Source organism: Sphaerotilus hippei, from assembly GCF_003201595.1.
GTDB lineage: Bacteria > Pseudomonadota > Gammaproteobacteria > Burkholderiales > Burkholderiaceae_C > Sphaerotilus > Sphaerotilus hippei.
In genome coordinates, this window is sequence record NZ_QJJS01000014.1 from 1 (window position 1) to 53019 (window position 53019).

Annotated in this window: 61 protein-coding genes (1 of these 61 only partly in view); 22 read left to right on the top strand and 39 right to left on the bottom strand. The window is 70.1% G+C overall.

The window, feature by feature from the left end:
- On the top strand, window positions 1–1859 hold a 1859-nt coding region (locus C7444_RS14125), incomplete at its 5' end, for a type I restriction enzyme subunit R domain-containing protein (protein WP_445683278.1).
- A gap of 12 nt (window positions 1860–1871) precedes the next feature.
- On the top strand, window positions 1872–2576 hold the full coding sequence (locus C7444_RS14130) for a M48 family metallopeptidase (RefSeq protein ID WP_110401608.1): 705 nt from the start codon (window positions 1872–1874) through the stop codon (window positions 2574–2576).
- A 187-nt stretch (window positions 2577–2763) separates the two neighbouring features.
- Here C7444_RS14130 and C7444_RS14135 read toward each other — a convergent pair whose 3' ends face one another.
- The 9 genes from C7444_RS14135 to C7444_RS14175 form a co-directional block, all read right to left on the bottom strand.
- Window positions 2764–3285 carry a DUF2726 domain-containing protein gene (locus C7444_RS14135; protein ID WP_211317563.1) on the bottom strand — a complete coding sequence of 174 codons (522 nt, stop codon included), beginning with the start codon at window positions 3283–3285 and terminating at the stop codon, window positions 2764–2766.
- 87 nt (window positions 3286–3372) lie between these two features.
- Window positions 3373–3741: a diacylglycerol kinase family protein gene (locus C7444_RS14140; protein ID WP_110401499.1), complete on the bottom strand. Its 369-nt coding sequence runs from the start codon at window positions 3739–3741 to the stop codon at window positions 3373–3375.
- 45 nt (window positions 3742–3786) lie between these two features.
- Complete coding sequence (locus C7444_RS14145; protein WP_110401500.1) at window positions 3787–4356, bottom strand: phosphatase PAP2 family protein; 570 nt, start codon at window positions 4354–4356, stop codon at window positions 3787–3789.
- A 52-nt stretch (window positions 4357–4408) separates the two neighbouring features.
- Window positions 4409–4807 (bottom strand): ISC system 2Fe-2S type ferredoxin, encoded by a 399-nt coding sequence (fdx, locus tag C7444_RS14150; RefSeq protein WP_110401501.1) that lies wholly within the window; start codon window positions 4805–4807, stop codon window positions 4409–4411.
- 32 nt (window positions 4808–4839) lie between these two features.
- Entirely contained in the window at window positions 4840–6744 is a 1905-nt protein-coding gene (gene hscA, locus C7444_RS14155) for a Fe-S protein assembly chaperone HscA (protein WP_110401502.1), read from the bottom strand.
- Window positions 6745–6765: 21 nt separating this feature from the next.
- Entirely contained in the window at window positions 6766–7089 is a 324-nt protein-coding gene (locus tag C7444_RS14160) for a HesB/IscA family protein (RefSeq protein ID WP_110401503.1), read from the bottom strand.
- A 20-nt stretch (window positions 7090–7109) separates the two neighbouring features.
- Window positions 7110–7463, bottom strand: coding sequence for an iron-sulfur cluster insertion protein ErpA (gene erpA / locus C7444_RS14165; protein WP_245909587.1), 354 nt, complete (start codon window positions 7461–7463; stop codon window positions 7110–7112).
- 101 nt (window positions 7464–7564) lie between these two features.
- Window positions 7565–7996, bottom strand: a complete 432-nt coding sequence (gene iscU, locus C7444_RS14170) for a Fe-S cluster assembly scaffold IscU (RefSeq protein ID WP_110401505.1) — start codon at window positions 7994–7996, stop codon at window positions 7565–7567.
- Between the two features lie 46 nt (window positions 7997–8042).
- Complete coding sequence (locus C7444_RS14175) at window positions 8043–9263, bottom strand: IscS subfamily cysteine desulfurase (protein WP_110401506.1); 1221 nt, start codon at window positions 9261–9263, stop codon at window positions 8043–8045.
- Window positions 9264–9537: 274 nt separating this feature from the next.
- On the opposite strand from C7444_RS14175, the gene C7444_RS14180 reads away from it, so the two are divergent.
- Both C7444_RS14180 and C7444_RS14185 read left to right on the top strand, forming a co-directional pair.
- Window positions 9538–10038 (top strand): hypothetical protein, encoded by a 501-nt coding sequence (locus C7444_RS14180; protein ID WP_110401507.1) that lies wholly within the window; start codon window positions 9538–9540, stop codon window positions 10036–10038.
- A gap of 39 nt (window positions 10039–10077) precedes the next feature.
- Complete coding sequence (locus C7444_RS14185) at window positions 10078–10911, top strand: TOBE domain-containing protein (RefSeq protein ID WP_110401508.1); 834 nt, start codon at window positions 10078–10080, stop codon at window positions 10909–10911.
- Window positions 10912–10941: 30 nt separating this feature from the next.
- On the opposite strand, the gene C7444_RS14190 is transcribed toward C7444_RS14185, so the two are convergent.
- The 11 genes from C7444_RS14190 to C7444_RS14240 all read right to left on the bottom strand — a co-directional run bounded on the left by C7444_RS14190 (window position 10942) and on the right by C7444_RS14240 (window position 18955).
- Window positions 10942–11733, bottom strand: coding sequence for a sulfate/molybdate ABC transporter ATP-binding protein (locus C7444_RS14190; RefSeq protein ID WP_110401509.1), 792 nt, complete (start codon window positions 11731–11733; stop codon window positions 10942–10944).
- A gap of 21 nt (window positions 11734–11754) precedes the next feature.
- The gene (gene modA / locus C7444_RS14195) at window positions 11755–12516 is read right to left on the bottom strand and encodes a molybdate ABC transporter substrate-binding protein (RefSeq protein ID WP_110401510.1); all 762 of its coding nucleotides are present in this window, start codon (window positions 12514–12516) and stop codon (window positions 11755–11757) included.
- 29 nt (window positions 12517–12545) lie between these two features.
- Window positions 12546–13229 (bottom strand): molybdate ABC transporter permease subunit, encoded by a 684-nt coding sequence (gene modB / locus C7444_RS14200; protein ID WP_110401511.1) that lies wholly within the window; start codon window positions 13227–13229, stop codon window positions 12546–12548.
- A gap of 92 nt (window positions 13230–13321) precedes the next feature.
- A complete protein-coding gene (locus C7444_RS14205) occupies window positions 13322–13789 on the bottom strand; it encodes a nitrogen fixation protein NifQ (protein WP_110401512.1) in 468 nt (155 codons plus the stop codon).
- Window positions 13790–13791: 2 nt separating this feature from the next.
- The gene (gene fdxB / locus C7444_RS14210; protein ID WP_110401513.1) at window positions 13792–14097 is read right to left on the bottom strand and encodes a ferredoxin III, nif-specific; all 306 of its coding nucleotides are present in this window, start codon (window positions 14095–14097) and stop codon (window positions 13792–13794) included.
- Window positions 14098–14122: 25 nt separating this feature from the next.
- On the bottom strand, window positions 14123–14323 hold the full coding sequence (locus C7444_RS14215; protein WP_110401514.1) for a CCE_0567 family metalloprotein: 201 nt from the start codon (window positions 14321–14323) through the stop codon (window positions 14123–14125).
- Between the two features lie 27 nt (window positions 14324–14350).
- On the bottom strand, window positions 14351–14803 hold the full coding sequence (locus C7444_RS14220) for a NifX-associated nitrogen fixation protein (RefSeq protein ID WP_110401515.1): 453 nt from the start codon (window positions 14801–14803) through the stop codon (window positions 14351–14353).
- Window positions 14800–15213, bottom strand: coding sequence for a nitrogen fixation protein NifX (gene nifX, locus C7444_RS14225; RefSeq protein WP_110401516.1), 414 nt, complete (start codon window positions 15211–15213; stop codon window positions 14800–14802). Before nifX ends, C7444_RS14220 begins: the two co-directional genes overlap by 4 nt.
- Before the next feature lie 24 nt (window positions 15214–15237).
- On the bottom strand, window positions 15238–16683 hold the full coding sequence (nifN, locus tag C7444_RS14230) for a nitrogenase iron-molybdenum cofactor biosynthesis protein NifN (RefSeq protein WP_110401517.1): 1446 nt from the start codon (window positions 16681–16683) through the stop codon (window positions 15238–15240).
- 152 nt (window positions 16684–16835) lie between these two features.
- Complete coding sequence (locus tag C7444_RS14235) at window positions 16836–18278, bottom strand: heavy metal sensor histidine kinase (RefSeq protein WP_110401518.1); 1443 nt, start codon at window positions 18276–18278, stop codon at window positions 16836–16838.
- Entirely contained in the window at window positions 18275–18955 is a 681-nt protein-coding gene (locus tag C7444_RS14240; protein WP_110401519.1) for a heavy metal response regulator transcription factor, read from the bottom strand. Before C7444_RS14240 ends, C7444_RS14235 begins: the two co-directional genes overlap by 4 nt.
- Window positions 18956–19114: 159 nt before the next feature.
- On the opposite strand from C7444_RS14240, the gene C7444_RS14245 reads away from it, so the two are divergent.
- The 3 genes from C7444_RS14245 to C7444_RS14255 all read left to right on the top strand — a co-directional run bounded on the left by C7444_RS14245 (window position 19115) and on the right by C7444_RS14255 (window position 22401).
- Window positions 19115–20449, top strand: coding sequence for a ferredoxin reductase family protein (locus tag C7444_RS14245; protein ID WP_110401520.1), 1335 nt, complete (start codon window positions 19115–19117; stop codon window positions 20447–20449).
- Window positions 20450–20509: 60 nt separating this feature from the next.
- Window positions 20510–21811, top strand: a complete 1302-nt coding sequence (locus C7444_RS14250; protein ID WP_245909577.1) for a M16 family metallopeptidase — start codon at window positions 20510–20512, stop codon at window positions 21809–21811.
- Window positions 21812–21912: 101 nt separating this feature from the next.
- Window positions 21913–22401, top strand: a complete 489-nt coding sequence (locus tag C7444_RS14255; RefSeq protein WP_110401521.1) for an SRPBCC family protein — start codon at window positions 21913–21915, stop codon at window positions 22399–22401.
- 19 nt (window positions 22402–22420) lie between these two features.
- On the opposite strand, the gene nifE is transcribed toward C7444_RS14255, so the two are convergent.
- Window positions 22421–23872, bottom strand: a complete 1452-nt coding sequence (gene nifE / locus C7444_RS14260; RefSeq protein ID WP_110401522.1) for a nitrogenase iron-molybdenum cofactor biosynthesis protein NifE — start codon at window positions 23870–23872, stop codon at window positions 22421–22423.
- A 173-nt stretch (window positions 23873–24045) separates the two neighbouring features.
- Here nifE and C7444_RS20290 point away from each other — a divergent pair, with 173 nt between their 5' ends.
- Window positions 24046–24279, top strand: a complete 234-nt coding sequence (locus C7444_RS20290; protein ID WP_170130760.1) for a hypothetical protein — start codon at window positions 24046–24048, stop codon at window positions 24277–24279.
- Window positions 24280–24286: 7 nt separating this feature from the next.
- Here the strand turns inward: C7444_RS20290 and C7444_RS14265 are convergent, their stop codons facing one another.
- Entirely contained in the window at window positions 24287–26872 is a 2586-nt protein-coding gene (locus C7444_RS14265; protein WP_245909578.1) for a cation-translocating P-type ATPase, read from the bottom strand.
- 185 nt (window positions 26873–27057) lie between these two features.
- On the opposite strand from C7444_RS14265, the gene C7444_RS14270 reads away from it, so the two are divergent.
- On the top strand, window positions 27058–27339 hold the full coding sequence (locus C7444_RS14270; RefSeq protein ID WP_110401523.1) for a DUF427 domain-containing protein: 282 nt from the start codon (window positions 27058–27060) through the stop codon (window positions 27337–27339).
- Window positions 27340–27378: 39 nt separating this feature from the next.
- Here the strand turns inward: C7444_RS14270 and map are convergent, their stop codons facing one another.
- The gene (map, locus tag C7444_RS14275) at window positions 27379–28170 is read right to left on the bottom strand and encodes a type I methionyl aminopeptidase (protein WP_110401524.1); all 792 of its coding nucleotides are present in this window, start codon (window positions 28168–28170) and stop codon (window positions 27379–27381) included.
- Window positions 28167–28421, bottom strand: coding sequence for a ParD-like family protein (locus C7444_RS14280; RefSeq protein WP_110401525.1), 255 nt, complete (start codon window positions 28419–28421; stop codon window positions 28167–28169). Before C7444_RS14280 ends, map begins: the two co-directional genes overlap by 4 nt.
- Window positions 28422–28511: 90 nt before the next feature.
- Between C7444_RS14280 and leuE the strand changes: the two genes are divergently transcribed.
- A complete protein-coding gene (gene leuE / locus C7444_RS14285; RefSeq protein WP_110401526.1) occupies window positions 28512–29159 on the top strand; it encodes a leucine efflux protein LeuE in 648 nt (215 codons plus the stop codon).
- A gap of 10 nt (window positions 29160–29169) precedes the next feature.
- Here leuE and C7444_RS14290 read toward each other — a convergent pair whose 3' ends face one another.
- Genes C7444_RS14290 through C7444_RS14320 form a run of 8 tightly spaced genes read right to left on the bottom strand, consistent with a single transcriptional unit; the run spans window position 29170 to window position 34668 of the window.
- Window positions 29170–30237: a sensor histidine kinase gene (locus tag C7444_RS14290; RefSeq protein ID WP_110401527.1), complete on the bottom strand. Its 1068-nt coding sequence runs from the start codon at window positions 30235–30237 to the stop codon at window positions 29170–29172.
- A complete protein-coding gene (locus C7444_RS14295) occupies window positions 30234–30875 on the bottom strand; it encodes a SpoIIE family protein phosphatase (RefSeq protein ID WP_170130761.1) in 642 nt (213 codons plus the stop codon). The genes C7444_RS14290 and C7444_RS14295 overlap by 4 nt, the downstream gene beginning before the upstream one ends.
- A complete protein-coding gene (locus tag C7444_RS20295; RefSeq protein WP_170130762.1) occupies window positions 30872–31354 on the bottom strand; it encodes an ATP-binding protein in 483 nt (160 codons plus the stop codon). Before C7444_RS20295 ends, C7444_RS14295 begins: the two co-directional genes overlap by 4 nt.
- On the bottom strand, window positions 31354–31758 hold the full coding sequence (locus C7444_RS14300; RefSeq protein WP_110401529.1) for an ATP-binding protein: 405 nt from the start codon (window positions 31756–31758) through the stop codon (window positions 31354–31356). The genes C7444_RS20295 and C7444_RS14300 overlap by 1 nt, the downstream gene beginning before the upstream one ends.
- A complete protein-coding gene (locus C7444_RS14305) occupies window positions 31739–32149 on the bottom strand; it encodes an STAS domain-containing protein (protein WP_110401530.1) in 411 nt (136 codons plus the stop codon). Before C7444_RS14305 ends, C7444_RS14300 begins: the two co-directional genes overlap by 20 nt.
- 3 nt (window positions 32150–32152) lie before the next feature.
- Complete coding sequence (locus tag C7444_RS14310; RefSeq protein WP_110401531.1) at window positions 32153–33004, bottom strand: STAS domain-containing protein; 852 nt, start codon at window positions 33002–33004, stop codon at window positions 32153–32155.
- Between the two features lie 35 nt (window positions 33005–33039).
- Window positions 33040–33414, bottom strand: a complete 375-nt coding sequence (locus tag C7444_RS14315) for a response regulator (protein ID WP_110401532.1) — start codon at window positions 33412–33414, stop codon at window positions 33040–33042.
- Between the two features lie 45 nt (window positions 33415–33459).
- Window positions 33460–34668, bottom strand: coding sequence for a methyl-accepting chemotaxis protein (locus C7444_RS14320; RefSeq protein WP_110401533.1), 1209 nt, complete (start codon window positions 34666–34668; stop codon window positions 33460–33462).
- A gap of 128 nt (window positions 34669–34796) precedes the next feature.
- Here C7444_RS14320 and dbpA point away from each other — a divergent pair, with 128 nt between their 5' ends.
- A complete protein-coding gene (dbpA, locus tag C7444_RS14325) occupies window positions 34797–36200 on the top strand; it encodes an ATP-dependent RNA helicase DbpA (protein WP_110401534.1) in 1404 nt (467 codons plus the stop codon).
- Window positions 36201–36221: 21 nt separating this feature from the next.
- On the opposite strand, the gene C7444_RS14330 is transcribed toward dbpA, so the two are convergent.
- Complete coding sequence (locus C7444_RS14330; RefSeq protein ID WP_110401535.1) at window positions 36222–37133, bottom strand: choline sulfate utilization transcriptional regulator; 912 nt, start codon at window positions 37131–37133, stop codon at window positions 36222–36224.
- Window positions 37134–37238: 105 nt separating this feature from the next.
- On the opposite strand from C7444_RS14330, the gene betC reads away from it, so the two are divergent.
- The 6 genes from betC (at window position 37239) to tauD (ending at window position 43811) form a co-directional block, all read left to right on the top strand.
- Window positions 37239–38783 carry a choline-sulfatase gene (gene betC, locus C7444_RS14335; protein WP_110401536.1) on the top strand — a complete coding sequence of 515 codons (1545 nt, stop codon included), beginning with the start codon at window positions 37239–37241 and terminating at the stop codon, window positions 38781–38783.
- A 6-nt stretch (window positions 38784–38789) separates the two neighbouring features.
- On the top strand, window positions 38790–39746 hold the full coding sequence (gene choX, locus C7444_RS14340; protein ID WP_110401537.1) for a choline ABC transporter substrate-binding protein: 957 nt from the start codon (window positions 38790–38792) through the stop codon (window positions 39744–39746).
- 285 nt (window positions 39747–40031) lie between these two features.
- Entirely contained in the window at window positions 40032–41078 is a 1047-nt protein-coding gene (gene tauA / locus C7444_RS14345; protein WP_110401538.1) for a taurine ABC transporter substrate-binding protein, read from the top strand.
- Window positions 41079–41123: 45 nt separating this feature from the next.
- Window positions 41124–41975 carry a taurine ABC transporter ATP-binding subunit gene (gene tauB / locus C7444_RS14350; RefSeq protein ID WP_110401539.1) on the top strand — a complete coding sequence of 284 codons (852 nt, stop codon included), beginning with the start codon at window positions 41124–41126 and terminating at the stop codon, window positions 41973–41975.
- Window positions 41976–41980: 5 nt separating this feature from the next.
- On the top strand, window positions 41981–42880 hold the full coding sequence (tauC, locus tag C7444_RS14355) for a taurine ABC transporter permease TauC (RefSeq protein ID WP_110401540.1): 900 nt from the start codon (window positions 41981–41983) through the stop codon (window positions 42878–42880).
- A 46-nt stretch (window positions 42881–42926) separates the two neighbouring features.
- Window positions 42927–43811, top strand: a complete 885-nt coding sequence (gene tauD, locus C7444_RS14360; RefSeq protein ID WP_110401541.1) for a taurine dioxygenase — start codon at window positions 42927–42929, stop codon at window positions 43809–43811.
- A 35-nt stretch (window positions 43812–43846) separates the two neighbouring features.
- Here tauD and C7444_RS14365 read toward each other — a convergent pair whose 3' ends face one another.
- From C7444_RS14365 to nifH, 6 genes are all read right to left on the bottom strand, one after another.
- The gene (locus tag C7444_RS14365) at window positions 43847–44326 is read right to left on the bottom strand and encodes a hypothetical protein (protein WP_110401542.1); all 480 of its coding nucleotides are present in this window, start codon (window positions 44324–44326) and stop codon (window positions 43847–43849) included.
- Between the two features lie 10 nt (window positions 44327–44336).
- Window positions 44337–44654: a hypothetical protein gene (locus C7444_RS14370; protein ID WP_110401543.1), complete on the bottom strand. Its 318-nt coding sequence runs from the start codon at window positions 44652–44654 to the stop codon at window positions 44337–44339.
- A gap of 2 nt (window positions 44655–44656) precedes the next feature.
- Complete coding sequence (locus tag C7444_RS14375; protein ID WP_110401544.1) at window positions 44657–45004, bottom strand: 2Fe-2S iron-sulfur cluster-binding protein; 348 nt, start codon at window positions 45002–45004, stop codon at window positions 44657–44659.
- Window positions 45005–45103: 99 nt separating this feature from the next.
- Window positions 45104–46663, bottom strand: a complete 1560-nt coding sequence (gene nifK / locus C7444_RS14380; protein ID WP_110401545.1) for a nitrogenase molybdenum-iron protein subunit beta — start codon at window positions 46661–46663, stop codon at window positions 45104–45106.
- Window positions 46664–46775: 112 nt separating this feature from the next.
- On the bottom strand, window positions 46776–48239 hold the full coding sequence (gene nifD, locus C7444_RS14385) for a nitrogenase molybdenum-iron protein alpha chain (protein ID WP_110401546.1): 1464 nt from the start codon (window positions 48237–48239) through the stop codon (window positions 46776–46778).
- A 66-nt stretch (window positions 48240–48305) separates the two neighbouring features.
- The gene (gene nifH / locus C7444_RS14390) at window positions 48306–49187 is read right to left on the bottom strand and encodes a nitrogenase iron protein (protein WP_110401547.1); all 882 of its coding nucleotides are present in this window, start codon (window positions 49185–49187) and stop codon (window positions 48306–48308) included.
- Between the two features lie 356 nt (window positions 49188–49543).
- On the opposite strand from nifH, the gene C7444_RS14395 reads away from it, so the two are divergent.
- The 5 genes in view from C7444_RS14395 to C7444_RS14415 are tightly spaced (at most 45 nt apart) and all read left to right on the top strand, a layout consistent with a single transcriptional unit that may run on beyond the window.
- A complete protein-coding gene (locus C7444_RS14395; RefSeq protein WP_110401612.1) occupies window positions 49544–50074 on the top strand; it encodes a group II truncated hemoglobin in 531 nt (176 codons plus the stop codon).
- A gap of 45 nt (window positions 50075–50119) precedes the next feature.
- Window positions 50120–50713: a hypothetical protein gene (locus C7444_RS14400; protein ID WP_110401548.1), complete on the top strand. Its 594-nt coding sequence runs from the start codon at window positions 50120–50122 to the stop codon at window positions 50711–50713.
- Entirely contained in the window at window positions 50710–51573 is an 864-nt protein-coding gene (locus C7444_RS14405; RefSeq protein ID WP_245909579.1) for an NAD(+)--dinitrogen-reductase ADP-D-ribosyltransferase, read from the top strand. The genes C7444_RS14400 and C7444_RS14405 overlap by 4 nt, the downstream gene beginning before the upstream one ends.
- Entirely contained in the window at window positions 51566–52471 is a 906-nt protein-coding gene (gene draG, locus C7444_RS14410; RefSeq protein ID WP_110401549.1) for an ADP-ribosyl-[dinitrogen reductase] hydrolase, read from the top strand. Before C7444_RS14405 ends, draG begins: the two co-directional genes overlap by 8 nt.
- Window positions 52468–53019, top strand: the start of a protein-coding gene (locus C7444_RS14415; RefSeq protein WP_245909580.1) for a nitroreductase family protein. 1242 nt of this gene lie beyond the right edge of the window; 552 of the gene's 1794 nt are visible here — the first part of the coding sequence; the start codon lies at window positions 52468–52470; its stop codon lies off the right edge, out of view. The genes draG and C7444_RS14415 overlap by 4 nt, the downstream gene beginning before the upstream one ends.

Below are 53019 nucleotides of genomic sequence, written 5' to 3' on the forward strand. Positions count from 1 at the left end.
CCCGCCCGCCGAGGCTGAGGCAAACTACTACTGGCATCTCGCCGAGCAGGTCGCTGTCGCGGCCTGACTTAAACCAACTGGCCTCCATGAAACCCAGGGCGGTTCAGACCTCACCCAAGGCGGTCGACAACTGGTTTGAAAAAGCCGCCAAGGGCTTGAACAACTACCAGAAGTCCATGCTGCGCAAGCGCTGGGCGACCATGGAAGACCTGATGAGCTCGGGCGAGCGCAAGCAGCGCATCATGGCGGACATCATTCACGACTTTGGCGTGCGCCCGCGTTTGAACAACGATCGGGGCACGGCAATCCTGGTGGCCGCCTCCATCTACGACGCCTGCCACTACTACCGGCTGTTCCAGAACACCGGCTTTGGCCAGCATTGCGGCATCGTCACCTCGTTCGAGCCCAACCACAACGCCATCTCGCAAGAGCCCAAAGACAGCGACGAGCGCTACAAGTTCGACACCTACACGCAGCACGTGCTGAAGGCCGTTTCGGGAGGCGGATCGGGGAGCTTTCAAACCACCACGCAGTACGAAACCGAGATGAAGCGGCGCTTCATCGAAGAGCCAGCCAACCTGAAGCTGTTGATCGTGGTGAGCAAACTGCTGACGGGTTTTGATGCGCCCAGCTGCACCTACATCTATCTGGACAACGAGCTGCGCGATCACAACCTGTTCCAGGCCATCTGCCGCACCAACCGGCTCGATGGCGAAGACAAGGACTACGGCCATATCGTCGATTACAAGGAATCGCTGGAGAACGTGCAGAAGGCCCTGGCCGTGTACACCTCGGACGAGCTGGACACCGACAGCTGCGGCGAAGGCGCCGATCTGACGGTGAAGGACTGGCGCGAAGAGGGGCGCGCCAGACTGGACGCTGCCCGTGAGGCCCTGATCTACCTGTGTGCGCCCGTCAAACAGCCGCAGGGCATCGAGCAGCACATCCACTACTTCTGCGGCAGCGCGGGCGATGCCGCCGCACTGAACGACAACGAGCCACTGCGCATCGCCTTCTACAAGGCGGTGGCGGCCTATGTGCGCGCCTACGCCGACATGGCGCAAAATCTTGAAGAAGCCGGCTACAGCGCCGCGAAGATCGACGCCTTCGAGAAAGAGACCGCTTTCTACACCGAGCTGCGTGCCGCCATCAAGAACCATGCAGGCGAAGAGCTGGACACCAAGCCTTTCGAGGCTGACATGCGCCACCTCATCAACACCTACATCCAGGCCGACCCTGCAGATGTGCTGGGTGACCTGAGCTCGCTGTCGCTGACCGAACTGATCATCGAAACCGGCATCCACGATGCCATTGCCCGCAAGCTCAATGAGAAGGGCAAGTTGTCGAACAACGCCATTGCCGAAGGCATCATCAACAACGTCCGCAAGACCATCATCCGCGACCAGCTGACCGACCCCAAGTTCTACGAGCAGATGAGCAAGCTGCTGGAAGACCTGATCCAGCAAAAGCGCGATGACACCGAAAGCTATGCGCAGTTCCTGAAGAACGCTGAAGCGCTGGCCAAGCAACTGGGCGGCAGAAGTGAAGGCAGCAACCCACTGCCAGCGGCCCTGCAGGGCAACAAGGAGGCTGCGGTGCTCTACAACAACCTGCCTGGCGTGCTGATGGCGGCGGAGCTGTTCAACCACACGGCAGAACCCGCACCCGCGTATGGCGACGAATGCCTGAACCTGGCGCTGAGCCTCGACCGGGCCATCCGCGACAAGGCCCCCGCAGGCTGGAAGGGCGACCCGGCCCGCGAGGCTCAGGTGCTCAATGCCATCTTCCCGATCATGAAGAAGAACAAAGCCGCGACCTTGGCCATCTTCGAGATCATCAAGAACCAGCCGGGGTATTGACACGTGACGGCCGTGCACGAAGATGACATCGTACTGGGCGCATTGCGCATCAGCTTGGTCCGCAAGCGCGTGAAGAACGTGCACCTGACCGTGCATCCGCCAGAAGGGCGGGTGACGCTGGTGGCGCCCGAGAACACCCGCCCCGAGGTGGCCCGGGCCTATGCCATCTCCAAGCTGGCCTGGATACGCCAGCAACAAGCGACCTTGAAGACCCAGGCTCGTGAGACACCGCGCCAGTTCCGCGAGCGCGAGAGCCACGAGCTGTGGGGCCGTCGTCATCTGATGACGGTGCAAGAGACCGATGCCAAGCCCTGTGTGAAGCTCGACCACAAACGCATCACCCTCATGGTGCGGCCCGGCCACGACCAGGCCAAGCGTGCCGAGGTGATCCACGACTGGCACAAGGCCTTGTTGCATGGCCTGGTACCGCAACTGATCGCCAAATGGGAGCCCAAGCTGGGGGTGCGCGTGGAAGGCTACTTTTTGCAGCGAATGAAGACCAGGTGGGGCAGTTGCAACCACAGAGCGGGCAATGTCCGCCTGAACACTGAACTGGTGAAAAAGCCCAAAGACCTCGTGGAGTACGTGGTGGTGCACGAGATGCTGCATTTGCTGGAGCCGACGCACAACGATCGTTTCGTGGCCTTGCTGGATCGGCATTGGCCGCAATGGCGCGAAGCGCGCAAGGAGCTGAATGCGTTGCCACTGGGGTCTTAGCTGTGCAGCAGAGCACGGCTGTGGTGCACCGTGAGGTCCTCGGCTCCGGTCCGGATCGTGCCCACCACAGGCGGACGGATCCCCGCAGGACTCCCCCCCCCGCAGGAACGACAACAGCGTCTCGTTGAACCGCTGGGCGTGCGACACGTTCAAGCCGTGCGGTGCATGGCCGCGGCCCGGCGCCACCTCACCGTCTCGCGCCGTCCCTCTGCCCGCACACCCGCGCCAGGCTGTCGGCGAATTCAGCCTGGATCGCCTCGGTGTCGGGCAGCGCGCGCACATGCCAGCGGATCAGGCGCAGGTCGGCCGCGGCGGTGGCGCGGTCCTTCCGGGCGTCGGCGTCGATGCGGTCGGCCGCCTCGTGCGAGCGGTCGTCGAGCTCGATGGCGGCCAGCACCGTCGAGTCCAGCGTGCAGACGACGAAGTCGTAGCTCATGCGGGCGACCCGGTGTTCCCGCTCGTCGAAATCGGCGCCCCGCAGCTGGCCCAGCACGCGCGAGACCTGGACCTGGGCCAGGATCATGTGGGCGGGCAGCGCGGCCACCAGCCGGTGGTAGAGGATCTGCTCGGGGGTCGAGAGCAGCAGCCGGGGCGGCCCGGGCGGGGTGGACGCAGGCCCGGACCGGTCGTCCTCGGGCCGGGACAGAAAGAGCAGGGCCGCGCAGACCAGCAGGGCCGCGATGAGGCACAGGACCAGCAAGGTGTTCAAGGGACGGGGATCTCGATTCTTCTTCAGGGGAACGCCGGGCCCGGGGCCCGGCACGCGTGCGGCGTGCCGCTCAGGCCGGCTGCAGCGCTACGGCATCCACAGCGACCACAGCCGGGGGCCGAAGACCAGCAGGCCGACCACCACCGCGCCGGCACTGGCGATCAGCACGGCCCCGGCGGCCACGTCCTTGGCGTCGCGCGCCAGCGCATGCCACTCGGGCGAGGCGAGGTCGACGACCCGCTCGATCGCGGTGTTGAGCGCCTCGGCCACGATCACCAGCGTGATGGCCAGCGCAAGCACCACCCACTCGCGGCGATCGAGGCGCAGCCAGGCGCCCAGCGCGACGCAGCCGAGGGCGGCCGCGACGTGGAGGCGTGCATTGACCTCGCCGCGCAGCAGGACCACGACGCCACGCCACGCATGGCGCAAGGCGGCGGCCCGGGAAACGCAAGGCATGGGGACGGGCTCAGCGGGGGGTCGGGTGGTGCGGCAGCCGCCGCATCACCAGGCGGCCATGCCGACGAGGGCGACGCCGCGCGGCGTGGGGGCGACCACGACCTGGAAGGAGCGGGAACGGGTCGACAGCTCGCTGGCCAGGTAACCCAGCGCCGCGCCGGCCAGCACGTCCTTCCAGTGGTGCTGATCCGCCTCGACCCGGGCCACGCCGGTGAGGCCGGCCGCGGTGTACAGGGCCAGCCGCCAGGGGCCGCCGTAGCGCTTGTCGACGTAGCGGGCGGCGGCGAAGGCGATCGCGGTGTGGCCGGACGGGAAGCTGTCGTCGCCCGAACCGTCGGGGCGGGTCTCGTGGACCTGGCTCTTGATCAGCTCGGTGCTCAGGAAGGTGCCCCCGAGCGCCAGGCCGAGCTGCTTCAGGCCCTCGCCATCGTCCTCGGACCACGCGTGGCCCGCCGCGACGATCGGCAGGCCCACGGCCAGCAGGTCGGAGCCCGCTTTCCAGGCCGCGCGTGAATCGGCCATGGCGCTGCCGGCCCCCAGCAGGCAGGACAGGGCCACCGCGCCCAGGCGGGCCGAGGGGAAAGGACGGGACAGGAGGGCGTTGGAGAGCAGCATGCGGCGATGTTAGGCCGCCGCAGGCCGTCCGGCCGCCCGGGTCACGACGGTTTCAGCGCTCGCGGGCGTGATTCCTGGTGAATCGCGGCAATTCGACCACCAGCGCCGGGCCCTGGACCTTGACGCAGCACGACAGCCGCGACTGGGCCTGCAGGCCCCAGGCGGCGTCGAGCTGGTCCTCCTCCTCGTCATCGGCCGGGCGCACGTGTTCGGCGCCCTCGCGCAGGTAGACGTGGCAGGTGGCGCAGGCGCAGACCTTCTCGCAGGCGTGCTCGAGCTCGATGCCGTGGGACAGCATCTCGTCGAGCAGCTTGCGGCCGGACCGGGCCTCGAAGCTGACGCCGTCCGGGCAGAGGTCCGGGTGGGGCAGCACGGTGACCCGGGTGGTCGGCCGGACCGCCGCCGCCACACCGGCGCCGGAGGAAGGGGGGAGGGAGGTGAGGGTGCTCATCGTGGGCCCTGGGTGGACGGATCGGTCGGGGTTCAGGCGGCCATCTGCTCGATCGTGCGGCCCGACAGCGCCTCGCGCACCCGGGCATCCATGCGCCGGCCGGCAAACGGGGTGGTGACACGGTTGAGCTCGTCGGTGGCGTTGCGCAGGGTCTGGCACAGCGCCTTCTGCGCCTCCAGCGTCGTGCCTTCGCCCTCGGCGCACTGCTCGAGCGTGTCGGCCACGTCCTGCATCGCGCGCAGGACCTGGAACTGCTCCTTGCGGTCGAGCAGCTGCTCGCCATCCTCGTGCAGCGCGGCATCGGTGGCGTCCAGCAGGCGGCGGGCGTCGACCTCGGCCTCGCGCAGCATGCGGGCCGTCGCATCCACCTCGGCATGGCCGATGGCGTCCTTGAGCATGCCCGCCACCTGCTCGGTGGCCAGGCCGTAGCTGGGCTTGACCTCGACATGGGCCCGCGCGCCGGAGAGCTGCTCGAGCGCGCTCACGCTCAGCAGCCCGTCGGCGTCGATCTGGAAGGTCACGCGGATGCGGGCGGCGCCGGCCACCATCGGCGGGATGCCGCGCAGCGTGAAGCGCGCCAGCGAGCGGCACTCGCTGACCAGCTCCCGCTCGCCCTGCACCACGTGCAGGCTCATCGCGGTCTGGCCGTCCTTGAAGGTGGTGAAGTCCTGCGCGCGCGCGGTCGGCACCGTGCTGTTGCGCGGGATGATCTTCTCGACCAGCCCGCCCATGGTCTCCAGGCCCAGCGAGAGCGGATTGACGTCGAGCAGCAGCAGGCCGTCGCTGCCGCTGCGGTTGCCCGCCAGCTGGTCGGCCTGGATGGCCGCGCCCAGGGCGACGGCCTGGTCCGGGTCGATGCCGGTGTAGGGTTCGCGGCCGAACAGCCCGGCCACCGCCCGGCGCACCGCCAGCATGCGGGTCGAGCCGCCGACCATCACGACCCCGTCGACGTCGACCGGCTTGATCTTGGCGTCGCGCAGCGCCCGCTTGACCGGGCCGAGCGTGCGCTCGACCAGCGGGCGGGTCAGCTCGTCGTAGCGCTCCAGGCTCAGCTCGAGAGCCACCACGCTGCCGTCGGCGCGCGTGCAGCCCATCGTGACCACGGCCACGTCCGACAGCGCCTCCTTGGCCCGGCGGGCCGCGGCGAGCAGGGCGGCCATGTCGGCCGGGGACCAGCCCCCGGTGGCGTGCGAGAACCAGGCGGCCAGCGCATGGTCGAAGTCGTCGCCACCGAGCACCGGGTCGCCGGCCGTGGCGATGACCTCGAACACGCCGCGCTGCAGGCGCAGGATGCTGACGTCGAAGGTGCCGCCACCGAGGTCGTAGACCACGTAGACCCCTTCGCTGGCCGACTCCAGCCCGTAGGCGACCGCCGCGGCGGTCGGCTCGTTGAGCAGGCGCAGCACGTTCAGGCCGGCCTGGGCCGCGGCGTCCTTGGTGGCCTGGCGCTGGGCATCGTCGAAATAGGCCGGCACGGTGATGACCGCACCGACCAGCTCGCCACCCAGCGAGGCCTCGGCACGAAGCCGCAGCGACTTCAGCACCTGCGCGCCGATCTCGACCGGGCTCTTCAGGCCGGCCCGGGTGCGGATGCCGATGGCGCTGCCGCTCATCGCCTCGAGCTGGTAGGGCACGGTGTCGGTGGCCACGTCGTCGGGGCCGCGCCCGATCAGGCGCTTGGCCGAGGCGATGGTGTTGAGCGGGTCGCTCAGCGCATGGGCCCGCGCGTCGTCCCCGACGCTCAGGCTGCCGTCGACCGCGAAGTGCACGATGGACGGCAGCAGCAGCCGGCCCTGCTCGTCGGGCAGGACCGTGGGCAGGGCGCTGCGCACCGTGGCCACCAGCGAGTTCGTCGTGCCCAGGTCGATGCCCACGGCCAGACGATGCTGATGAGGGGCGGCGGCCAGGCCGGGTTCGGCGATCTGCAAGAGGGCCATGGAAGCTCCTGGGAGGCGGGGTTACACCGTGAAACTCTCGCCGCAGCCACAGGTGGCCGAGGCGTTGGGGTTGTTGAACTGGAAGCCCTCGTTGAGGCCTTCGCGCACCCAGTCGAGCTGGGTGCCGTCGATCATCGGCAGGCTGACGGCGTCGACCAGCACCTTGACGCCTTCGGTGTCGAAGCTGAGGTCCTCGGGCAGCACCGCGTCGGCGAACTCGAGCGCATAGGCATAACCGGAGCAGCCGCTGGTCTTGATGGCCACGCGCAGGCCCACGCCGCCGCCACGCTTGTCGAGCGCCTTGCGGATCTGGAGGGCGGCCTTGGGGGTCACGGAGATCGACATGGAGGGGCTCCTGTTGCGGCTCAGACCGAGAAGCTGCTGCCGCAGCCGCAGGTGCTGGCGGCGTTGGGGTTGCGGATGACGAAGCGGGCGCCGTCGAGCTTGTCCTCGTAGTCGATCTCGGCGCCCACCAGGTACTGCAGGCTCATCGCGTCGACCACGACCGTCAGGCTGTCGCGCACCACGCGCACGTCGTCCTCCTTCTTCTCGTCGTCGAAGGCGAAGCCGTACTGGAAGCCCGAGCAGCCGCCGCCGGTCACGAAGACCCGCAGCTGCAGGTTCGGGTCCCCTTCCTCGGCCAGCATCTCGGCGACCTTGGCGACCACCGCGTCGGTGATCTTCAGCGGATCCGTGCCGTCGGGCAGCACCGGCATCATCGGCGGGGCGCTCATCGTCGGGTCGGAGGTGGAGCAGGACGAACCGTGGGATTGGCAAGAGGACATGGGGATCTCCCGGAAGGCGTGAAGGGGAAGGGGGCTCAGGCCGAGGGGCTGCAGGCGGACTGCTCGAGCACCTCGGGGGTGTCGCCGTGGTGGCGCTGGCGGTAGTCGGACACCGCCGCCTTGATCGCGTCCTCGGCCAGGATGGAGCAGTGGATCTTCACCGGCGGCAGCGCGAGCTCCTCGGCGATGGCCGTGTTCTTGATGGCCAGGGCCTGCTCGAGCGTCTTGCCCTTGACCCACTCGGTCACCAGCGAGCTCGACGCGATGGCCGAGCCGCAGCCATAGGTCTTGAACCTGGCGTCCTCGATGACGCCGGTGCTCGGGTTGACGCGGATCTGCAGCTTCATCACGTCGCCGCAGGCCGGGGCGCCGACCATGCCGGTGCCCACTTCGTCGTCGCCGGCCTCGAAGCCGCCGACATTGCGCGGGTTCTCGTAGTGGTCGATGACCTTGTCGCTGTATGCCATGTTGAACTCCGTTGGGGATCGCTGGGATGGATCGATGGAAGCTGGTTCAGTGTTCGGCCCACTGCACGCTGGACAGGTCGATGCCGGCCACGTGCATGTCCCACAGCGGGCTGAGCGAGCGCAGGCGCTCGACCGTGCCGGTGACCGAGGCGATGGCGGCGTCGACGTCGGCCTCGGTGGTGAAGCGGCCGACCGAGAAGCGGATCGAGCTGTGGGCGACCTCGTCGGACAGGCCCAGCGCACGCAGCACGTAGCTGGGCTCGAGGCTGGCCGAGGTGCAGGCCGAGCCCGACGACACCGCCACGCTCTTCATGCCCATCAGCAGCGATTCGCCCTCGACGAACTGGAAGCTGATGTTCAGGTTGTGCGGCACGCGGTGCTCGAGGTGGCCGTTGACGCGCACCTCGGGGATGGCCTGCACGCCGGCGAGCAGGCGGTCGCGCAGCGCCAGGACCCGGGCGCCTTCGCTGGCCATGTGCTCGCGGGCCAGGCGGTAGGCCTCGCCCATGCCGGCGATCTGGTGCGTGGCCAGCGTGCCCGAGCGCATGCCGCGCTCGTGGCCGCCGCCGTGCATCTGCGCCTCGATGCGCACCCGCGGCTTGCGGCAGACGTAGAGCGCGCCGATGCCCTTGGGACCGTAGGTCTTGTGTGCCGACAGGCTCATCAGGTCGACCGGCAGCGTGGCCAGGTCGATCGCGACCTTGCCAGTGGCCTGGGCCGCGTCGACGTGGAAGAGGATGCCCTTGCTGCGGCACAGCGCGCCGATGGCCGGGATGTCCTGGATCACGCCGATCTCGTTGTTGACGTACATGACCGAGATCAGGATGGTGTCGGGGCGGATGGCCGCCTTCAGCACGTCCAGGTCGACCAGGCCGTCGTCGCGGACGTCGAGGTAGGTGACCTCGAAGCCCACCCGCTCGAGCTCGCGCATCGTGTCGAGCACCGCCTTGTGCTCGGTCTTGACGGTGATCAGGTGCCGGCCCTTGCCGGCATGGAACTGCGCCGCGCCCTTGATGGCGAGGTTGTTCGACTCGGTCGCCCCGGAGGTGAAGACGATCTCGCGCGGGTCGGCGCCGATCAGCGAGGCCACATGCTCACGGGCGATCTCGACGGCCTCTTCGGCGGCCCAGCCGTAGGCGTGACTGCGGGAGGCGGGGTTGCCGAAGTTCTCGTAGAGGTAGGGCACCATCACCTGGACCACCCTCGGGTCCACGGGCGTCGTGGCGGCGTAGTCCAGGTAGATCGGCTTGGCGGCGGCGAGATTCATGGAACGGCTCCGGCGGTCTGGGATTGGGCTCTCTACCGCACGGACCATGCCAATCCGGCAGGACTGCACAAATCCCAGCCGGTTCAATGACTTGGCTCATCCTGGCCGTCAGTCACCCCCATCGCGACATGGGTTTGATGTCCGACGACGGGTGTCAGATTTGTCGCAAGTTCGACGTGCCGCCGAGGCCGCCGCGCCAGCCGGCCCCGGGCGGACACTGGCACCGACCGTGCTTGGGCCCCGCACCGCCGAGCGCAACCCCGGGAACCGCGACATGAACCTCTTCACTGGCGAGAGCGCCGATGCCTTCTTCGGCGGCGAGGTGCCGCCCGCCGTGCGTGAACTGCTGCACCGGGCCGCCGAGACGGGTGCGCAGCAGCGCACGCCGCTGTTGTGGACGGCCCAGGCGCTGGCACCGACCTGCCTGGCCGTCTACTACACGCTCTACAAGCACCACGCCGGACGGCGCGAGTTCGAGCAGGCCGAGGAGGCCGCCCGGCGCGGCCTGAAGCAGGCCGCCGCCCAGGCCGGACTCGACGAGGACTGGAGCGCCGTGCAGCCCGATCCGCGCCGGGACTTCCTGCACGACGGCCCGGCGCGCTTCTGGCTCTTCACGCTCAAGGCGCTGGCCTTCATCCACCTGCGCAGCAGCCGGCCGGACGAGGCCCGGGCCCTGCTGCTGCAGATCGACCGCCTGGCCCCGCAGGCCCGGCTGGGCACCGACGTGACGGCGTCGCTGCTGGCCGGCGGCAGCCCGGGCACCGACCGTTCCTGAGCCGGAAGACCCACGCGGCGGCGCCCTACACTGCGCGCCATGGTCAGCCCCCGCCGCAGCCCCCCTCCGCCCCAGCCCCTGAAAGGCCGCCTCGCCCTGGAGACCCCGCTGGGGGCGGTGCTCAGCGACAAGCGCATCCGGCTGCTCGAGGCGATCGACCGCTGCGGCTCGCTCAACCGCGCCGCACCCGAGGTGCCGCTGTCGTACAAGGCGGCCTGGGACACGATGGACGCGATGAACAAGCTCGCCCCGGAACCGCTGGTGGTGCGCTGCACCGGCGGCTCGGGTGGCGGGGGCACGCAGCTGACCGACTACGCGCGCCAGCTGATCTCGCTGTACCGCGCGATGGAGAGCTCGCAGCAGGACGTGCTCGACCGGCTGCCCAGCGTGCCGGCCGAAGGTGACGCGCCGGCGCTGCGCACGCTGATCCGGCGCATGACGATGAAGACCAGCGCCCGCAACCAGTTCCCGGCCCACGTGACCGGGCTGGCCGACGGCGGGGGCATGGTCGAGGTCACGCTGCGCCTCGGCGAGGCGGAAGCACCCGGCGAGGCGATGGTGGCCGCCATCACGCCCGAGTCGGTCGAGGGCATGGCGCTGACGCTGGGCAGCGAGCTGTTCGTGCTGGTCAAGGCGCCCGCAGTGCAGGTCATGGCGGCGGCACCCCGGCGGGCCGCGGGGCGCAACGTGCTGACCGGCACGATCACCGCGCTGCGCCCGGGCAGCCACCACACCGGCGTGACCCTGGCCCTGCCCAGCGGCCACCTGCTGCAGGCCGTCGTGGACGACACCCAGGCCGGGCTGCTGGCACCGGGCCAGGCGGCCTGGGCCCTGTTCGACAGCGATCACCTCGTGCTGGTGACCTTCGGCTGAGGCGGCGGTCGCGGCGCCCCCCGGATGCGTTCAGGCCGGGCCACCCATCGGAAAGAGCAGCCGCAGCGCCCGGCCGCGCGCCTCGTCCCGCTCGGGGCGGGCCTGCGGGTGCAGCGCCAGGCGGTGGCGGTCGCGGTGTTCACCGCGGCTCAGGTCGACCTCGCGCACCACCTGGCCCTGCTCGATCACGCAGGCCAGGTCGGCCAGCTCGAGCACGTCGTCGACGTCGTGCGTGATCATCAGCATCGGGATCTGCCAGCGCTCGCGCACCTCGGCGAGCTCGCGGCGCAGGCTCTGGCGCAGCATCGGGTTGAGCGCGGCGAAGGGCTCGTCGAGCAGCAGCACGGCCGGCTCGCAGGCCAGCGCCCGCGCCAGCGCCACCCGCTGGCGTTGACCGCCCGACAGCGCCGCCGGCCGGGCACCGGCCAGCGCCTGCAGCTCGAAGGTCGCCAGCAGCTGGTCGACCCGCTCGGCCTCCTCGGGCCTCAGGCGCGGCTGCCACCAGGAGCGCAGGCCGAAGGCGACGTTCTGCCGCACCGTCAGGTGCGGGAACAGCGCGTAGTCCTGGAACAGATAGCCCACCGCCCGCCGCGACGCCGGCAGGTCGATGCGGGCGGCGGCGTCGAACAAGGTGCGCCCGCCGATGCGCACATGGCCGGCCGACGGCCGCAGCAGGCCGGCGATGGCCTGCAGCGTCAGCGACTTGCCGGCACCCGACGGCCCGAACAGCGCCACCACCGGCGCCTCGGTCTCGAAACGCACCGCCAGCTCGAAGCGCCGCGAGGCGTCGGCCACGCTCAGGCGCAGGTCCACGTCGATCATGTTGCCGCCCTCGTCCCGCGATCAGGGTTTGCCGAATCCGGCCTGGCCCAGCACGGCCTGGGCCGGGGGCGAGAGCAGGAAGGCCAGGAACTCGCCGGCGGCCGCCTTCTGGCGCCCTTCGGTGGTGATCGCGGCCGGATAACGCACCGGCGCATGGCCGTCGACCCGCATCACCGTGCGCACCTTGTCGGGCATCACCGCGGCGTCGGTCGAGTAGACGAAGCCGGCCTCGACCTCGCCTCGGGCCACGTAGTCGAGCACCTGGCGCACGCTGTCGGCGTGGACGAGACGGGGTTCGAGCACGGTCCACAGCTTCGCGGCCTCGAGCGACTGCTTCGTGTAGCGCCCGACCGGCACGGTCGCGAGCTTGCCCACGGCGATGCGCTGCACGGCCGGCCCGGTCAGGTCGGCCAGCGAGCGCAGTGCGACACCCCCCGCGGCCGGCGTGATCAGCACGACCTGGTTGGAGGCGATGTCGCGCCGCGACGCCGGCTCGAGCAGCTTCTGCTCGAGGCCGCGGGCCATCGTCTCCTCGTCGGCACTGATGAACAGGTCCACCGGCGCGCCCTGGGCGATCTGCTGGATCAGCACGCCCGAGGCCGCGAAGTTGAACTGCAGCTTCACGCCCGGCCGGGTCGCTTCGTAGCGGGCCCCCAGGTCCTTGAGCACATTGCTCAGGCTGGCGGCGGCCGACACCGTGAGCGACTGGGCCGAAGCGGCCAGGCCGGCACTGCACAGCAGCACGGCGGCCAGGACACGGGAGAAGGAGCGACGATGGATCATGGGAACCTCCACGGACAGGAAAAAAGGACTCAAGGCCGGCTGAACAGCCGGTTCGACAGCACCAGGACCGCGACCGACAGCACCGAGGTGACCAGCACCAGCACCAGGGCGACATCGTCCTGGCCGGCCTGCACCGAGTCGTAGATGGCCATCGACAGCGTCTGCGTCTGGCCGGGGATGGAGCCGGCCACCATCAGCGAGGCACCGAACTCGCCCATCGCCCGCGCGAAGGCCAGCAGCGTGCCGGCGAGGATGCCGGGGCCCGCCAGCGGCAGCGTCACGCGCAGGAAAACCGACCAGGGCGACTGGCGCAGCGTGCGCGCGGCCGCCTCGAGCGTGCGGTCGACGCCGGCAAACGCCGCGCTCGCCGACTTCAGCACCAGCGGCAGCGCCACGATGGCCGAGGCCACGACCGCGCCGTGCCAGCTGAAGACGATGCCGTAGTCGAAATGCTCGCGCAGCCAGCCGCCCAGCGGGCTGCGCCGGCCCGCCGCCAGCAGGATCAGGTAGCCGATCACCGTGGGCGGCAGCACCAGCGGCAGCATGCACAGCGCCTCCAGCAGCGTGCGCCCGGGCAGGCGGGTGCGCGCCACCACCCAGCCCAGCGCCACGCCGGCCAGCCAGGCGATCGCGGTGGCGACCCCGGCCACCTGCAGCGACAGCCACAGCGGCGACCAGTCCAGCGTCTGGAAGATTCGAAGCAGTTCGGACATCGCTGTATTTTGACCTATATAACGATTTGCAAAAAAACACCGAACCGGATCGCGCCCCCGTCGAGGGGCGGGACCGGGTCCGGCAGGGCGGATCAGGCGGCGACCGGCGGCGCGGCGGTGCCCGGCAGCGGGCCGGCGTGCACGGTCGCCGGCGCCTCGAAGCACAGGCCGTGGTCGCTGCAGACCGCACAGCTCGGGGCCTTGCAGATCAGGATCTGCTCGCGCTCGCACAGCTGCTTGTAGAGGAACTTCTTCCACTTCATCGCCTGCGTGTTGCGGGCGGCCAGCGCCGGGAACCAGTGGCCGATCAGCGCCGAGAGCTCGTCGCGCGAGGCCAGCTGCAGGTCCTGCCAGAGGTGGTTCTCGCCCAGGCAGGCCACCGCCATCGTCAGGGCCAGGTCCAGCCGCTCCTGCGGCAGGCCGGCACGCTCGTCCGCATGCTCCAGCAGCAGGCCCATGACGTCCTCGACCTCGTCGCCGCGGCGCTCGCGCTGCACGAGCACCGCGGTGGCCAGCCGCTCGAGGCGCGGTGGCGGGATCAGTCGCTGAGCCCCGCCCATGGTCAGACCGCCGCGGCTGCGTGGGTGTAGCACTTCTTCGGACAGATGCGTGCGCAGGCCGTGCAGCCGATGCACAGCTCCTGGTGGGCGATGGTCATCACCTTCTTCTCGTATTCCTCGTCCTCGTCGTCCTCGGAATCGATGTGGATGCGCTGACCGTCCTCGTCCAGGCCGATCAGCTCCAGCACGCCGCGGGGGCAGACCTTGAAGCAGCGGCCGCAGCCGATGCAGGTGTCCTCGTTGATGTTCTGGACGAAGGTGGGCGTCCAGCTCTCGCCCGAGGGCAGGGTGACTGAAAATTGGCTCATGCTTGACTCCTGTGGGCGGACCGACTCAGGCGGGCGTCGCGGCGGCCAGCTTCCTGCGGGCCTCCGTCAGGGCCACGTGGGCCTCGTAGGCCACGCGGGCCACCTCGGGAATGCGCTCCCAGCCGGTGGGCAGGTCCTCGCTGAGGTCATGCAGGTCCATCTTGGCCTGCGTGGCCTTGGCGTTGAGCTTCTTGACGTCGTTCTTCAGTGCGTCGATGTCGGACATGGGGGGACTCCTGGGCCTGGTGGCGACTCAGCCGTAGTGGGCGACTTCGGGGTATTTCTCGATCATGCCGATGCCTTCGGTGACCAGCTTGTTGCCAGCCTCGGCCAGCTTGGCCAGGCTCGGGAAGCCGAAGCGGTGCACGTCGCGCAGGTGGCGGTTGACCACGATCAGCCGGCCGGTGGTCAGCACGCAGCGGCCGAAACCTTCATGGCTCATCTTGGTCATCGGCGCGACCATGCACCGGGTGGCCCGCTCGATCGAGAGCCCGATGGCGTTGTGGTAGAGGTCCAGGCGCCACAGCGTGTCCGGATCCGGGTCGCCCATGATGGGCATCGCGCGGCGCTGCTCGGCCGTCAGGATGTAGGGCTCGAGCAGCTTCATGTCGCTCTTGCCCTCCCAGGTGCCGTGGGTGTCCTGCGCGCGGATCTGCTTGATCAGCTCGCGGATGAAGCTGTCCTGCAGCAGCTCGTCTTCATTCATGATTTGACCTCTTCGTCGTCTTCGAAATCGAAACTCTTTTCCTGGCCCTTGTTCAGCGCCTTGCGCAGCCAGGGCGGCGGCGTGCCCTTGAGCACGACCTGCAGCTTGTCGAGGATGTCCAGGATGGGCTCGGGCTGCGTGACCTTGACCGGGTGGATCTTGGTGGCCACGACCCGGGCGGCCGCGGAGCCGCCGATCGCCGCCACGTAGACGATGGCGCAGTCCTTGATCGCCTCCAGCTTGGGGGCGAGCTTGTCCTCGTTGCCGTCCTCGGCCAGGTCCTCGCCGAAGCCGAAGTCCTCGATGAAGTGGTGGCCCTCGGGCGAGATCTCGTAGACGGCCAGGTGCTTGGCCCAGCCGAAGTGCGCATCGACGCGCTGCTGGTCCTGGGTGGCGAAGGCGATTTTCATGGGCAGCTCCTGCGGAAGTCGGAATCAGGCACTGGCCGCGGCCAGGTGGTCGGAGGACGGGCCGTCGGCGCGCGGCATGCGCCCGATGGTGGCCGGCAGGTGGACCTCGGCGGGCAGGCCGGCGGCGGCCTGCAGCGAGCGCTCCGGCAGCGGCCAGTCGTCCGGTCCGTGGTGCGGGATCTGGTCGATCAGCAGGTTGCCGACCTCGTAGATGAAGTTGCGCGTGCCGCGGTAGCCGGCGTAGCACTTGTGGGCGTTGCCGATGCGGTCGAACATCGGGATGCCCAGGCGGAACAGGGGCTTGTTGAGCCGCTGCGCCGCCTGGCGGCCGTGCGAGTGGGTCATCAGCAGGTCGCAGTCCGAGGCCTGCGCCAGGCGTTCCAGGTCCTCCAGGTCCCCGATCACGACCTCGTTGGCCGGCATGCGCTCGAGCAGCGGGGACTTGGTGGTGGTGATGCACACCGACAGCTCGGCACCCATCTCGGTCAGGAAGCTGCCCACCGCCCACATCAGGTCGGGCTCGGCGCCCAGCGCGATCTTCTTGTTGCCGAAGTGGAAGTGGCCATCGAGCATCGCGTCGACCAGCTGGCTGCGCTGGCGGCGGTATTTCGCCGGCACCGGCTGCCCCGACAGCTGCGAGAGCCGGAGCATGAACGCGTCGGTGGCGGTCAGGCCGGTCAGGCGGTCGAACACCGTGAAGGGCACGCCGCACCGGGCCTCGAGCTTCAGCGCGGCCGGGCGCATCTGCTCGCCCAGGACCAGGCAGTGCATCGAGCCGCCGATGCCCCGCAGCGCCTCCAGAGGCGTGCCGCCCAGGGTCGTGCCCAGCCAGTCGTCGGGGATGTGACCGTCGAGCGAGCCGGCCACGTCGGGCACGATGACGGCCTGCAGCCCGAAGGACTCGATGACCTCGCGCAGCTCCTCCAGGTCGCCCGGGGCGAGGTGGCAGCCCGCCAGCACGGCCACCTGCCGCTCGACCCGCGGAGGCTCGGGCAGGGCGAGCGTGTCGATGATGCCCTCGACCGCCTTGGCGAAGCCGTCCTGGAAGGCACCGGCGTAGTCGGGCGTGCTGACGTAGACGATCTCGGTGTCGTTGAGCTCCGGGTGCCTGCGCCGGGCCAGCGTGATGTAGCCGTGGACGTCGTCGCCCTTGGTCTCGGTCAGGCCGGTCGAGCAGATCGCGATCACCTTCGGCCTGGCGCGTGAGCGGATGTTCAGCAGCGCCTTCTCGATGTTGTCGTAGCCGCCCATGATGGTGGTGGCCTCGTTCATCGCCGTGGTCTGCAGCGGGATGGCCTCCTTGAAGTGGCGCACCAGCAGCACCAGGCCGAAGGACGTGCAGCCCTGCGAGCCGTGCATCATCGGCATGCACGAGTCCAGCCCCATGAAGGCGTAGCTCGCGCCCAGCGGCTGGCTCATCTTCAGCGGATTGACGGCGCAGGCTTTCTTCGATTCGCTGACGAGGGCCATGACGGACTCCGGAAGAAGGGTTCGTCAGGCTCATTGCAGAAACGATGCCAGCGTGCATCTCGTGTGCTGACAAGCACTTGGCTCGGCCCCGCGGGCGCGGCGGCGGTGACTGTCGCGCGGTTTGCAGGGTTTGAGACAAACCCTCCGCGCGCTCAGCCCGGAGCGGCCTGCTGCGGCAGCCGCAGTCCGATGGCCACCTGGCCGGCGTGCGAGCGGACCTGGACGGTGCCGCCGTGCATGGTCGCGACCGCCTTCACGATGGCCAGGCCCAGCCCGGCGTGCTGGCCCTCGCGGCCGCGGGCCGCGTCGGCGCGGTAGAAGCGGTCGAACATGCGCCGCTGCGTCGACTCGTCCAGCGGCGGGCCGGGGTTGACGACCTCCAGCCGGACGGCGGATCCGTCCTGGCCGAGCTCGACGGTGACGGGGCCGGCCGGGTCGCCGTACTGCAGCGCATTGGCGATCAGGTTGGACAGCGCGCGCTTGAGCAGGCCCGGATTGACGAGCGCGCGGGCCTGGCCGTGCAGCACGACCTCGCGGCCCTGCTCCTCGAGCAGGGGCTCGAAGAACTCGAGGGTCTCGGTGGCCAGCACGCGCAGGTCGGTCGGCTGCAGGGTCAGGGCCTGCTCGCCATGGTCGGCCCGGGCCAGGAACAGCATGTCGCGCACCATGGTCGCCAGGCGCTCGGCGTCCTCGAGGTTGCCGGCCAGCACCTCGCGCAGGTCCTGCGCCTCACGAGGGCGGGACAGCGCCACCTGGGTCGCGCCGATCAGCGTCGTCAGCGGCGTGCGCAGCTCGTGGGCGACGTCGGCGTTGAAGGTCTGCATCTGCAGGAAGGCCTCCTGCAGCCGGTCCAGCGCACTGTTGAAGGCCCGCACCAGGGCATCGAGCTCGTCGGCCGCGTCCGGCAGCGGCAGCCGCAGCGACAGCTGCTGCGGCCCGATCGTGCTCGCGGCCTCGGACAGGCGGCGCACCGGCCGCAGCGTCCAGCGGGCCAGCGCCCCGCCCAGGAAGGCCATGGCCAGCGCACCGCTGAGCGAGACCGCGGCGATCAGCCAGGCAAAGCGCTCCAGCATGAAGCCGGCCCGCCCGACGTGGCTGCCCACGACCACCCGGACCCGGTCACCGGGCGGCAGGCCCGCCAGGTCCTTGCTGATCATCTGCAGCACCGCGCCGGGCGCCTTCGACACCACCGTCACCGCGGCCGCCTCGGCCGTCAGCGGTGTCCAGTCCGGCCCCGGCGCCACCGCCTCCAGCGCCGGGCGCGGCGCACTGCAGCCCGGGCGGCCCGCCTCGTCGCAGAAGACCCAGAAATGGGTCGACCGGTCGCTGCGGGCCAGCACCGCCAGCTCGGCCTCGATGCGCGGCCAGTGCGCCGCCACCGGTCCGCCGGCCCGCAGGCGGTCGACCATCTGCACGACCAGCTCGAGCTTGATGCGCTGGGCGTGCCGGCGCTCGTGTTCGATGACCTCGCGCAGGTGCCCGTAGAGCACCGCGGCGCAGAGCCCGAACACCAGCAGCGACAGCGCCGCGAACAGCGCGGCCAGCCGCCCGGCGATCGAGCGGGGCAGTGGCAGCCGCTGCGCCAGCCCGGTCATGACGGCTCGTCGCGGCACTCGAGCACGTAACCCATGCCACGCACGGTGTGCAGCAGGCGCTGGGCATGGCCGTCGTCGATCTTCGCGCGCAGCCGCTTGATCGCGGCCTCGACCACGTTCAGGTCGCTGTCGAAGTGGATGTCCCAGACCAGCTCGGCCAGCACGGTCTTGGAGAGCACCTGGCCGCGGCGGCGCAGCAGCGTGGCCAGCAGCAGGAACTCCTTGGCCGTCAGCGCGATGCGCTGGCCGGCCCGCGAGGCCTGGCAGGACACCGGGTCGAGGCTGAGGTCGCCCAGCACCAGCGGCCCGGCCTCGCGCGGGGCGGCCCGCCGCACCAGCGCCTGCAGCCGCGCTACCAGTTCGGTGAAGGAGAAGGGCTTGACGAGGTAGTCGTCGGCCCCCTGCTGCAGGCCCTGGACCCGGTCGGCCACCCCGTCGCGCGCGGTCAGCATGATCACCGGCGTCTGGTGGGTGCGGCGCAGCTGCTGCAGCACCTGCAGGCCGTCCAGGCCCGGCAGCATGCCGTCGAGCACGATGACGTCGTAGTCGCCGGTGCTCGCCAGGTGCAGGCCCTCGAGGCCGTCGGCGGCGGTGTCGACCATGAAACCCTGCTCGCGCAGGCCGCGGCCGAGGTAGTTCAGCGCCCGCGCGTCGTCGTCGATGACCAGGAGTTTCATGGGAGCGGACCACGGTTGCGCATGGCCGGATTGTCGCGCCGCCACACGCCGGCGTGGCTGACAGGTCTGTCAGCCGGCGATCGGCATCGTGTCAGGCGCGCCTGCCTACGATGCAGTCTGATCATCCACCGATGCCCGGCCATCCGCAGGGTCCGCGCCATGAAAGCCATCCAGCGTTTCTACCTCGTCTTCGCCGCCGCGCTGAGCGCGCTGTGGTGGCTCGCCGACTCGTCCTGGGTGGGCAGCGGCAACTACTTCGCCTGGCGCAGCGCCTTCACCAACCTGACCGGCGAGCTGGGCATCGCGGTGATGAGCGTGGCGATGGTGCTGGCGGTGCGCCCGCGCCGGGCCGAGCCCGGCCTGGGCGGCCTCGACAAGATGTACCGCCTGCACAAGTGGCTGGGCATCACCGGGCTGGTGCTGGCCATCGTGCACTGGGCGCTGGCCAAGTCGCCGCGCTACCTGATCGACCTGGGCTGGGTGACGCGGCCGGTGCGCCCGCCGCGCGCGCCGGAGTCCAACCCGGTGTTCCAGTTCTTCCGCGAGCAGCGCCACCTGGCCGAGACCATCGGTGAATACGCCTTCTACGCCGTTGTCGTGCTGCTGGCCCTGGCGCTGATCAAGCGCTTTCCGTACAAGGCCTTCTTCCGGACCCACCGCTGGATCGCCGTCGTCTACCTGGCCCTGGTGCTGCACTCGGTGCTGCTGATGCCCTTCGGCTGGTGGAGCGGGGCGCTCGGCCCGCTGATGACGCTGCTGATGGCCGCCGGCTCGGTCGCCGCGGTGGTGTCGCTGCGGCGCCGGGTCGGCATCGACCGGCAGGTGCAGGCCGAGGTCGACGCCGTCGAGTTCCACGAGGCCGCCCAGGTGCTGCAGGTCGACCTGCGCCTGCAGGGTCCCTGGGCCGGCCACCAGGCCGGGCAGTTCGCCTTCGTCGGCTTCGACCCGGCCGAGGGCCCGCACCCCTACACCATCGCCTCGGCCTGGCAGGGCGACGGCCGCCTGCGTTTTGTCATCAAGGCGCTGGGCGACCACACCCGGGCGCTGCAGCGCAGCCTGAAGGTCGGCACCCGCTGCACCGTCGAGGGCCCCTACGGGCGCTTCGTGTTCGACGGCGCCGCCCGGCGCCAGATCTGGGTGGCCGGCGGCATCGGCATCACGCCCTTCCTGGCCCGCATGGCCGCGTGCGCCTCGGCGACCGGGACCGACGCGCCGGCGGTCGACCTGTTCTGGTCGGTGCGCAGCCTCGAGGACACGGTGCGCGCGCGGGTGCAGGCCAGCGCCGAGCGGGCCCGGGTGCGGCTGCACCTGATCGTCGACGACGGCGCGGGCCGCCTGGACGCCGACCGCATCACCGCCGCGGTGCCCGACTGGCAGGGCGCGGACGTCTGGTTCTGCGGCCCGGCCGGCTTCGGGCGGGCGCTGCGCCGCGCCTTCGGCCGCCTCGGACTGGGCTCGGGGCGTTTCCACCAGGAACTGTTCCAGATGCGCTGAGCCGGGACGGCCGCATTGCGCGACACTGCGGGTCCCGACCCGCTTGCCGACCCTGCCGCCTTGGACTCCTCCCGCACCACCTCCCACCTCGCCACGCTGCCCAACGGCCTGCGTGTGGTCACCCTCACGATGCCCTGGCGCCAGACCACCAGCCTGAGCGTGTTCATCCGCACCGGCGGCCTGCACGAGTCGCGCCGGCTGTCGGGCATCAGCCACGTGGTGGAGCACATGGCCTTCAAGGGCACGGCCACGCGCGACTGCCAGCGCATCAACCTCGACGCCGAGCGCCTGGGCGCCGAGGTCAACGCCCACACCGACAAGGACCACACCGCCTTCCACATCGAGGGGCTGCCGGGCGACCTGGGCACCTTCGTGCCGCTGCTGGCCGACATCGTGCTGCACAGCACCTTCCCGGCCGACGAGCTCGAGCGCGAGCGCCAGGTCATCCTGCACGAGCTCACCGAGGTGGAGGAGGACCCGGCGGCCGTGGCCTTCCAGCTCTTCGACCGGGCCGCCTACGGCATGAGCCACCCGGCCGGCCAGCCCGTGATCGGCCGCCGCGCCAACATCGAGCGCTTCAGCCGCGACGAGCTGCTGGCCTACGTGGGCCGCCAGTACAGCGCCGCCAACGTGGTCGTCGCCGCGGCCGGCCCGATCGACGACCCGGCGCCCTTCGTGCGGGCGGTCGAGGCCGCCTTCGGCACGATGCCCGGCGGCAGCGCCAACACCGTGCAGCCGGCGGCCTGGGTGGGCGGGCTGAAGGTGCGCCGCATGGCCGGCTGCTCGCAGTGCCACGCGGTGCTGGGCTACGAGACGCCGCTGCTGGCCGACGAGCACCATGTCGCCCATGTGCTGGCGGCCGCGCTGCTGGGCGAGGGCATGAGCTCGCCGCTGCTCGACCAGATCCGCGAACGCCGCGGCCTGGCCTATTTCGTCGGCTGCTCGGCCGACGTGCTGCCGTTCACCGGCCAGTTCATCATCGACGCGGCCACCGCCCCCGAGCAGGCCGAGGAACTGTTCGTCGAGGTCGCCCGGCTGCTGCGCCAGCATGCCGACGAGCCCATCGACCCGGTCGGCCTGGAGCGCGCCCGCCGGCAGCTGACCGTGCGCGCGCTGCGGGCGCTCGAGCAGCCCTCGCGCCGCCTCGAGGTCGCCGCCCAGGACCTCTTCACGCTCGGCCGGCTGCGCGATCCGCAGGACGGGCTGCGGCGGCTGGAGGCGGTGACGGCGGCCGAGGTGCAGGCGGTGTTCCGGCAACTGCTGGACAGCCCCGCGGCGGTGGCCCTGGCCGGCCGCGTGCCGGCCCGGGCCCGCGAGCGGGCGCAGGCCCTGTTCGTCGACCGGGTGGACACGCCGGCCTGAGGGCGGCGCCGGTTGACTTTCCGCCGGCCCGCGCCACCATCGGCGCCTGAGCTGCGGCCGCGAGGCTGCGGTGCATGGACCACCGCCCGAGGAGCGCACCGATGCCTGACGCCCAGCCTGCCACCGCCGAACCCACCGACCTGGTCATCTCGCGCCTGCTGCGGGCGCCACGCGCCGCGCTGTGGCGGGCCTGGAGCGATCCCGGGCTGCTCGCGCAATGGTGGTGTCCCCGGCCCTGGACCACCGAGGTGCGCGCCTTCGACCTGCGCCCCGGCGGGGCCTTCCACACCTTCATGCGGGGCCCCGACGGCGGCAGCAGCGACAACCCGGGCAGCTTCCTGGACGTGGTGCCGCAGCAGCGCCTGGTGATGACCTCGATGCTGCTGGCCGACGGTCGGCCCGCCACCCCGTGGATGGCCATGACGGCCGTCATCACGCTGGCCGACGAGGGCGAGGGCTGCACGCGCTACACCGCCACCGTGATGCATCCCGACGCGGCCACCCGCGACCGCCACGCCGACATGGGCTTCTTCGAGGGCTGGAACCTGTGCATCGACCAGCTCGAGGCCCTCGCGCAGCAGCTGGACTGACGCCGGCGGGCCGGTCCGGTCAGGCCGGCGCCACCTCGGCGGCCAGCTGATCGGCGCTCTGCTCGACCAGCAGCGGATCGAAGGTCTCCCAGGGCGCGGGGGTGCGCACCTCGCGCCACATCGGGTTGAAGAGCGCCTTGTCGATCTCGGCAATCATCGTGATCATGCCCTCGTAGCCGGCGAAGGCGTGGTGGCGCTCCTGGTTGATGTCCATCCAGGGCATGCGGGCCTTCAGCGCGACGAACTGGCTGCGCCCGCCGCTGAGCATGATGTCGGCCTTGGCGTCACGCAGCATCGCGTACATCTGGCGCGGCGTCATGTCGTCGATCATGTGGGCGTCGGCGTCCTCGCCCATGATCTCCTTGAGCTTCTGCTTGTCTTCCTTGGTCGATTTCTTGACGCTGGTGCCGACCACCTCGAGGCCGGCCTCCTGCAGCGCCGAGACCACCGACCAGCTCTTCACGCCACCGGTGATCAGCAGCACCTTCTTGCCCTGCAGCCGCTCCCGGTAGGCGCGGATGCGCTCCCAGGCACGCGCCTCCTCGGCGGCGATCAGGGCTTCGGTGCGGTCCTTCAGGTCGGCCGGCGCGCCGGTCTGGACCAGCAGCCGCGCGATCTCGCGCAGCGTCTCGCTCATGTCGCCGATGCCGTAGAACGAGCCTTCGAAGTAGGGGATGCCCCAGCGCTTCTCCATCTTGGTGGCGATGTTGATCATCGACTTGGAGCACACCATCATGTTGGCCTTGGCGCGGTGCGCCGAGGCCACTTCGGCGTAGCGGCCGTCGCCCGAGATGCAGCTGAGGATGCGCACGCCCAGCGCGTCGAGCAGCGGCTTGATCTGCCAGAGCTCGCCGCTCAGGTTGTATTCGCCGATGATGTTGATGTCGTACGGCGTGGTGTATTCGGGCTCCATCGTGCCGACCACGTAGTCAAGCAGCGCCTCGGCGCCGAGCTTGTTGCCCAGGTTCTTCGGCCCGGCGAACCCCGGCGCGTTGACCGGGATCACCGGCTTGCCGAACTTCTCGGCCGCGCGCTTGCACACCGCCTCGATGTCGTCGCCGATCAGGCCGGTCACGCAGGTCTGGTAGACGAAGATCGCCGGCGGATCGACCTTGTCGATGATCTCGCGGATGGCCTTGAACAGGCGCTTCTCGGCGCCGTAGATGACGTCGAGCTCGTTGATGTCGGTGGTGAAGCCGGTGCGGTAGGTCGAGGCGCCGCTTGAGGCGCTGTGGCGGTTGTCCCAGCTGTTGCCTTCGCAGGCGATCGGTCCGTGCACCAGATGGGCCACGTCGACGATGGGCTGCAGCGCGATCTTGGCGCCGTCGAAGGCGCAGCCGCCGGCCGCCGCACCCGGCGTCAGCTGCTTGGTGCAGCCCTTCTTGCGCTCCTTCTCGGACTTGCCCTGGTTCTTGTCGCAACCGGGCTCGTCGAAGACGTCGGCAATCTTGGCGTTCAGCGAAGCGGACATGCGGGGCCTCCGGGGGTTGGCGTTGCCACAGGCGTTTGCAGAATCGGTGCCAGCCGGCCCGCCCGCCGCAGGTCCTTTCGAATCAAGGGCTTGCGCGGCCTGTCCGCCCTCGTCAGGATGGCGGGTTCACGACAAAGCCGACACGATCGGGCAGGCGGGGCAGGCTCCGGTCCGTGTTCAGCGCCGGTTCATGCCCGATCGTGATGATGACGCCACCGACACCACTCACCGAGCGACACCCCATGAACACCGATCTGCACTTCTTCCTGTCCCGCCTGGCCGGGGTCATTGCCCTGACCCTCGTTCCGGTCGTGCTGACGGCCTTCATCTCCATGCCGCTGAACCTGAACCATCACCCGGGCGAAGCGGCGACGGCATCGGGCCGCGGACTGCTGCACATGACCTGATGCCGCTTCACGCCTGGGCCCGCGGCCGCAGCCGGTGCTTGACGGCCTCGAACCACAGCAGGCCGACCCCCACCGCCGCCAGCCCGGCCAGCCCCAGCGTGGCGCCGGGCGGGGCGAAGGCGAACAGGCCGCCGAGCGCCGGCACCCCGAGCACCCCGGCCAGCATCAGCAGCGTGGCGAGGGTGACGGCGACGAAGGGCCGGTTGGGCCGCCCGGCCCGTGGCCAGGTGGGGCGGCACCAGGAACGGTTCACGTCGATCAGCCCGAGGTTGCACAGCACCAGCACGGCGAAGGTCACGGCACGGGCCACCTCGTCACGCCGGGGGTCGGCGGCGCCGAGGTGGCGCGCTGCGGCATGCACCAGCAGCAACAGCAGCAGCAGGCCCGTGCCCTGCCACAGTCCGCGGGCCAGCACGCTCGCATCGAACAGGCGCTGGTCCGGGCGGCGGGGGCGCTGGCGCATCGCGCCGGCCTCCAGGGGCTCGGCCTCGAACACCACCGAGCAGGCCGGATCGATCACCAGCTGCAGGAACAGGATGTGCACCGGCATCAGCAGCAGCGGCCAGCCGAACAGCAGCGGCGCGATCGACAGGCCGATGATCGGCACGTGGGCGGCCACGACGAAGACGATGGCCTTGCGCAGATTGGCGAACACCCGCCGCCCGTGGCGCACCGCCGTCACCAGCGAGGCGAAGTCGTCGTCGAGCAGCACCAGCGCCGCCGCCTCGCGTGCCACCTCCGTGCCACGGGCGCCCATGGCCACGCCGATGTCGGCGGCCTTCAGTGCCGGCGCGTCGTTGACGCCGTCGCCGGTCATGGCCACGACCTCGCCCCGCGCCTGGAAGGCCCGCACCAGCCTCAGCTTCTGCTGCGGCTGGACGCGGCAGAACACGTGGGTGCGGGCCAGGCGCTGCTGCAGCGCCGCGTCGTCGAGCGTGGCCAGCTCGCTGCCGGTCATCGCCGGCGCATCGGCCTGCAGACCGGCCTGGCGGGCCACCGACAGGGCCGTGGCCGGGTGGTCACCGGTCATCATCACCACCCGGATGCCGGCCTGGCGGCACTCGACGATGGCCGCCGGCACGTCGGGCCGCACCGGGTCCTCCAGCGCCACCAGGCCCAGGAACTCGTAGGCGAAGTCGTGCTGCAGGCTGGGCAGGGTCCCGGCCGGGAAGGTCGCCCGCGCCACGCCCAGCACCCGCAGCCCCCCGGCGGCCAGACGCCGGACCTGGTCGGCGATGCGCTCGCCGCGCGCCGTGTCGAGGTGGCACAGGTCGACGATGGCCTCGGGGGCGCCCTTGGCCGCGATCAGGCGCTCACGCCGGTCGGGCGACTGCCAGACCCGCGACATCGCCAGCATCTCGCTCGACAGGGGGTAGTCGTCCACCAGGGTCCAGTCGCCGTGCAGATGACCGGTATCGGCCAGCCAGCGCTGACCGGCCTCGCCGATGGCGGCCTCCATCGGGTCGAAGGTGCGGCGATGGCTGGCGAGCACGGCGTGCTCGAGCAGGCCGTGCAGCGCCTCCTGCAGCACCGGGGCCGCCGCCGGGCCCAGGTCGGCCTCGTCCTGCTCGGACCACAGGCGGGAGACGGCCATGCGGTTGAAGGTCAGCGTGCCGGTCTTGTCCACGCACAGCACCGTGGTCGCGCCGAGCAGCTCCACCGCCGGGATGCTGCGCGCCAGCACCTTCTCGCGCGCCAGCCGCCAGGCGCCCAGCCCGAGGAAGAGCGACAGCACCACCGGCAGCTCCTCGGGCAGGATGGCCATCGCCAGCGTCAGGCCGGCCAGCAGGCCCTGCAGCGCGTCACCGAGCACCACGCCCCGGGCCACGGCCAGCACCGCGGCCAGCGCCAGGCCGACGATCGCGATGCGCCGGACGACCTGGCGGGTCTCGCGCTGGATCGGGGTCAGCCCGGTCTCGATGGTGGCCAGCGACTGGCCGATGCGACCCAGCGCACTGCGGGCACCGGTGGCCACGACCCGGCCCCGGGCCTGGCCACGGGTGACCAGCGTGCCCGCGTACACCGTCCAGGCCGCCGCGTCGGCCGGCGCCGGGGCGGCCGCGGGCGCGCCGACCTCCGGCCGGTCCACCGGCTCCGACTCGCCGGTCAGCAGCGACTCGTCGACCGCGAGGTGGCGGGCCTGCGTCAGCACCAGATCGGCCGGCACCCGGTCGCCCTCGGCCAGCATCACGGTGTCCCCGACGACCAGCTCGCGGGCGGCCACCTGCTGCGGCACCCCGTCGCGCACGACCCGCGCCCGCGGGCTGGACAGGTCACGCAGGGCGTCCAGCGAACGTTCGCTGCGCCGCTGCTGCACGCCGCTGATGGCCATCACCACGAAGACGAAGCCCAGCAGCATCAGCGCCTCCTGGCGGTCGCCCAGCGCCAGGTAGAGGACGCCGCAGGCCACCAGCAGCAGGAACATCGGCTCGAGGGTGATGTCGCGCACCAGCCGCCACACGCTGCGGGGCCGCGAGGCGGCCAGCTCGTTGGGGCCGTCACGCCGCAGCGCCGCGGCCGCCTCGGCCCGGCTCAGGCCACCCTCGCGCAGGGGCGGGGCGGCGCTCGTGGTGCGGCTGTCGGGATCGATCACGATGCACGGGCCTCCGTCGTACAGCCGCCCCGCCGCGGCGACGGGATGGGCTGCCGGCCCCGAGCGTGCCACAGACCCCGTGACCTCGAGCCCGGCCCGGGCCCGATGCTTGAGCTGCGTCAGGCCAGCGCCCCGCGCACGACGCGCACTACGATGTGCACTTCTCCCTCACCCCGGAACCTCCCATGAAAGCCATCTGGAACGGCGTCACCGTGGCCGAGAGCGACGACACCGTCGTCATCGAAGGCAACCACTACTTCCCGGCCTCGGCCGTGAAGCCCGAATACCTGCTGCCCAGCAACCTGCGCACGATGTGCTCGTGGAAGGGCGAGTGCCGCTACCACAACCTCTTCGTCAACGGCGACGTCAACCCCGACGCGGTCTGGCACTACCCCGAGCCGCGCGAGGCCGCCGAGCAGATCCGGGGCCGCATGGCGTTCTGGAAGGGCGTGCGCATCGAGGAATGAGCCGCGCGGCGGGACCGCGCGGCCGCCGCGCCACCCGGCTCAGCCGATGGCCGCGTAGTCACCCAGCCCGTCGGGCCACGCGGTCAGGAGCTCGAAGCCCCCGGGCGTCACGGCGACCATGTGCTCCCATTGCGCGGAGAGCGAATGGTCACGCGTCACCACGGTCCAGCCGTCGGCCAGCTCCTTCACCGCCCGCTTGCCGGCGTTGATCATCGGCTCGATGGTGAAGACCATGCCCGGCTCCAGGCGCAGGCCCTGGCCGGCCTGGCCGTAGTGGCAGACCTGGGGCGCGTCGTGGTAGACCTGCCCGATGCCGTGCCCGCAGTACTCGTGCACGACGCTGAAGCCCGCACGATGGGCGACGTCCTGGATGGCCGCCCCGACATCGCCGAGCGTGGCGCCGGGGCGCACCTTCAGGATGCCCGCGCGCATGGCCTCGTAGGTCGTGTTCACCAGGCGCCGCGCCAGCGGGCCGGGCTCGCCGACGAAGTACATGCGGCTGGTGTCGCCGTACCAGCCGTCCTTGATGATCGCCACGTCGAGGTTGAGGATGTCGCCCTTCCTCAGGATCTTGGCCGCCGACGGGATGCCGTGGCAGACCACGTGGTTGACCGACGCGCACACCGTCTTGGGGAAGCCGTGGTAGCCGACGTTGGCCGGGATCACCTTCAGCTCGTCGACGATGAAGTCGTGGCAGATCCGGTCCAGCTCCTCGGTGCTCACGCCGGGGCGGACGTGCGGCGTGATCATGCTCAGCACGAGGGCGGCCAGCCGGCCGGCCTCACGGGCCAGCGCGATCTCGGCGGGCGAACGCAGGGTCACCTTCTTCATGGCCGGACCTCCCCGGCGGTGGCTGCCTCGGGCGCGACGCAGGCCGCCACCGTCCTCAGGTCGAATCCACCGGCCTGCTCGATCCGGATCAGCAGCTGGCAGATGTCGCTGTGGCGCAGCTGCGGATGCAGCTCGGCGAGCATGCCCACCCGCATCCAGTGCTCGGCCTGCGCGTTGATGGAGCGCGAGAGTGCGGTGCCGGCCAGGCGCAGGCTCTCGTGCATCTGGTCTGAAATCTTGACGATGCCCACGGCAGAAATATCCGAAATGTATATGGTTCGTATAATAACATCCTGCTTCTCCACGCTCGTCACGGCACCGGCCGGTGCCAGAATCCCCCCATGACCTACGGCATCACCGACCTCACCGCCTTCATCATCGGCACGATCTTCATCGTGCTGCTGCCGGGGCCCAACTCCATCTACGTGATGACGGTGGCCTCGCGCCTGGGCGTCGCGATGGGCTACCGCGGCGCGGCCGGCGTGTTCCTGGGCGACACCATCCTGATGGTGCTGTCGGCCACTGGCGCGGCCTCGCTGCTGCGCAGCACCCCGGCGCTGTTCATGGCCATCAAGTACGCGGGCGCAGCCTACCTCGCCTGGATGGGCCTGAAGCTGCTGAAGGCCGCCTGGCAGGCCTGGCGCGATCCGCGCACCGGCGAGCTCGCGGCGATGCCCGTCGAGCACACCCGGCCCTTCCGCACCGCGCTGTTCATCAGCCTGATGAACCCGAAGGCGATCCTGTTCTTCGTGTCCTTCTTCATCCAGTTCGTCTCGCCGGCCTACGAACATCCGGCGCTGTCCTTCGTCATCCTGGGCACGATCGTGCAACTGTGCAGCGCGCTCTACCTGACCGCGCTGATCTTCGGCGGCGTGCGACTGGCCTCGATGGTGCGCCGCCGCCGGCGCCTGTCGGCGGCGGCCACCGGCGCGGTGGGCACGCTGTTCATCGGCTTCGGGGCCAAGCTGGCGAGCGCGTCGCTGCGCTGAGGCCGGCCGTTCAGGCCCCGGGCGGGGCCGCGCCCTCGAACACCGGCAGCCGCAGGCTGAACACCGTCGGCTCGCCCGGCCGGCTGCTGGCGTCCAGGCGCCCGCCGTGGTGGCGCACGATGCCGTGGGCCGAGGCCAGGCCCAGGCCCGTGCCTTCGTTGACGGCCTTGGTCGTGAAGAAGGGCTCGAAGATGCGGGGCAGGACCTCGGGGGCGATGCCCTCGCCGTGGTCGATCACCCGCACGCGGGCCATCACGGCGCCATCGTCGCCCGGGCAGCGGTCGAGCACGACACGCACCGTGCCGCCCTGGCGGCGCTGCGCGTCCCCGGCGTTCTTCACCAGGTTGAGCAGCACCTGGCCGATCTGGGCCGCATCGGCGCGCACCTGGCTGTCCTCGATCGGCTCAATCACCAGTTGCTGGCCACGCGGCAGGCTGGCCGCGAGGATCGCCTCGCCCTGGCGCAGCAGGCCGGCCATCGAGAGGGTGTCGAGCGCGGGCGGTCGTTCGCGGGCGAAGCTGAGCAGCTGGGCGACCAGGCCGGCGGCCCGCTGGCTGGCCTGCAGGATGCCGCCCAGGTTGCGGGCCTGCTGCGAGCCGGGCTCGGCCGTGACCTCGCACAGCTCGGCCAGGCCGATGATCGAGCCCAGCAGGTTGTTGAAGTCGTGCGCCACGCCGGCGGCCAGCGTGGCCACCGCCCGCAGCTTCTCGTTCTGGCGCACGCTGTCCTGGAGCTTGTCGTGCTCCTCGCGCCAGCGCTGCTCGGCCTGCCATTGCTCGTCGATCTGCTGGGGCAGCAGGATGGCCAGCATCAGCGGCATCGCCTCGCCGGCGGCCAGCCGCTGGTGCATGCGCATGCGCTCGGGCGCGGCGCCCCGCTCCAGGCAGCCGGCCGCCAGCTGGGCCTGGGCGCGCTGGTGCAGGGACAGCATGTCGTCCATGCTCACGCGCCGGGGCAGCAGGGACTTGGCCAGCTCGGACGCCGCCAGCAGCACGCTCTCGCGCTGCAGGCCGTCGTCGACCGACAGGTAACGCTCGAGCAGCGCCCGGTAGGCCGGCACCAGCGGCGTGACGATCACGGCAGCACCCGGCAGGCCAGCACCCCGGCGTCATCGCGCGGATGGCGCCAGGCCGACATCAGGTGGGCACACAGGCGGACCGGATCGGCCTGCCACTCGGGCAGCATCAGCGGCAGCTGCAGGCGCTCGTCCAGGCCATCGGTGAACAGCAGCAGCCAGTCGCCGGGCTGCACGTCGACATCAGCCTGCAGCAGGCCCTGGGCGGACCGGTCCGACACGAAGGAGCCGTCGCCGACGATGCCGTAGCGCGAGGGCAGGCGCAGCGTGCTGCCGTCGCGCCAGCGCAGCACCCGCGTATTGCCGATGCCGGCGTGGCGCAGCCAGCCATCCTGCAGCCAGACCAGGCCGACCGCCGCCCCGCGGCCGTCGATCAGCGCCGCGTCCATCCGCCTGAGCATGGCCGGCGGGTCCGCGTCGGCCACGCCGCTGCGGGCCGCGGCCTCGAGCGTCGCCAGCGCACGGCGGGCCGCCTGCGCCGCCAGCGGACCATGTCCGAGGCCGTCGATCACCACCAGCCAGCGGGCCGCCGGCTCGGCACCGTCGGCCCGCGGCCGGGCCGGCACGCAGGCGACGAGGTCGCCGCAGTCCGCCTCGCCCGCCACGGGCTGGCAGCTCGAGGCCAGCAGCAGGCCGCTCACCGCAGCCCCGGCTCGATGCGCGGCGCGTGTGACCACTTGCGGGCACACACGCGGGTGCCCGCACCGGGCTCGGACACCAGCTCGAACTCGTCCATCAGGCGCTGCACGCCGGGCAGGCCGCAGCCCATGCCCCCGCCGGTGCTGTAGCCCTCGCTCAGCGCGAGGGTGATGTCGGCGATGCCAGGGCCGTCGTCGCTGGCCAGCAGCTCCACGCCGTCACGCACCGGCGAGCGCAGCAGACGCAGGCGCAGCACGCCGCCCCGGGTGGTGTGCATCCACAGGTTGTTGGCGAGCTCGGACGCGGCGGTGGCCACATGGGCGGCCAGCAGCGGCGTGAAGCCGTGGCCGAGGCAGAACTGCCGGGCGGCGGCGACCACCTGGGGCACGTCGGACTCGCGCTGCACCGTCAGCTGCAGGTGGCTGGCCACCGGCAGGCCACCGGAGGGGTCCCGGTCCGGGCGGGTCAAGGGCAGGGCCATCAGCCGCGCCGCCGCCGGACGATCTCGATGCGCACGACCGTGCCGTCGCTGCCCGACTGCAGGTCGAAGCGATCCACCAGGCGCCGGGTGCCCGGCAGGCCGGCGCCGAGGCTGCCGCTGGTCGAATAGCCCTCGCCCATGGCCTGCTCGATGTCGGCGATGCCGGGGCCCTGGTCGCAGACCTCGGCCAGCAGGCGCACCTGCAGCGTGTCCGAGCGGTCCTCGAGCACGCAGGCACCGCCCCCGCCATAGACCAGCGCGTTGCGGCCGAGCTCGGAGACGGCGGTCGCGAAACGGGTCTGGTCCATCACCCCCAGGCCGGCGGCCTGCGCCATCTCGCGGGCGTCCAGGCGGGCCTTGAGCAGGTCGGCGCTGGCGCCGAGCTCAATCGTGCGTCGGCTCATCGGGCGCTCCCTCGGCAGACCAGGCCGCATCGGCCGACGCCATCATCGACTGCAGGCGCACCAGCGCCCGCTCGAGGTTGAAGGCGGTGGGAACGTCCACCAGGTTGCGACCCATCTCGACCAGGGTCAGCGCCACGGACGGCTGCACCCCGCAGACGACCACGCTGGCGCCCAGCAGGCGCAGCATGCGGGCGGTGTCGTTGAGCACCCGGGCCATGTAGGAGTCGACCACGTCGAGCGCGCTGACGTCGATCACCACGCCCTTGACCTGGTCGCGGGCGACCCGGTTGGTGACGTCGTCCTGGAAATCCAGCACGCCGTCGTCGTTGACGTCGGCATGCAGCGGCACGATCAGGATCTGCGCGTTCAGGCGCAACAGCGGGACTCGCATGGCTCAGTCCGCCCGGCCGGCCGTCACGCGGCGGCCGGTCATCGTCAGCGCGAGCGCGACACCCGCCTTCAGCGAGCCCCGGGTCGGCACCGACGACAGGTCGATGCCCAGCTTGACCATGGTCTGGGCGGTGGTCGGGCTGATGCCGGTGAGGATCACGCGGGTGCCGAGCATCTCGGCGGCCGCGACGGTGCGCAGCAGGTGACGGGCCACGCTGGTGTCCATCACCGGCACGCCGGTGACGTCGATCAGCGTCACCTCGGCTTCGGTGCGGCCGATGGCTTCGAGCAGGCGCTCGGCCACCTGCACCGCCCGCACCGAGTCGAGCACGCCGACCAGCGGCAGCAGCAGGATGGAGTCCCACAGCGTGATGACCGGCGTCGACATGTCGAGCAGCGACTGCGCCTGGCTGCGGATCACGCCCTCGCGGGTGGCGACGAACTGCGACACCAGCGTCAGCACGCAGCGATCCGACAGCGCCTGGATCTGCAGCGTCGCCCGGCTGCGCTGCTCGGCGTCGTCGGGGCCATGTGCGAGCACCAGGGACAGCAGCGCATCCTTGGCGGCCAGCACGAACTGGACGGAGCCCTCCGGCGACAGGCCCCGGGCGGCGCGCACCTGGCTGGCGTTGCGCAGCACGACGTCCAGGCCGCGCAGGTCGGCCTGCGCGGTCTCGGACAGCTCCGCGCCCAGCGCGTTCTGCATCGCCACGAGCAGCTCGTTCATCTCCAGGCGCAGCTCGGGGCCGTCGAGGTCGATCACCGCCTCGGGAGCGAGGCGGTGGCGCCAGTCCTCCAGCACCGCCTCATGGTGATCGGCGATGAGGGCGCGCAGGGTGCGGGGCAGAGTGGTCATGTCACACCGTGCGCTCGCGCACGTCGCTGGTCAGGTCAGGTGGGGAGCGCCGTTCTCACCGCCGCCTGCAGGGCGGCACGGCCGAACGGCTTCGGCAGCAATTGTGCCGCACCGGCGATCTGGGCCGTGTCCAGGCTGAACTGGGGCGACAGGCTGCGCCGCCCCCCCGAAATGGCGATCACCGGCACCTGCGGCCGGAGCTTCTTGAGCTCGACGATCAGCTGGGCACCATCCATCACCGGCATCAGCATGTCGGTGATCACCAGGTCGACCGACAGGCCCTGGCGCAGCTGCGTGAGGGCCGACGCGCCGTCCTCGGCCTCGCTGACGTGGTGACCGTCCAGGGCCAGCAGCTGGCGCACGGTGTCGCGCAGCAGGGTGTCGTCGTCGACCAGGAGGATGCGGGCCATGTCGGTGAGTCCGGAGAAGAGGAAGGGAGAGGGACGCTGGAACCGTCAGAACAGTTCGATGCGCGGCAGGGACGGGTTCGCACCGCCGGCCGCGGCGGGGCCGCCGTCCCCATGGGCGGCTTCGGCCTCGGCGTACTCGTGGGCGAGCTGCAGCGCCCGGGCCTCGACGGCCGCCGTGTCCCTGGCGCCGCGGCGCAGCTGGCCGACCAGCTCGGCCAGCAGGTCGTGCCGGCGGTCGAAGAACGGGTTCAGGCGATCGACGATCTGCTTGAACACGTCGTGGTACTGGGCCGCATCGAGCAGCTCGCCGATGTCGCGGTCCAGCGCCACGTTGTGTTCGGTGATCGCGGTCAGCAGCATCGCGTAGAACTGGCGCATGTCGAGGTAGCCCTCGTCGAGCTTGTCGGTCAGCGCGAGCAGGCGGGCCGACTCGTGTTCGTTGTGCACCATCTGCTGGGCGAAGTCGCCCTGGCTGCGGCGCTGCACCGTCTCGACCAGCTGGTGGATGCTCTGGCCGATCGACTCGGCCGCGGTGCTCGACTGCAGCGCGAGGCGGCGCACCTCGCCGGCCAGCACCGCGAAGGCCCGTCCGGCCTCGCCCGCCTGGGCCGCGGCGATGGCGGCGTTGATGGCCAGGATCTCGGTCTGCCGCGCCATGCCGCGGATCGTGTCGGTGATGGCCGACAGCCCGCGGACCTCCGACACCAGCTGCTCCAGGTAGCGGCGCTCCTGCTCGATCTGCTGCGGCAGCTGCTGCACGAAGGCGGCCAGTTCGGCGACGATCGAGCCGTTGCGCTCGATCTCGTCCTGCATCTGCACGCTCTGCACGCGGGCGGTGTCGAGGTAGTTCATCAGCTGGCCGGACGACTGGCGCAGGCCATTGACCTGCCCGATCATGCGCAGCGAAGCCGTCCCCGACAGGTCCACGGCGTGGCCGAGCTGGCGGCGCATGCGCTGGTCGAGCTGCTCCAGGCCCTGCACCGCCGCGCAGTCGGGCGGCGTGACCGCCGAGGCGGACGCGGGCGCGGCACCGATCGCCGCCGACCGGCGCACGATCCAGACGAGCAGGCACAGGCCGCCGGCCAGCCCGGGCAGGCCGGCATCCTCCGGGGCCGCGCTGGCGACCCCCAGCAGGAACATCGCCACCGCGCCCACCAGGTGATCGACACGCGCCCGGGCCGACGGGCCCAGCAGTCGCCCCGGCCATCGACCCGGCGAGGCCACGGAAAGGCTTGAAACAGGAGACGGATTCATCGTTCTATCATTTCAACGCCTGCGCACCCCCGGCAAAACACCGATAAGGCCGCAGCGGACGGGCCAATTGTGGGCAGGCCACCCGGCCTCGCCGGCGGCACGGCGCGGCGCATCCGCGACAATCGTGCATGACCTCCGAGACCTCCGCCTCCGCCGCCCCCGACTTCTCCGGCCTGCCGCTGCCCCCGGCCATGCTGGACAACCTGCAGCGCCTGGGCTACACGCACATGACGCCGATCCAGGCCGCCAGCCTGCCGCTGACGCTGGCCGGCAAGGACCTGATCGCACAGGCCAAGACCGGCAGCGGCAAGACCGCCGCGTTCTCGCTGCCGCTGCTGCTGAACCTGAACCCGCGCCGCTTCGCGGTGCAGGCGCTGGTGCTGTGCCCCACGCGCGAACTGGCCGACCAGGTGACGCAGGAGATCCGCCGCCTGGCGCGGGCCGAGGACAACATCAAGATCCTGACGCTGTGCGGCGGCACGACGATGCGCCCGCAGATCGCCAGCCTCGAGCACGGTGCGCACATCGTCGTGGGCACGCCCGGGCGCATCCTCGACCACCTGTCGCGCCAGACGCTGGACCTGGGCGCGCTCAACACCCTGGTGCTCGACGAGGCCGACCGCATGCTCGACATGGGCTTCGCCGAAGACATCGCCCAGGTGCTGCAGCACTGCCCGAAGGAGCGCCAGACGCTGCTGTTCTCGGCCACCTACCCCGACGGCGTGACCAAGCTGGCCACCCGCTTCATGCGCTCGCCGCAGGAGGTGAAGCTGACCGAGCGCCACGACACCAGCAAGATCCGCCAGCGTTTCTACGAGGTCAGGGACGACGAGCGCCTGCAGGCCGTCAGCCGGCTGCTCGACCACTACCGCCCGGCCAGCACGCTGGCCTTCTGCAACACCAAGCAGCAGTGCCGCGAGCTGGTGGCCCTGCTGCAGGCCCAGGGCATCGTCGCGCTGGAGCTGCACGGCGACCTCGACCAGCGTGACCGCGACCAGGTGCTGGTGCAGTTCGCCAACCGCAGCTGCAGCGTGCTGGTGGCCACCGACGTGGCCGCCCGCGGCCTGGACATCGCCCAGCTCGAGGCGGTGATCAACGTCGACATCACGCCCGACATCGAGGTGCACACCCACCGCGTGGGCCGCACCGGCCGCGCCGGCGAGGACGGCTGGGCCTTCAGCCTGGCCAGCCTCGACGAGATGGACCGCGTCGCCCGCATCGACCAGATGCAGGGCCGCGAAAGCCAGTGGCAGCCGCTGAGCGAGCTGACGCCGTCGTCCGCGGGCGAGCCGCTGCGCCCGCCGATGGTGACGCTGCAGATCCTGGGCGGGCGCAAGGAGAAGATCCGCGCCGGCGACGTGCTGGGCGCGCTGACCAAGGACCTGGGCCTGCCCGGTGCGATGATCGGCAAGATCAACGTCAACGAGTTCTCGACCTACGTCGCGGTGGACCGCAGCATCGCCAAGGACGCGCTGCACGGCCTCAACGAAGGCAAGGTCAAGGGCAAGTCGGTGAAGGTGCGGCGGCTCTGAGCCCCGGGGCGGCGGTCGGGATCAGCCCGCCGTCGCACATTCGTCCAGCATCCACTGCCTGAACCCGGCCAGCAGGCCCGACGAGCGCAGCGCGTGGGGCTGGACCAGGAAATAGCCCCGCTCGGTGCGCACCGGCCGGGTGACGGCGGTCACCAGCTGGCCGCTGCGGATCAGCTCGTCGACCAGCGGCAACCAGGCCAGCGCCACGCCCTGGCCGGCGATGGCCGCCTGGATCACCAGCGCGTAGTTGTTGAGCGTCAGGTCGCGGCGCTCGGCGGCGGTGGTCAGGCCGTGCAGCGCGAACCAGTGGGACCAGGTCAGCCAGCGCGCCGGCTCGGCGCTCTCCAGATGCAGCAAGGGCAGCCCGCCCAGGGCGGCCGGCTCGCCCTCGAGCCCGTGCCGGGCCAGGAAGGCCGGACTGCACACCGGCACCACCACCTCCGGAAACAGCCGCTCGGCCTGGCAGCCCGGCCATGAGCCGCTGCCGAAGGCGATCGCCACGTCGACCGGCTCGCCGCGGATGTCGAACTCGTTCTGCGAGGTCACGATGCGCACGTCGATGTTCGGAATCGACGCCCGCAGCGCCGCCAGGCGCGGCATCAGCCAGTAGGTGGCGAAACCGAAGTCGGTGACCACCGTCAGGACCTGCCGGTCATGGCGCGCGCGCAGCCGGTTCACCGCCTCGCCCAGGCCACCGAGGCTGGCGTGGACCGCCTCGAACAGAAAAGCCCCGTCGGCCGTCAGCGACACCCCGCGATGCTCTCGCCGGAACAGCGGCAGGCCCAGGTCCTCCTCGAGCAGGCCGATGCGCTGGCTGACCGCCGGCTGGCTCGACCCCAACTCCCGCGCCGCCGTCGTGAAACTCAGGTGGCGGGCCGCTGCCTCGAAGAATACCAAGCTCTGCAGCGGCGGCAGCCGACGTTGGTTTGCCATATCGATCCGTTATGCGTGCATTAAAAAATACCGGCTTCACACCGCAGAAACCCCAGTGCTAGACTGAAATTAACCCATAAAACCCACTGATGCAAGGCCTGGTCGATGAGCACCCGCAAGCCCCATATCCTGATATTGATGGCCGACCAGCTGACCGCCAGTGCACTGGCTGCATACGGGAATACCGTCAGCAAGACGCCACATATTGACGCGCTGGCACGAGGCGGTGTCGTCTTTGAATCGGCGTACTGCAACAGCCCCCTTTGCGCACCCTCCCGATATATTTTCATGTCGGGCCAACTGCCCTCCCGGATCGGGGCTTTCGACAATGCCTCGGAAATGCCATCGGAGGTCCTGACCTTCGGCCATCACCTGCGCCACGCACAGTATCGAACCATACTGTCGGGCAAGATGCACTTCTGCGGTGCGGACCAGCTGCATGGCTTCGAGGAGCGCCTGACCACCGACATCTACCCGGCCGATTTCGGCTGGACCCCCGACTGGGATCACCCCGACGAGCGGCCCAGCTGGTATCACAACATGGGCTCGGTGATCGACGCGGGCACCTGCATCCGCAGCAACCAGCTCGACTTCGACGACGAGGTGGTCTTCGCCGCGCAGCAGAAGCTCTACGACCTGGCGCGCGACCCGGACCCGCGGCCGTTCTGCATGGTCGTCTCCCTGACGCACCCGCACGACCCGTACGCCATCCCCGAGCCCTACTGGAACCTGTTCCGCGACGAGGACATCGACCTGCCGAAGGTCACGTTGAGCCCCGAGCAGCAGGACCCGCACTCGCTGCGCCTGCGCCACGTGATGGCGCTGGACCGGACCCCCGTCACCGAGCAGCAGGTGCGCAACGCGCGGCGGGCCTACTACGGCTCGATCGCCTACGTCGACGAGCAGTTCGGCCGGATCCGGCACACGCTCGAGCAGGCCGGCCTGGCCGAGGACACCATCATCGTCGTGCTGGCCGACCACGGCGACATGCTGGGCGAGCGGGGCCTCTGGTACAAGATGAGCTTCTTCGAGAACGCCTGCCGCATCCCGCTGATCGTGCATGCACCGCGGCGTTTCCGGCCCCACCGGGTGCAGGCCTCGGTGTCACTGGCCGACCTGCTGCCCACGTTCGTGGACCTGGCCACCGATGGCCAGGCGCCGCCCGGCCCCGAGCCGATCGACGGGCGCAGCCTGCTGCCCCACCTGCTGGAGCAGGGCGGCCACGACGAGGCCATCGGCGAGTACTGCGGCGAAGGGGCGATCGCCCCCATCGTGATGATCCGGCGCGGGGCGCACAAGTTCGTGCACTGCCCGGCCGACCCCGACCAGCTCTACGACCTGGGCCGCGACCCGCTGGAGCGGCACAACCTGGCCGGCGACCCGGGCTCGGTCGCGCAGGTGGCCACGTTCCGCGCCGAGGTGGCAGCGCGCTGGGACCTCGACGCGCTGCACCAGCGCATCCTGGCCAGCCAGCGGCGGCGGCGCTTCCACTTCGAGGCCCAGCGGGTCGGCCGCCCGCACGCCTGGGACCACCAACCCATGCAGGACGCCAGCCAGCGCTACATGCGCAACCACATCGATCTCGACACGCTCGAGAGCCGCGCCCGTTTTCCCGCCGTCAAGTCGAACCCGTTCCTCAACCTGGAGTAGTTCCCGATGCGCCATCCCCGAGCCACGTTCATTTCCGCCGGCCTGATGGCCTGCACCCTGCTGTGCGGACCCGCGGCACGGGCCGCCGATGCCGAGGCCTGCAGGCTGGTGCGCATGGCCGACCCGGGCTGGACCGACATCACCTCGACCAACGCCGTCGCCGGCGTGCTGCTGCAGGCGCTGGGCTACGAGCAGAAGGTGTCGAACCTGTCGGTGCCCATCACCTACGTGGGCCTCCAGAAGGACCAGATCGACGTGTTCCTGGGCAACTGGATGCCGGCGCAGAAGCCGATGGTCGAGCCGCTGATCAAGGAAGGCAAGCTGAGCGTGCTGCGCGCCAACCTGCCCAACGCCAAGTTCACGCTGGCGGTGCCGGCGCACGTGGCCGCCGCCGGGGTGAAGAGCTTCGAGGACCTGGCGCGCCACGCCGACCGCTTCGACCGCAGGATCTACAGCATCGAGCCGGGCTCGCCGGCCAACCAGAACATCAAGAAGATGATCGAGGCCCGCAGCTACGGCCTGGAGGGCTGGACGCTGGTGGAGTCGAGCGAGCAGAGCATGCTCAGCCAGGTCGCGCGCAAGGAGAAGGGCAAGGAATGGATCGTCTTCCTCGCCTGGGAGCCGCACCAGATGAACACGAAGTTCCAGATCAGCTACCTGGACGGCGACAAGACCTACTTCGGCCCCAACTACGGCAGCGCCACCGTGCACACCGTCGCCCGCCGCGGTTATGCCACGCAGTGCCCCAACGCCAGCCGCCTGTTCAGCCAGATGGAGTTCAGCGTCGACCTGGAGAACCGGATCATCACCGAGGTGCTCGAGCAGAAGAGCGACGCGCGCACGGCCGCCATCCGCCAACTCAAGGCCAACCTGGCGCTGCTCGAGACCTGGCTGGCCGGCGTGACCACCCGCAGCGGCGAGGACGGCCTGCCGGCGGTGAAGAAGCTGCTCGCGCAGCACTGAGCGGATCCGGGCGCCGGACGGCGCTCGCCGGCAGCAGGTCGGCCTGGGTGCGGGTCAAGGGGAGCCGGGCCACGGGGGGAGGCCGGGGGCAGGGGACGCATGGCCGGGGGCATGCGGGGCGGGGGCAGGGCGGGGTCGCTTGGTCTTTTTTCGCAGAAGCAAAGCCGCTTTGCTTCGTTGTTGCGCGACCAACGGCTCCGTATCGTCGGGCTTGCTTGCTGTCCATCGCCACCGGGCGAGGTCCTCAACAGTCGCCCGCACCCCCGCATCCCGTTGGAGAACCCCATGACCTTCCGCCCCACACCCACCCGCCGTGCCGCCGTGCAGGCGCTTGCACTGATCGGCCTGGCCTGCGGCGCCTCCAGCACGCTGGCCCAGACGACGACCCCGGTGCGGATCGCCTATCAGACGGGCATCGATCCGACCAAGGTCCCCCAGGCCGACGGGACCTATGAAGCGGCCACCGGCACCCGGATCGAGTGGCGCAAGTTCGACACCGGTGCCGACGTGATCACGGCCATCGCCTCGGGCGACATCCAGATCGGCAACGTCGGCTCCAGCCCGCTCGCCGCCGCGGCCAGTCGCCAGCTGCCGATCGAGACCATCTTCATCGGCGGCGAGATCCAGTCGGCCGAGGCCCTGGTGGCGCGCAACGGCGCCGGCATCCACGGCCCGAAGGACCTCAAGGGCAAGAAGATCGCCGTGCCGTTCGTCTCGACCACCCACTACAGCCTGCTGGCCGCGCTGAAACACTGGGGCGTGGACCCCAGGAGCGTGACCGTCCTGAACCTGCGGCCGCCCGAGATCGCGGCGGCCTGGCAGCGCGGTGACATCGACGCGGCCTATGTGTGGGATCCGGCCCTGGGCCGGATCAAGGCCAGCGGCAAGGTGCTGACGCACTCGGGCGAAGTGGGCAAGTGGGGCTCACCGACCTATGACACCTGGATCGTGCGCAAGGACTTCGCCGAGAAGAACCCGGACTTCGTGGCCCAGTTCGTCAAGGTCTCCGGCGAGGCCAACGCGGCCTACCGCCGCGACCCCAAGGCCTACGTGGCCAACACCGGCAACCTGGAGAAGATCGCCAGGCTGACCGGGGCCAAGCAGGAGGAGATCGCCGACCAGCTGGCCGGCAGCCGCTTCCCGACGCTCGAGGAACAGGTCTCGCCCGCCCTGCTCGGCGGCGGCACCGCGAAGGCCGTGGCCAGGACGGCCGCCTTCCTGAAGGAGCAGGGCAAGGTCGATCAGGTGCTGGCCGACTACGGCCCGTACGTGTCCGCCCGCCATGCGCAGGCCGCCCTCAAGGGAGCGAAGCTGGCCCGCTCGGCCCCCTGAGCCTGGAACGGGCGACGCCCGATCGAACGACGAACCGCAAGGAGGATGACCATGCTGGAACTGCGCAACGTGGGTGTGCGCTACACCTCGGGCCGGGGCGCGTCGCGTCGCCAGACGGACGCCCTGTCGGGCATCGACCTGACCCTGCCGGCGGGCCGGCTCCTGGTCATCCTGGGGCCCTCGGGCTGCGGCAAGTCCACGCTGCTGAACGTGATCGCGGGCTTCGTGCCCGCCACCTCCGGATCGGTCCACCTCGATGGCCGGCAGGTCACCGGCCCCGGGGCCGACCGCGGCGTGGTGTTCCAGGACGACGCCTTGCTGCCCTGGCTGGACGTGCTCGGCAACACGGCCTTCGCGCTGCAGCTGCGCGGCGTGCCCAAGGCCGAGCGGGAGGCGCAGGCACGCCGGTCGCTGGCCCTGGTCGGCCTGCAGGACTTCGAGCACCACGCGGTGTGGGAGCTCTCGGGAGGCATGCGCCAGCGTGTGGGCATCGCCCGCGCACTGACGGCCGACCCGGCGCTGCTGCTGATGGACGAGCCCTTCGGCGCGCTGGACGCACTGACGCGCGAGCGCATGCAGGAGCTGCTGCTGAAGGTGTGGCGGGCCAGCGGCAAGACCGTGGCCGTGGTCACGCATGGCGTCGAAGAAGCCGTCTTCCTCGCCACCGACCTGATCGTGATGTCACGCTCGCCGTCCGGCATCTCGCGCCACCTGGCGCTGGACTTCGGCCACCGCCATGCGCGGGGAGAGCCGGCACGGTCGGTCAAGTCCGATCCGGCCTTCATCGCCGTGCGCGAGGAGGTGCTGCAGCTGGTGCATGCGCAGGACGGCGCGCGACCCGGTGGCGCCGCCACCGCCGCCTCCGTCGTGTCCTTCCACCCCGCCCAGGAGGCCTGAAGACCATGAGTGCCGCATTTCCCCTGAACGACGGCCAGACGGCCGCCCGGGCTTCGGCCAGCCTGCAGGCCCTCCCGCCCGTCAAGTCCGGGCCCGTGCCGCAGGCGACGCCCGCCGGGACGTCGACCGGGAGCTCGCGCTGGAGCAGCCCCGCCAGCGTCAGCGCCTTCAGCGTGCTGCTGCTGCTGGCGATCTGGACGGCGCTGACCAGCGCGGGCCTGATCACGCCGCTGTTCCTGCCTTCGCCGTGGGCGGTGCTGACGAAGCTCTGGAGCCTGGCCGCCGAGGGCTACGTCGATGCCACCCTGCTGCAGCATCTGGGCGCCAGCCTGGGCCGGGTGGGGCTGGCCTTCGTCGCCACCATCCTCACGGCCATCCCGCTGGGCCTGTGGATGGGGCTGAACCCGCGGGTCCGCGGGGCGCTGGATCCGCTGATCGAGTTCTACCGCCCGGTGCCCCCGCTGGCCTACCTGCCGCTGATCGTGATCTGGTTCGGCATCGGCGAAGTGGCCAAGGTGCTGCTGATCTACCTGGCCATCTTCGCGCCCGTGGTGATCGCCTCGGCCACGGGGGTGGGCCAGACCGACGATACACGCCTGCGCGCCGCGCAGTCCTTCGGGGCCACGCGCTGGCAGCTGCTGCGCCACGTGGTGCTGCCCAGCGCGCTGCCCGACATCCTGACCGGCCTGCGCGTGGGCCTGGGCGTGGGCTGGTCGACGCTGGTGGCCGCCGAACTCGTGGCCGCCACGCGGGGCCTGGGCTTCATGATCCAGTCCGCGGCCCAGTTCCTGAACACCGACATCGTGATGGCCGGCATCGGCGTGATCGCCGCCGTGGCCTTCGTGATGGAGCTGAGCCTGCGCTGGCTGCAGCGTCGCCTGGTGCCCTGGCAGGGCAAGGCATGAATCCGGCACCACCACTTCCGTCCCGACCCCGACTCCAGCCGACACCATGAGCCACACCGACCCCGCCCTGCACGGGCACCTCGCCCCGCCGTCCCTGAACGACCTGCGCATCGAGCCGCTGGGCCCGGCCATCGGCGCGCAGGTGCACGGCATCGACCTGAGCCGCCCCATCAGCGACGGCCAGCGGGACGCCCTTCAAGCCGCCCTGCTGCAGCACCATGTGCTGTTCTTCGAGCGGCAGCCCGTCACCCCGGTGCAGCAGCGTGACCTCGCGCGCCGCTTCGGCGAGCTGCATGTGCACCCGGTGTTCCCCAGGCATCCCGAGGCCGAGGAGATCATCGTGCTGGACACCCACGCCGACAACCTGCCCGACAACGACAACTGGCACACCGACGTGACGTTCATCGCCACGCCACCCATGGGCGCCATCCTCTCGGCCCGCGAACTGCCCGCGCTGGGCGGGGACACCCTGTGGGCCAGCGGCATCGCCGCCTACGAGGCCCTGAGCGAGCCCTGGCGCGCGCTGCTGGATCCGCTGACCGCGGAGCATTCGTTCGTGCAGTCCTTCCCGGCCGAGCGTTACGCCCGCACGCCCGCCGAGCGCCGGCAGTGGGAACAGGCGGTGGCCGACCATCCGCCGCAGATCCATCCGGTGGTCCGCACCCATCCGGTCAGCGGTCGGCGCGGGCTGTTCGTCAACGAAGGCTTCACCACCCGCATCATGGAACTCAAGCGCAGCGAGAGCGACGCGGTGCTGGCGCAACTCAGGGCCCACATCGCCAAGCCTGAATTCACGGTGCGGTGGCGCTGGAAGCGCCACGACCTGGCGTTCTGGGACAACCGCCTGACCCAGCACTACGCCACCGTGGACTACCTGCCGCACCGCCGCGTGATGCACCGCGCGACCATCCTGGGCGACCGCCCCTGCTAGGCAGCCGCTGAGCGGCCCCGGGGCCGCAGCCCGTCTCAGTGGTCGTCGGCCAGCACTTCCAGCTCGACCAGCTGCTGGCGCAAGGCCCAGCGGGCCTTCCAGCCATGGGTGTCGAACTCGACGTCGCCGCGCTCGAAGGCGGCCATCGCGGCGGAATCGTCGGGGTAGAGCTTGAGGGCGCCCCGCTGGCCCAGGGCGGCGGCACAGGCCTGGATCAGGTCCACGTCGCCGGCCTGCAGCATGCCGTCGCCCAGCAGCGCGTCGGCACGGTAGAGCGGGGTGTCCCAGCCGTTGGCCTCGCCCAGCGCGCAGAGCGCCGGGAAGCGTTCGCGGGCGCCGGCCTGGCCGGGCTCGGCGTCGACCATCTCCAGCATCTCGCGGGCGCTGGTCACGTCCCAGATCGACCAGGGCTCGCAGTCGAGCATGGTGGCCACCTTGCGCCGCAGGTCTTCGCCGTCGAAGGCGAACCAGGCACGCGGGGGCAGGTCGGCAGGCAGTTCGACGATGTGGATCATCGCATGAGCCTCACTCGGCGCCTTCGGCGAACACCTTCTGCCAGACGGCCTGACGCAGGCGCTCGCGCACCGCGAGGTCGCTGCCGTCGAAGCGATCCTGGCCACGACGCATCGCGGCCTGGGCCACCGAGGCCTCGGCCATGCTCAGCGGCAGGCGACCGCCCATGTGCGTGGCCTTGGGGCAGGCCTTCAGGATGGCCTGGCGGTTCGGGTGCTCGTCGAGCACCACCAGCGCGTCGGTCTCCTGCTTGCCGTCCAGGCACAGCCAGCCGTCGATGACCTCGACCTGGCGGCCGTCGAGCGTGGTCTTCACGTAGGTGGTGGCCATGGTCAGAACTTCACCAGGATGTCTTCGTTGCGGACGACGAACTGGCAGGCCAGACGCCACGGCGGCGGAATGTCGCTGGTCTCGGCCTGCTCGATCTGTTCCTTGGTGATCTTGCCGGCAAAGCGCAGCACCGTCTTCTCCTTCTCGGTCAGGGCCACGCCATGAGGCGTCTTGTCCGACAGGACGGTGACCTCCAGCAGGCAGGAGCCGCATTCACCGTTCTCGCATTCGAACTCGACCGGGATCTCGTTCTTCCTGGCGACCGCCAGCAGCGTCTGGGTGTCGCCGGCCACGGCATAGACCGTGATGTCCTTCTTCATCCGCGGGGAACTGAAAGTCACGTTGGCCATCTTGCTCTGCCTATGAAGGGTATTCGATGCATGGAGGAGGGGCCCGCCGGGTGAGCGGGCCGAGGGCGGCACCCGCACGGGCGCCGCCCCTGAACCGCGTCAGCGGATGATGTCGTAGCTGTAGTCCGTCTTGCCCGGAACGATGGTGTTGGCATCGAGGGTCTCGAAGAACTCGTCGAGGAACATCGTCAGCACGCGCAGCGCGCCGTCATAGCCCCAGGTGGGGTAACGGTGGTAGTGGTGGCGGTCGAAGATCGGGAAGACCAGGCGGATCAGCGGCACGCCGGTGTCACGCTCGAGGTACTTGCCGTAGGTGTTGCCGATCAGGAAGTCGACCGGTTCCGTGAACATCAGCGAACGCATGTGCCACAGGTCACGCTTCGGGTAGACCTTGCAGTCGCGGCCGAACGGCGAGGCGTCGAACACGGCCTGGACGGCCTTGGCCCAGTGGTCGTTGCCGTTGGTGGCCAGCACGTGGGTGGGCTCGGCGCCGAGTTCCAGCAGGAAGCGGGCATAACCGATCATCTGGTCCGGGTCACCGTACAGGGCGTACTTCTTGCCATGCAGGTGGGCCTGGCTGTCGGCCATCGCGTCCACCAGCTGGCCACGCTCGCGCTCGAGCACGGCCGGGACCGGCTTGCCGGTCAGGCGGCTGATGGCCATGATGAACTCGTCGGTGCCGGCCACGCCCACCGGGGCGTTCAGCGCCACGACCTCCTGGCCCTTCTCCTTCAGGTACTTGATCGTCTTCTCGGTGCTGTATTCCTGGAAGACGATGGTGGCCTTGGCGTTGAGGGCACGGATGACCTCTTCCTTGGTGGTGCCACCGTCGTACATGCGGAACTCGCCGTCGGTGGGGGTGTTCCACACGTCGGAGGGATCGCACAGGATGGTGTAGTCGGCACCGAACAGATCGAAGATGCGCTTGATTTCCTTCATGTTGCCCACGACGAAGCCGTCGAAGCCACCGATGAAGTTGATCGACTCGTCGGGCACGCGCTCGAGCGCGGGCACCGTGCCGGCCTTGCCGTCCCAGAAGTGCTGCAGCACGCCCAGCAGCGCGTTGTCGTAGCCGGTGATGTGGCTGCCGACGAAGGCCGGGGTGTGCGCGAAGGGCACGTCGAACTCGGCCGGGATGCTGCCCTTTTCCTTCGAGGTCTTGATGAAGGCGTTCAGGTCGTCACCGATCACCTCGGCCATGCAGGTGGTGGAGACGGCGATCATTTCCGGCTTGTACAGGTTGTACGTGTTGGCCAGGCCGTCGATCATGTTGTTCAGGCCACCGAACACGGCGGCGTCTTCCGTCATCGACGACGAGACGCAGGACGTGGGTTCCTTGAAGTGGCGCGAGAAGTGCGAACGGTAGTAGGCCACGCAGCCTTGCGAACCGTGCACGAAGCTCAGGGTCTTGGCGAAGCCGTTGGCGACGTAGACGGCGCCCAGCGGCTGGCAGGCCTTGGCCGGGTTGACGACCAGGGAGTCGCGGGCAAAGTTCTTGTCCTTGTATTCCTTGGTCTTGGTCCAGTCGCGGATCTCTTCGATCTTGACGTCGGAGTGGTTGAACTCGAACTCGGCCTTCTTGCTGCGGAACAGCTCCTGGTATTCCGGCTCGCGGAACAGCAGTTCGTGGTCGAGGATCTTGTCGGCGTTTTGGGACATGGTGGCTCTCCAGACAAAACAGGGTGAACGAGGTGATCGGTGACGGCGGCTCTCGGGTGCTCGGGCGGCGCCAGGGCGCCGCACCGATCACCGTTCAGGGACGAGAGTCAGCTCAGGCGGCTTGTTTCCAGGGCGCCTTGGCGAAACCCCACACGGGGCTGGAGATCGCCATGTCCATGTCGCGCGCGAAGATCGCGAAGCCGTCGTAGCCGTGGTAGGGGCCGGAGTAGTCCCAGCTGTGCATCTGGCGGAAGGGCACGCCCATCTTCTGGAACACGTACTTTTCCTTGATGCCCGAGCCGACCAGGTCCGGCTGGACCTTCTCGACGAACTTCTCGAACTCGTAGCCGGTCACGTCGTCATAGATCAGCGTGCCGTCCTTGATGTAGTGCGTGGTGCGCTGGTAGTCGTCGTTGTGGCCGAACTCGTAGCCGGTGCCGACCACGTTCATGCCCAGGTCCTCGTAGGCACCGATGACGTGGCGCGGACGCAGGCCGCCGACGAACAGCATGACGGTCTTGTCCTGCAGGCGCGGCTTGTACTTGGCGACCACGGCATCGACCAGCGGGCGGTACTTGGCGATCACTTCCTCGGCCTTGGCCTTGATGGTGTCGTCGAAGTGGCTGGCGATCTCGCGCAGGCTCTTCTCGATCTGCGTCGGGCCGAAGAAGTTGTACTCGACCCAGGGCACGCCGAACTTCTCTTCCATGTGCCGGCTGATGTAGTTCATCGAGCGGTAGCAGTGCAGCACGTTGAGCTTGGCCTTCGGGGTGTTCTCCAGCTCGGCGATGGTGCCGTCGCCGGACCACTGGGCGATCACGCGCAGGCCCATCTCCTCGAGCAGGATGCGCGAGGACCAGGCGTCGCCGCCGATGTTGTAGTCGCCGATGATGGCCACGTCGTAGGGCGTGGACACGAAGTCCGGGCGCTTGTTCGGGTCGGCCTTGTCGAACACGTAGTCACGGATCGCGTCGTTGGCGATGTGGTGACCCAGCGACTGGGACACGCCACGGAAGCCTTCGCAGCGCACCGGCACGATGGTGTGGCCGCCGTATTCCTTGGTCTTCTTCTTCGACACCGCTTCGATGTCGTCGCCGATCAGGCCGATCGGGCACTCGGACTGCACCGAGATGCCCTTGTTCAGCGGGAACAGGTCCTGGATCTCGTCGATGATCTTGTCGAGCTTCTTGTCGCCACCGAAGACGATGTCCTTCTCCTGGAAGTCGGAGGTGAACTGCATCGTCACGAAGGTGTCGATGCCGGTGGTGCCGATGTAGTAGTTGCGGCGGGCGGCCCAGCTGTACTGGCCGCAGCCCACCGGGCCGTGCGAGATGTGGATCATGTCCTTGATCGGACCCCACACCACGCCCTTGGAGCCGGCATAGGCGCAGCCACGGATCGTCATGACCCCCGGCAGCGACTTGATGTTGGACTTGACGCCGCAGTCGGGCTTGCCTTCCTCGAACTGGCCGAGGTGCTTGGCGCGGCGCTTGGCCATCTTCTCGGGATAGGCCTTCAGGACTTCATCGATCAAGGCCTTGTTGGCGGCCTTGCGGTCTTCAACCGTCATGCTCATGGTGTGGGTGCTCCAGACAGGGTGGAAGGGCGGGTGGCGCGCCGCGCCACCCTGAACGGCTCAGACTCAGGCCGCGAGGTCAGCGGCGGTCTTGCCGACCTGGCTTTCGTCGATCTGCTTCATGATCCCGTGCTCCATCAGCAGGTCTTCCAGCTGGTCCATCGTGATGGGGGTGGGGATGGTGCCGTTGCCGGCGTTGTTGTGGATCTTCTGGGCCAGCGTGCGGTACTCACCAGCCTGCTTCGAATCCGGCGCGTATTCCAGGACCGTCATGCGGCGCAGCTCGGCGTGCTGCACGATGTTGTCGCGCGGCACGAAGTGGATCAGCTTGCTGCCCAGCATCTTGGCCAGCGATTCGGCCAGTTCCAGTTCCTTGTCGGTCTGGCGCTCGTTGCACACCAGGCCGCCCAGACGCACGCCACCCGAGTTGGCGTACTTCAGGATGCCCTTGGAGATGTTGTTGGCCGCGTACATGGCCATCATCTCGCCGGACATGACGATGTAGATTTCCTGGGCCTTGTTCTCGCGGATGGGCATGGCGAAGCCGCCGCACACCACGTCACCCAGCACGTCGTAGGAGACGTAGTCCACGCCGTCGTAGGCGCCGTTCTCTTCCAGGAAGTTGATCGAGGTGATCACGCCGCGGCCGGCGCAGCCGACACCTGGCTCCGGGCCGCCGGATTCGACGCAACGGATGTCCTTGTACCCAACCTTCATGACGTCCTCGAGCTCGAGGTCCTCCACCGAGCCGGCTTCAGCGGCCAGCGACAGGATGGTGTCCTGCGCCTTGGCGTGCAGGATCAGGCGGGTCGAGTCGGCCTTGGGGTCGCAACCCACGATCAGGATCTTCTGACCCAGGTCCGACAGGGCGGCCAGGGTGTTCTGGGAGGTGGTGGACTTGCCGATGCCACCCTTGCCGTAGAAGGCGATTTGCCGAAGCTTGGACATTTCAGTTCTCCAAAAAATGAGAGGTCGATAAAGAGGTTGGATCCTCGCGATCTCATTGCCGCCTTCGGTGCCTGTATGGGTCTTCTTAGAAGGTCCCTCGGGGCCAGCCATGGGTTCCGCGCCAGCTCCTTATCGCAACTGGTGTGCCAGGTCGCTCAACTTCCATCAAGTGCTTGTTTTAAAAGGACAAACATCGATTTCACGTGGTTTTCGGGTGGCAGTTTCGAATGTGTGAAACCCGACAATGTCGAACGCGTCGGACTGTCGGAAGCGGCCCAGATTCGCGACAGATCCCACACGGATCCGTCACGAACGGCGTTTTCACGGGTGGTATGGCGGTTGCTCTGGTGATGTCCATGAGCCACCTGCCCCCACTCCCCATCGTCGGTGCGACCGCCACGGCCGTCCCCGCGCCTGCGCACTACGCCCGCCTGGGTGGTCATGACGCGGTGGTCCGCCTGGTCGAGGCCTTCTACAAAGCCATGGACACCCGGGCCGACGCGGTCGTCATCCGCGCGATGCACGAGCCCGATCTGCGCGCCACCCGGGAACTGCTGGTGAAGTACCTGAGCGAATGGATGGGCGGCCCGCGCCTCTACGCCCCCGAGCGTGGCGCGCCGATGCTGCGCCGGCGCCACCAGCCCTTCGACATCGACGCCAGCGCGCGCGATGCGTGGATGGCCTGCATGCGCCAGGCGATGGACGACACCGGGGTCGAGCCCGCGCTGCGCCAGGAGCTCGACCAGGCTTTCCACAAGGTGGCCGACTTCATCCGCAACACCGAACACGGCGGCAGCGAACGGCCGCACCCCGGCCGCCCCCGCGAGACCCACCCGGGCCAGGCGGGCGCGCCGCACACCTCGGATCCGTCCGCGCCCACGGTCTGAGCCTCTTTCACCCCCACCGCTTTTTCACCCACCGGAGCCTCCATCATGAGCACCACCATCGCCGACACCGTCCTGGGCCGCCTCGAAGCCGAAGGCCGCCTGCTCAACAGCGTCCTCAAGGGACCGACCAAGAAGCCCGGCCGCATCGGCTTCCGGGGCGACATCGCGCTGAAGTTCCAGGTCAAGAAGGCCGACGAGGCGCGCCCGCCGGAGATCAGCTCCGACCAGGTGATCGCGGCCGCCCACGCCGACGAGCCCTACCTGGCCTTCATGTGCGGCTTCCTGGTGAGCTTCGAGTACGTCAAGCTGCTGGCCGAGGTGCTGGGCGACGCGCTGGCGCCGCAGGGCAAGTACTTCCTGTTCTGCGACAACATCGACATCTCCAAGCGCTACCAGGTCGATTTCGGCGGCGCGACCTTCTACATCCTGCCCATCGACGAGGCCACGGTCTACAACGAGCTGCTGCAGCTGCTGTACCTCGAGAAGAACGACCTGAAGAAGCTCGACACCGCCGGCAAGGTCGACGCGATCGCCGACAAGGCCAAGGGCTTCGACCAGACCTTCCCGAAGATCAGCTACGAAGAAGGCCTGGCGCTGATGGGCCCGGTGCGCAACCTCTACGAGAACCGGCCCGTGTGAAGACCGACCCGGCAGCGGACCTGGAAGGCATCGATGTCCATCCCCGGCACTGGTATTCGACCAATCTGGTCGGCCTTCCCGCGCCGCTGCTCGCCAGCGTGGACTTCCAGCGGCACCCCGTGCCGCTGGCCATCGCCGGCACCCGCGAGGCCCATGCGGGCCTGTTCGCGCTGCTCGACCGCAGCAGCAGCCTGAGCGAGGCCCGCGACGTGTTCAGACACTACCTGAGCATCGCCTTCGGCCTGCCCCGCCCGGGCGAGATCCCCGACCCCACCGAGCGGCGCCGCTGGCGCGCCAGCTACCTCAAGCTGCTGCACGGCTGGGGACAGGACGCCAACGGCCCCGCCGGTGCCGTCTGCAAGGGCTGGGTCGAGAGCCGCTTCGGCCTGGTGCCCGGCTTCCACCGGGCGCCGCTGGGCCATTTCCCTTCGCCCGCCTGGATGCGCTACCTGGAGGAGAAGGCCAGCAGCCGCTTCCACAACAACTGCATCCACCAGCAGCTGGACCTGCTCTACGAGTTCTGCCAGTGGACGCTGCAGCGCTTCGAGCCGCTGGGGTCGGGGCCGCACGTCACGCTCTGGCGGGGCAGCAACCAGTGCGACGAGCAGATCGTGCACGGCCATCTGCGCGCCGGCCTGCCGCGCCGCAGCCGCCGGGTCACGGTGCGGCTGAACAACCTGGTGAGCTTCGCGCTCAGTCGCGAACAGGCCGACTGCTTCGGCGACTGGATCCTGTCGGCACGGATCCCCTTGTGCAAGCTGCTGTTCTACCCCGGCCTGCTCGACACCCGCACGCTCGACGGCGAAGGCGAGGCCCTGGTCATCGGCGGCGACTGCGACCTGGAGGCCAGCTATGCCTGATCGCCCGCCGCTGGCCGTGCTCCACGACCGGGCGCTGGGCGCCTACCTGGGCCTGGCGCTGGGGGATGCGCTGGGGGCCACCGTTGAATTCATGACCGCCGGCGAGATCGCCGCGCGGCACGGCGTGCACCGCCAGATCAGCGGCGGTGGCTGGCTGAAGCTGGCGCCCGGTCAGGTCACCGACGACACCACGATGGCGCTCGCGCTGGGGGATGCGCTGATCGAGGGCCGGCACTCGGGCGCCGGCTTCGAGACGCGCCGGGTGGCCGATCATTTCGTGCGCTGGTGGCGCGGCAAGCCGGTGGACTGCGGCAACACCTGCCGCCGCGGCATCCAGCGCTACCTGGCCGACGGCTCGCTCGAGGGGCCGCCATCCGACGGTGATGCCGGCAACGGCGCGGCCATGCGCAACCTGCCTGTCGTGCTGGCCACGCTGGACACGAGCGACGAGACGGCGCTGCAGGCCCAGTCGCTGGCCCAGGCGCGGCTGACCCACCACCACCCCTGGTCCGATGCGGCCACGCTGGCGCTCGCCCGGCTCGTGCGGGCGCTGCTGCTGGGGCAGGGCGAGCGCTGCGAAGCGCTGGCGGTCGAGCTGGTCGCGCAGCACGCGGTGTTCCGCTTCAAGCCCTACCCGGGCCGGGCCAGCGCCTTCGTGGTCGACACGATGCAGACGGTGCTGCATCACTACTTCGCCCATGAGGATTTCGAGGCCGCGCTGGTGGCCACCGTCAACCGCGGCGACGATGCCGACACCACCGGGGCGCTGGTGGGCATGCTGGCGGGCGCCCGCTGCGGCGCGGCCGCGCTGCCCGCGCACTGGCTGCGCCGGCTCGACCCGCAGGTGCGCCGCGCCATCACCGAACAGACCAGCAGCCTGCTGGCATGCACGCCATGAACGCCACGCCCCCCCCGCCGGACACGTCCTCAGGGCCGGGCCCTGACAGCCCGCTCGCGAGCCGGGTCCGCCAGGTGCGGGCCTATCACGAGCTCAGCAAGCACCAGCTGCAGCGCTACGCGGCCGGCCCGGAGACGCTCGACTGGGACGCCCAGCCCGATCCTTTCCGCCGCTACCTCGGTGCCACGCTGACCCCGCTGCCGCTGGCTGCCGACGACTGCACGCTGCCCTGGAACCGGTTGTTCGAGCCGGGCGCCGTGGTGGCCCGGCCGCTGGACCGGGACGGCATGGGCCTGCTGCTGGAGCTGAGCCTGGCGCTGTCGGCATGGAAGCAGCAGGGGCCCGACCGCTGGGCCGTGCGCGTCAACCCCTCCAGCGGCAACCTGCATCCCACCGAAGGCTGGCTGATCAGCCAGGACCTGCCCGGCGTGGCCGATGGCCTGCACCACTACGCTCCCCGGGAACACGGGCTGGAGCACCGGGCCGCCGGCCGCTGCGCGCACACGTGCGGCCCCCGCGCCTGGCTGGCGCTCAGCACGATCGACTGG

Bases quoted from the DNA above. Each gene is read 5' to 3' on its own strand.
- C7444_RS14140 (WP_110401499.1), bottom strand. From the start codon at position 3,741: ATGCCTTGCGTTTCCCGGGCCGCCGCCTTGCGCCATGCGTGGCGTGGC.
- C7444_RS14145 (WP_110401500.1), bottom strand. From the start codon at position 4,356: ATGCTGCTCTCCAACGCCCTCCTGTCCCGTCCTTTCCCCTCGGCCCGC.
- fdx (WP_110401501.1), bottom strand. From the start codon at position 4,807: ATGAGCACCCTCACCTCCCTCCCCCCTTCCTCCGGCGCCGGTGTGGCG.
- hscA (WP_110401502.1), bottom strand. From the start codon at position 6,744: ATGGCCCTCTTGCAGATCGCCGAACCCGGCCTGGCCGCCGCCCCTCAT.
- C7444_RS14160 (WP_110401503.1), bottom strand. From the start codon at position 7,089: ATGTCGATCTCCGTGACCCCCAAGGCCGCCCTCCAGATCCGCAAGGCG.
- erpA (WP_245909587.1), bottom strand. From the start codon at position 7,463: ATGATGCCGGTGCTGCCCGACGGCACGGATCCGCTGAAGATCACCGAC.
- iscU (WP_110401505.1), bottom strand. From the start codon at position 7,996: ATGGCATACAGCGACAAGGTCATCGACCACTACGAGAACCCGCGCAAT.
- C7444_RS14175 (WP_110401506.1), bottom strand. From the start codon at position 9,263: ATGAATCTCGCCGCCGCCAAGCCGATCTACCTGGACTACGCCGCCACG.
- C7444_RS14180 (WP_110401507.1), top strand. From the start codon at position 9,538: ATGAACCTCTTCACTGGCGAGAGCGCCGATGCCTTCTTCGGCGGCGAG.
- C7444_RS14185 (WP_110401508.1), top strand. From the start codon at position 10,078: ATGGTCAGCCCCCGCCGCAGCCCCCCTCCGCCCCAGCCCCTGAAAGGC.
- C7444_RS14190 (WP_110401509.1), bottom strand. From the start codon at position 11,733: ATGATCGACGTGGACCTGCGCCTGAGCGTGGCCGACGCCTCGCGGCGC.
- modA (WP_110401510.1), bottom strand. From the start codon at position 12,516: ATGATCCATCGTCGCTCCTTCTCCCGTGTCCTGGCCGCCGTGCTGCTG.
- modB (WP_110401511.1), bottom strand. From the start codon at position 13,229: ATGTCCGAACTGCTTCGAATCTTCCAGACGCTGGACTGGTCGCCGCTG.
- C7444_RS14205 (WP_110401512.1), bottom strand. From the start codon at position 13,789: ATGGGCGGGGCTCAGCGACTGATCCCGCCACCGCGCCTCGAGCGGCTG.
- fdxB (WP_110401513.1), bottom strand. From the start codon at position 14,097: ATGAGCCAATTTTCAGTCACCCTGCCCTCGGGCGAGAGCTGGACGCCC.
- C7444_RS14215 (WP_110401514.1), bottom strand. From the start codon at position 14,323: ATGTCCGACATCGACGCACTGAAGAACGACGTCAAGAAGCTCAACGCC.
- C7444_RS14220 (WP_110401515.1), bottom strand. From the start codon at position 14,803: ATGAATGAAGACGAGCTGCTGCAGGACAGCTTCATCCGCGAGCTGATC.
- nifX (WP_110401516.1), bottom strand. From the start codon at position 15,213: ATGAAAATCGCCTTCGCCACCCAGGACCAGCAGCGCGTCGATGCGCAC.
- nifN (WP_110401517.1), bottom strand. From the start codon at position 16,683: ATGGCCCTCGTCAGCGAATCGAAGAAAGCCTGCGCCGTCAATCCGCTG.
- C7444_RS14235 (WP_110401518.1), bottom strand. From the start codon at position 18,278: ATGACCGGGCTGGCGCAGCGGCTGCCACTGCCCCGCTCGATCGCCGGG.
- C7444_RS14240 (WP_110401519.1), bottom strand. From the start codon at position 18,955: ATGAAACTCCTGGTCATCGACGACGACGCGCGGGCGCTGAACTACCTC.
- C7444_RS14245 (WP_110401520.1), top strand. From the start codon at position 19,115: ATGAAAGCCATCCAGCGTTTCTACCTCGTCTTCGCCGCCGCGCTGAGC.
- C7444_RS14255 (WP_110401521.1), top strand. From the start codon at position 21,913: ATGCCTGACGCCCAGCCTGCCACCGCCGAACCCACCGACCTGGTCATC.
- nifE (WP_110401522.1), bottom strand. From the start codon at position 23,872: ATGTCCGCTTCGCTGAACGCCAAGATTGCCGACGTCTTCGACGAGCCC.
- C7444_RS14270 (WP_110401523.1), top strand. From the start codon at position 27,058: ATGAAAGCCATCTGGAACGGCGTCACCGTGGCCGAGAGCGACGACACC.
- map (WP_110401524.1), bottom strand. From the start codon at position 28,170: ATGAAGAAGGTGACCCTGCGTTCGCCCGCCGAGATCGCGCTGGCCCGT.
- leuE (WP_110401526.1), top strand. From the start codon at position 28,512: ATGACCTACGGCATCACCGACCTCACCGCCTTCATCATCGGCACGATC.
- C7444_RS20295 (WP_170130762.1), bottom strand. From the start codon at position 31,354: ATGGCCCTGCCCTTGACCCGCCCGGACCGGGACCCCTCCGGTGGCCTG.
- C7444_RS14300 (WP_110401529.1), bottom strand. From the start codon at position 31,758: ATGAGCCGACGCACGATTGAGCTCGGCGCCAGCGCCGACCTGCTCAAG.
- C7444_RS14305 (WP_110401530.1), bottom strand. From the start codon at position 32,149: ATGCGAGTCCCGCTGTTGCGCCTGAACGCGCAGATCCTGATCGTGCCG.
- C7444_RS14310 (WP_110401531.1), bottom strand. From the start codon at position 33,004: ATGACCACTCTGCCCCGCACCCTGCGCGCCCTCATCGCCGATCACCAT.
- C7444_RS14315 (WP_110401532.1), bottom strand. From the start codon at position 33,414: ATGGCCCGCATCCTCCTGGTCGACGACGACACCCTGCTGCGCGACACC.
- C7444_RS14320 (WP_110401533.1), bottom strand. From the start codon at position 34,668: ATGAATCCGTCTCCTGTTTCAAGCCTTTCCGTGGCCTCGCCGGGTCGA.
- dbpA (WP_110401534.1), top strand. From the start codon at position 34,797: ATGACCTCCGAGACCTCCGCCTCCGCCGCCCCCGACTTCTCCGGCCTG.
- C7444_RS14330 (WP_110401535.1), bottom strand. From the start codon at position 37,133: ATGGCAAACCAACGTCGGCTGCCGCCGCTGCAGAGCTTGGTATTCTTC.
- betC (WP_110401536.1), top strand. From the start codon at position 37,239: ATGAGCACCCGCAAGCCCCATATCCTGATATTGATGGCCGACCAGCTG.
- choX (WP_110401537.1), top strand. From the start codon at position 38,790: ATGCGCCATCCCCGAGCCACGTTCATTTCCGCCGGCCTGATGGCCTGC.
- tauA (WP_110401538.1), top strand. From the start codon at position 40,032: ATGACCTTCCGCCCCACACCCACCCGCCGTGCCGCCGTGCAGGCGCTT.
- tauB (WP_110401539.1), top strand. From the start codon at position 41,124: ATGACCATGCTGGAACTGCGCAACGTGGGTGTGCGCTACACCTCGGGC.
- tauC (WP_110401540.1), top strand. From the start codon at position 41,981: ATGAGTGCCGCATTTCCCCTGAACGACGGCCAGACGGCCGCCCGGGCT.
- tauD (WP_110401541.1), top strand. From the start codon at position 42,927: ATGAGCCACACCGACCCCGCCCTGCACGGGCACCTCGCCCCGCCGTCC.
- C7444_RS14365 (WP_110401542.1), bottom strand. From the start codon at position 44,326: ATGATCCACATCGTCGAACTGCCTGCCGACCTGCCCCCGCGTGCCTGG.
- C7444_RS14370 (WP_110401543.1), bottom strand. From the start codon at position 44,654: ATGGCCACCACCTACGTGAAGACCACGCTCGACGGCCGCCAGGTCGAG.
- C7444_RS14375 (WP_110401544.1), bottom strand. From the start codon at position 45,004: ATGGCCAACGTGACTTTCAGTTCCCCGCGGATGAAGAAGGACATCACG.
- nifK (WP_110401545.1), bottom strand. From the start codon at position 46,663: ATGTCCCAAAACGCCGACAAGATCCTCGACCACGAACTGCTGTTCCGC.
- nifD (WP_110401546.1), bottom strand. From the start codon at position 48,239: ATGAGCATGACGGTTGAAGACCGCAAGGCCGCCAACAAGGCCTTGATC.
- nifH (WP_110401547.1), bottom strand. From the start codon at position 49,187: ATGTCCAAGCTTCGGCAAATCGCCTTCTACGGCAAGGGTGGCATCGGC.
- C7444_RS14395 (WP_110401612.1), top strand. From the start codon at position 49,544: ATGAGCCACCTGCCCCCACTCCCCATCGTCGGTGCGACCGCCACGGCC.
- C7444_RS14400 (WP_110401548.1), top strand. From the start codon at position 50,120: ATGAGCACCACCATCGCCGACACCGTCCTGGGCCGCCTCGAAGCCGAA.
- draG (WP_110401549.1), top strand. From the start codon at position 51,566: ATGCCTGATCGCCCGCCGCTGGCCGTGCTCCACGACCGGGCGCTGGGC.